The sequence below is a fragment of the Methylocystis borbori genome (assembly GCF_036576025.1).
Lineage (GTDB): Bacteria > Pseudomonadota > Alphaproteobacteria > Rhizobiales > Beijerinckiaceae > Methylocystis > Methylocystis borbori.
The window spans coordinates 1-55,272 of record NZ_JAZHYN010000005.1 but is presented as its reverse complement, the minus strand read 5'-3'; the positions used below and the strand labels follow the sequence as shown (position 1 = coordinate 55,272).

Here is a 55,272-nt window from a genome sequence, read left to right as displayed (position 1 = left end):
GTGGAGCTCACCGCCGCGACGCAGGTCGAAGACATTCTCGCGACCTGCGCGACGGGCCGGCCGCCTGCGCTGATCGTCATCGACTCGATTCAGACGATGCACACCGATCTCGTCGAATCGGCGCCCGGAACGGTGACGCAGGTGCGCGCGAGCGCCCAGGCGCTGCTGCGTCACGCGAAAACGACCGGCGCCGCGATCATTCTCGTCGGCCATGTCACCAAGGACGGACAGGTGGCGGGCCCCCGCGTCGTCGAGCACATGGTCGACGCCGTGCTCTCCTTCGAGGGCGACGGCGCGCATCATTTCCGCATGCTGCGCGCCTCCAAGAACCGTTTCGGGGCGACGGGCGAAATCGGCGTTTTCGAGATGACCGGGCTCGGCCTCGCCGAAGTCGCCAATCCTTCCGCGCTTTTCCTCGCGGGCCGGGACGCCGCCGCGCCAGGGGCGGCCGTCGTCGCCGGCATGGAGGGACAGCGCCCCATGCTCGTCGAGATTCAGGCGCTGGTCGCGCCGACCTCGCTCGGCACGCCGCGGCGCGCCGTCGTCGGCTTCGACCAGAACCGGCTGTCGATGATTCTCGCGGTGCTCGAGGCGCATGGCGGCCTCAAGCTCGGCATGCATGACGTCTATCTCAACGTCGCCGGCGGCCTGCGCGCCGACGAGCCCGCGACCGATCTCGCCGCCGCGGCCGCGCTTGTTTCCTCGCTCACCGGCGCCGTTCTCCCGGCAGATATGGCTTTTTTCGGGGAGATCGGCCTTTCCGGCGCGGTGCGGCCGGTGATCCATCCCGGCATGCGGCTCCGCGAGGCGGGCAAGCTCGGCTTTCGCCACGCCGTAGTGCCGCAAGCCCAGCAGCTGACTGACGAGGATCGTCGCGCCGGCGTGGCGATACGGCCCTGCGCCGACGTCGGCGGCCTCGTCGCCGCGATCGCCCGCATATCCGCGCGCGAAAAGGCCGTCGCGCGGAACTGAGCCCAGGCGCAGGGACGCTTTCCTGTTTCCGCCCGGCGTCAAGATGCGTTAGAAGCTCACCGTTGCAACAAGCAAAAAGCGATTCCGCCGCCTGGAGCGCGTATCTCGCTCCAAATTTGCGCGGGATTCACGTCTGAAATGGCGTCGCCCGCGACTCCCTTTCAAACGATCCTGAACCAGGAGAAGGCCGGCGCGGCGGCGAAAAAGTTGACGCAGGCGCCGGCAAAGGTCATGCGAAGACCGCTTGGCGAGGCCCCAAGGCGCGGGTCCAGTCACTCGGCCGTTCAGACGCGAACAGCAAGAGGCTAGCGATGCCGTCATATCTTGATTTGGCAGTAATCACCGTCGTTTTCGTGTCCGGGCTGCTCGCCCTGCTGCGCGGCTTCACGCGCGAGGTGCTGGCGATCGTCTCCTGGGTCGCGGCGGCGGCGGCGGCCTATTTCTTTCACCCGCTCGCCCTGCCCTACATCAAACCCTATATCGCCAAGGACGAATTGGCCTTGGTCGCCTCGGTGGCGGCGGTCTTCTTCGTCGCGCTGGTGCTCGTCTCGCTGGTTACGGTGAAGGTCTCCGACCTCATTCTGGATTCGAAAGTCGGCGCGCTGGACAGAACGCTGGGCTTTCTTTTCGGCGCGGTTCGCGGCGCGCTGCTCGCGGTCGTCGCCTTCGTTTTCTATACTTGGCTCGTGCCTGACGCCAATCAGCCCGAATGGGTCCGAAACGCCCGCGCCAAGCCTTTCCTCGAGGCGGGCGGCGAGAAATTGCGCGAAATGCTGCCCGACGACATCGACGCCCTCGTCGCGAAGATCAAGGCGAAAAAGGACCTGCCGGCCGTCGAGGAGCCCGCCGCCGACGTCGAGCCGGACAAGGCGCCTCAAGGCGAGGCTGCTCCGCCCGCCGACGCCCAGGGCGAAACGCCGACGGAGCGGAGCGGGAAGCCATTATGACGAACGGCGGGCTTGCGGATGGGCTTGTCGACTGGCAAATATGACCACAATACGACACGCAGAGTCCCGGCGAAGAGCGACGGGAGGCGGGTCATGGGGGTCTAGGCATGACGGAGCCCGCGGGGGACTGTAATTTATCGTCGTCCTGGGAGATCGACGCGGCCCAGGACAGCGACGAGGAAGACAGGCTTCGCGAATATTGCGGCGTCTTCGGCGTCTTCGACTTGCCGGACGCCGCGGCGATCACGGCGCTCGGCCTGCATGCGCTTCAGCACCGCGGGCAGGAGGCGGCGGGCATCGTCACCTTCGAAGGCGGCCGCTTCTTCGGCGAGCGGCGCCTTGGTCTCGTCGGCGACCATTTCTCGAAGGAAACGACGATCAAGCGCCTGCCCGGCGCCGCCGCCATCGGCCATGTGCGCTACGCCACCACCGGCGAAACCATGCTGCGCAACGTGCAGCCGCTCTTCGCGGAGCTCAACACCGGCGGTTTCGCCGTCGCGCATAACGGCAATCTCACCAATGCGCAGGCGCTGCGCCGCGAGCTGATCGCCGAAGGCGCGATCTTCCAGTCGACCTCCGATACGGAGGTGATCCTTCACCTCGTCGCGCGCAGCCGCAAGCCGCTGCTCATCGACCGCTTCGTCGAGGCGCTGCGCTCGATCGAAGGGGCCTATTCGCTCGTCGCCCTCACCAATAAGAAGCTGATCGGCGCGCGCGATCCTTTGGGAATTCGGCCGCTCGTCATCGGCGAACTGAACGGCAAATATATCCTCGCTTCGGAGACCTGCGCGCTCGACATCATCGGCGCGCGCTTCGTGCGCGACGTGATGAACGGCGAAATCGTCGTGATCTCGGAACACGGGCTGCAAAGCATGCGGCCGTTTCCGCCGCAGCGGATGCGCCCCTGCATATTCGAATACATTTACTTCGCGCGACCCGATTCGATCGTGCATGGCCGCTCGGTCTATCTGGTGCGCAAGGCGATGGGCGCCGAACTCGCGCGCGAACATCCGATCGACGCGGACGTCGTCGTGCCGGTGCCGGATTCAGGCGTGCCGGCCGCGCTCGGCTATGCGCAGCAGTCCGGCCTGCCGTTCGAACTCGGCATCATCCGCAACCATTACATAGGACGCACCTTCATCGAGCCGACGCAGATCGCGCGCGATTTCGGCGTGCGCATGAAGCATAGCGCCAACCGCGCCGTCGTCGCGGGCAAGCGCGTCATTCTCGTCGACGATTCGATCGTGCGCGGCACGACTTCGGTGAAGATCGTGCAGATGATGCGCGACGCCGGCGCGACCGAGGTGCACTTCCTCATCTCCTCGCCGCCGATCACCCATCCGGACTATTACGGCATCGACACGCCGCAGAAGGAGAACCTGCTCGCGGCGACGCATACGCTCGAAGAGATGCGCGACTATATCGGCTGCGACTCGCTCGCCTTCCTTTCCGTCGACGGCATCTATCGCGCCATGGGCTACGAGCGGCGCGATCCGGCGCGGCCGCAGTTCACCGACCATTGCTTCACCGGCGACTATCCGACCCCGCTTACCGACCTCGTCGGCGAAAACCGCGCGCAACTGTCGCTGCTGGCGGAGGCGAGCTAGGCTCCTGCGAGTTTCACGGGCCTGGCAAGGATGCATCGGCAACACGTATCGAAGCGAAAAAAAATATCTCCAGCCTTCGTCGGATTCGCTTCCAGTGGCATTTTAATTTCAATTCCGATGAAAGCGGCTACGTCCTATATCCGCGCTGATTCACACACGACAAAACCTTCGGTCTCTTCTATTCGATTAGACGCATGACCTCTTCCCCTTCCCCCCGCATCGCTCTCGTCACCGGCGCCTCGCGCGGCATCGGACGGGCGCTCGCTTTGGAGCTCGCGCGCGACGGCGTTCATGTCGTCGCGCTCGCGCGCACGCAGGGCGCGCTCGAAGAGCTTGACGATGAGATTCGCGGGCTTGGCGGAGAAGCGACGCTCGTTCCCTGCGATCTTGCCGATTTCGACGCGCTCGACCGGCTCGGCGCCGCGCTTTTCACGCGCTGGGGCAAGCTCGATATTTTCGTCGGCAATGGCGGCGTGCTCGGACCTCTCTCGCCGCTCGCGCATGTCGATCCGAAGGATTGGGACAGAGTCGTCGCGGTCAATGTCACCGCCAATTGGCGGCTCATTCGCTCGCTCGATCCGCTGCTGCGCGCTTCAGGCGCGGGCCGCGTCGTCTTCATCACGTCGGGCGCGGCGCATCGCGCGACAATGAAGCCCTTCTGGGGGCCTTACGCCATTTCGAAAGCGGCGCTCGAAGCCATGGCGCGCACTTACGCGGCCGAGACCGCGAGCGACGGCGTCACGGCGATGCTCGCCAATCCGGGCCCGCTACGCACCCGCATGCGCGCGCAAGCGATGCCGGGCGAAGATCCGATGACGCTGCGGACGCCCGAGGAATTCGCAAAAAAATGCCTCGCGCTGCTGACGCCGCAATGGCGCGAGAGCGCGAGGCTTTATGACTTTCCGACCGACCGGCTCATGGATTTCCGCGCGCCGGCGTGAGGCGGCGGACCGATCAGTGGTGGTGATGGACCGAGTGATGGTGCCGGCGATGATGATGCCAAACCGGCGGAGGCGGAGGCGGCGGCGGAACATAGACCAGCGTCAGGCTCTCGACGCCCGCATTCCAGCCGAAGCCGGCGCCGGCCTGCACATTGAAGGGCTGCAGCGAGAAAGTATTGTCGGAGCCGCCGACGAGCGCCGAGCCGCCGCCGCCCACGACGACCTTGGCCGACACGCCCGGCCCCACATAGTTTCCGGCAAGCGCGCCGGGCCCGATGTGATCGGTCGCCGCGACCACGCCCCAGCCGAGTTCGCCAGGACCGTTAATGGTGATGTTGGGCCCGACCTTGGTCAGCGTGCCGACGTAATGCGCGGGGAACGCGCCTTCCGCATCGTCGCGATAGATGCAATCGATCTGCTGGTTTTCGACCAGCACGCTAATGCTATTGCCCAGGAGGCGGCACTGCAGCGTGCCCACGCGATCATCCGCAAACCCCGCCGCTGGCGTCAGCAGCGCGAGAAGGCAAGCGCCGCCTAAGGCGCGAGCCAATCCAAATTTCCTCATTCAACTCTCCTCTTCCTATCGAGGCGGCTTTCGCGCCTCTTTCACGACTACGAAGCTGCTACGCACAAGTTGGAGTTATAGGACAACCACGGAAATACAAGGGCGTCGTCCCGACGTTCGCGGCGTTTGGATAACGCCGGCGCCGGCCGGGACTTGTGCGCAAACGCACGAGGCGCGACGGCGTCAGAAACTTTCCATCGCGGGCCGCTTTGGCGTTATCATGCCGGGCCGCGCGCTTGCAAATGGCGCGTTGGCGACCGATTTACGCTTATGTTTCCCGGCTGTTTCCCAGCTATTTCGTAGAGCGCGCTGCGAAAAAAGCGGGACCCGGTTTTTCGCGTTAAAGCGCGCTCTAAACTTTTAGAATCGATCACGTTATCTACATTTGGGCGATGCAGTTCCAAATGTCGCGTGATCCAGCGCCGAGGCTAGCCGTGCCGCAGACCTATTCGCTCCCTGTCCCCTTGGGAGAGGGCCTTACAGAGTCCGATCTCGCTGCGCTGCGCGCCGCCGTCGCTGCGCTCGAGCGCCAGACTTTTGCGGGACGCCTCGCCGCGCTCGCCGGTCGGGGAAAAGGCTTTGGCGCGCTGACCCTGTCCCCGCGGCTGCAGGCGGCGGCGGCGAGCGCCGCCCATAAGGCGCTGACTTTGTCCATGAAGGCTGCTCTCGCGAGCCTCGACGGACGCCCCGTCAGGGATAGGGCGCGCCTCCATCGGCGTCTGGCCGCGCTCACGGGCGGCGTCGGCGGCGCCATGGGCCTCGTGAGCCTGCCGCTCGAACTGCCGCTGTCGACGACGATCATGCTGCGCTCCATCGCCGAGATCGCCAGCAGCGAGGGCGAGAACCTGCGCAGCCCGCACGCCGCTCTCGCTTGTTTGGAAGTTTTCGCGCTTGGCGGCCATGCCGCGGAAGAAAATCTGCTGGAGGGCGGCTATCTCGCGTTGCGCGCGCTCATGGCGAAATCCGTCACTGACGCCGCCCATTACCTAACGGCTCGCAGAGTCGTCGACGAAGCCGCGCCGGCGCTGGCCCGGCTGATCGGCCAGTTCGCGGCGCGTTTCGGCGTCGTCGTCTCGCAAAAGACCGCGGCGCAGGCCGTGCCCGTCATCGGCGCCGTCAGCGGCGCGGCGATCAATGTCGTCTTTATGGAACATTTCCAGACTTTGGCCCGCGGCCATTTCGCGGTGCGAAGGCTCGAGCGGCTTTATGGCCCCCTCCTCGTCCACGCCGAATATGCGAAGATCGCGCGCGACGAAGGCTATTGGCGCGACCCCTCGCGCGCGGCCTAGAGCGTGCTGCGAAAAAGGAATCCGGTTTTCGCGCAAAGCGCGCTCTAAAATTTTTGAATCGATCACGCTCTCCGTCTTTGGGACATCGCCCAAATGCAACGTGATCTAATGTAAGCGGCCTATGGCGTCGGCCAAATGGCCGACCTGTTTCATCGTCGCGATGTTTGATTCGTTTTCTTCGAGCAGAATGAGATCCGCGCCAGCGAGATTTTCGTCGAGCTCTTCCAAGGCGGCGGAAAGACGCGCGCCGTTCGAGGCGTCGCCGGGCGAGCGGCGGTAGTGACCGAGTTCGACGCGATTGTCCTCCATGCGCATATAGAACCAATAGTCGATTTGCGGCGGACAGGGCGCGAGCGTCGCCGCCGCGAGAATCTGATGCAGAAAACTGCCGCCCATGGCGAGGAGCCGCGGCGTGCGCGGACAATCGGCCGCCTCCCCTGCTCGCCCAATCGCCGCCGTCGAATATTGCGCGTCGGGCCAAAGAAGATTGAGGAGATCGAGCAGGTCGCGGTCCGTGCCCATGGCTTGCGGCGAGGGCGCGTATGCGAAATCCAATACGCCGACCGGCGAAGCGGGCGAGAGACGCGTCGCCTCGCGAAAAGCCAGCGCGCCGCCAACGCTATTCCAATGCGTGCCGCCGCGCGGGAAGAGCGGAATGGCGTAATGAGGCCGCTCCGCGCTAATGAGCCCTGCCCCGTCGACATGGCGAACGCCCGCTTTCGCGAGCGCGGCGAGATAGGGCGCGAGCTTGTCGTGCGTCGCCGCCGCCCGCGCCGCGCAAGGAACCGAGCGAGGCAAATCTTCGGGATAGCGCGCGGCTTTCGACGGCGACACGACATAAACGAAGCTCTTGCCGCGCGCCTCGGCCGCTTGTTGAATCCCGCTCAGCGTCGACGCCCATGTCTCAATGCGCGGGAAATCGGGCGCGCCGCCGCGCGCGCAAAATTCGTCGATATAGAATTGCTCATAGAGCTGGTCGTTGCGGCCGACGACGACGCCGGGCGCCGCGGATTTGCCAAAGAGCGAATAGACGAGCTGATTTTTCGCGCGCACTGCGATCGGAAACACGGGCGACTCTCGACCGAGATTGATCGAGACCGCCTTCTGCGTCTCGCCGGAAAGAAAAGCGTCGAGCGTCCAGGGGACGGGTTTCGGCTTCGCGACGCCCGCCAGCGGCGAGGCACTGCGGATGCGCAATTTCGGCCAGTCGCGCTCGACCGCGAAATTCCACAGATTCGCGAGAAACAGAAATAGGATGAAGCCGGCGCAGCCAAAAATAGGGAGGCGGGTAATTATCGCGCCTTTAATTGCCGCGCTTCGCGCCTCGCAAGGATGATTCACCGGCGTCATTCTAGAACCGGAAATAGATGAAGGGCTTGAACGGATCGGCGAGCCCCTTCGCCAGCGCGGCGATAAAGAGGATCGACAGCGCGCCGTTCGACGCCAGCGCAAAACGCTGGGCGGCTATGGCCCAATCGAAGCCCTCGAAAAAAAGCGAGACGCGCTGCGCGACGCAAATCGCGGCGGCGATGAGCGCGACGACGACATATTCCTCGGGGATCGCGACAGGCGCGCTGGCCGTCGCCCATGGCTGCGCCATCAGCGCGAGCAGCGCGCCGGCTTGCGCGAAGGAAGTCGCGCGAAAGAGAGTCCATCCGACGATCACGACGATCATTGTGACGACATTGGCGAGCCAATCCGGCAGGCGCTCGAGGCGGCGCAGCAGAAACAGCCGATCGAGCACGAGGAATGCGCCATTATAGACGCCCCAGGCGACATAGGTCCAAGCGGCGCCGTGCCAGACGCCGGAAGCGAGAAAGCAGATCCAGAGATTGAAATAGGTGCGCGCTTCGCCGCGCTGATTGCCCCCGAGCGGAAAATATAAATATTCGCGAATCCAGCTCGTGAGCGACATATGCCAGCGCCGCCAGAAATCGGTGATGCTGGTCGCGACATAGGGCATGTTGAAATTCTCCAAGAGGCGAAAGCCGAACATGCGCGCAAGGCCAATCGCCATGTCGGAATAGCCGGAGAAATCGAAATAGATCTGGAAGGTGAAAAACATCGCCGCCGCCCATGCTTCCGTAAAGCCGAGCGTTGAAGGGTCGCGCGCAAAGATCATGTCCGCCCCGCTCGCGAGCGTGTCGGCAAGGAGCAGCTTCTTCACGACGCCGAGCATGAAGCGCGAAAAGCCCGCGACGAAATCCGCCATGTCGGCGTGGCGCATCTCCTCGAACTGACGCGCGATGTCGTGATATTTGATGATCGGCCCGGCGAGCAGCTTGGGAAAGAAGAAGACGTAAAGCCCATAGAGAAAGGGCCGCGCCGGCGCCGTGACGCCGCGATAGACGTCGACGAGATAGGTGATCTTTTCGAAAACGATGAAGCTCACGCCGATCGGCAAGGCGATTTGCGGAATATTGATTCCGGGGAGCGTCAACGCCTTTAGGAACGCGTCGAGATTGAGCGCGAGAAAGCCCGTGTATTTATAATAGATCAGGATCGCGAGATTGCCGACGACGCCCAGCGCCAGCCAGCGCGCGCGCGCCTTATCGCCCTCATCCTGAGGAGCGTCCGAAGGACGCGTCTCGAAGCGCGAGGGCGACAGCCTCCCTCCTCCTTCGAGACGCGAGCTGCGCTCGCTCCTCAGGATGAGGGAGTCTGGTGAGGCCGCGATTTTTCGCGCAACGTAAAGATCGAGCGCGACGGAGCCGAACACGACGAAGACGAAAACCGGCTCGCTCCAGCCGTAAAAGATCACGCTTGCGCAAAGCAGGATAAGCGCGCGCCGCGCCTTCGCCGCGCCGAAAAAGAGATAAAGGAGATAGACCGCCGGCCCGAATAGAAACAGGAACAGCGGCTCATAGAAAAGCATGATCTTCCTGCATTTCGCCGACGCCGACGGCTGGCGCGGCGGCTGGCGGCTTTCAGAGCGAGATCGTTCTGGATGGAAACGCGACGCGCTTTGGCCAAGGACGTGAATCTCGCTCCAATTTAAAGGAATAGAGCAGGATCCAAGTTTGCGACGGAGCCGCAACGCGATTCCGTCTCAAACGATCCTGCTCTAGCAAAAGGCCAGAAGGGCGACAAGAAAGGCAAGAATGTCCGGCGCGGCATCGAAGGCGCGCCGCGTGAAAATTCGCTCAGCGCGTTTGCGGATGACAAGCGCCGCCGTCGTGAAATAGAATTAGGCGATTTTATTGGAGCGCTCTGTGAGCGAAGAAACATCCTTTTGGAAAACCGCGCCGGGCGTCATAACCGCGATAAGCGGGCTCTTCGGCTCAATCGCCGCGCTGGTGACGGCGCTTTATAGCTCCGGTTTTATCGGCGGGAAGGAGCCCAAGTCGAAGGACCCCGATATACATGCGCCCGTGGCGACGGAGCCTGGAAAGTTTGCGCCGCCGGTCGTCGACGCGCCGGTCCCGAATAAAGCGGCGCCGCCGCCCCCGAGCGCCTCCCACCCGCCGCTCTCCGCCGCGAATACATCGACCTACCTTGGAAACAAGACTTGGGGCTGGACCATCTATATCGACGCGCCGGCGGACGTTCTCGCGACAATTGAGTGCGTGACCTACACGCTGCATGCCACATTCCAACTGCCGCCGCAGGTCGTGTGCGACCCCAGCTCTCGCTTTTCCTACGCCGCCTCGGGCTGGGGAACGTTTCTGGTGCCCATCGAGGTGACGTTCAAGGACGGAACGCGGACGGCGATCAGCCATCAGCTGCAGTTCGGCCAATAAGCCTGGAGAGCCCTCATTGCGGCGCGCGCCGCCTTGCGCGGGCGCGTCCCTGCGCCTATCACCCTTCCCATGACCGCCGACTTCTCCCCTAAATCCGACTTCCTGCGCGCGCTCATCGAGCGCGGCTTCGTGCATCAATGCTCCGATTTCGCGGGGCTGGACGAAAAGGCGCTGGCGGGCGGATTGACGGCCTATATCGGCTTCGATTGCACGGCGCCCTCGCTCCATGTCGGCTCGCTCCTGCCGATCATGCTGCTCGCCTGGCTGCAGCGCACGGGCGGCAAGCCGCTGCCGCTCGTCGGCGGCGGCACGACGCGCGTCGGCGATCCTTCGGGCAAGGACGAAAGCCGCCGGCTGCTCACGATCGAGCAGATCGACGCCAACAAGGCCTCGATCAAACAGATCTTCGAGCGCTTCCTCGCCTTCGGCGACGGCCCGACCGACGCCCTTCTGCTCGACAACGCCGACTGGCTCGCGAGGCTGAACTACATCGATTTCCTGCGCGACGTGGGCCGCCACTTCTCCGTCAATCGCATGCTGACGATGGATTCGGTGAAGCTGCGCCTCGAACGCGAGCATGAACTCTCTTTCATCGAGTTCAATTACATGTGCCTGCAGGCCTATGACTTCGTCGAAATCAACAAACGCTACGGCGCGCTGCTGCAGATGGGCGGCTCGGACCAATGGGGCAATATCGTCACGGGCCTCGACCTCGGACGGCGCATGGGGACGCCGCAGCTTTACGCCCTCACCTCGCCGCTCCTGACGACATCGTCCGGCGCCAAGATGGGCAAGACGGCGGCGGGCGCGGTCTGGCTCAACGCCGACATGCTGTCGCCCTATGACTACTGGCAATATTGGCGCAATACCGAGGACGCCGACGTCGCGCGCTTCCTGAAGCTCTTCACCTTCCTGCCGATGGAGGAGATCGGCCGCCTCGCCGCGCTTCAGGGCGCCGAGGTCAATGAGGCGAAGAAGACGCTCGCGACCGAAGCGACGGCGCTCGTCCATGGCCGCGCCGCGGCCGAGCAGGCGGCGGAGACGGCGCGCGCCACATTCGAAGAAGGCGCGCTCGCCCTGTCATTGCCCAAAGTCGCCGTCTCGGCGCAGGAGATCGACGCTGGCCTCGGCGTGCTGACGGCTTTCGTCAAGGCGGGACTCGTCGCCTCGACGGGCGAAGCGCGACGGCAGATCAAGGGCGGCGGCCTGCGCGTCAACGACGCGCCGGTGACGGACGAACGCGGCGTCCTCGGCGAAAAGGATTTCGCCGAGGACGGCGTCGTCAAACTCTCGCTCGGCAAGAAGAAGCATGTGCTGCTGGAGCGCTCGTAAACGCCGCTCAAAGGGCGGCTAGCGCGCTTTCCGATCAGACGGCCAAATGAATAAGCTGGAGCAAGTTCTGATCGAAAAAGTCTGTCAACTTTTTTAAGAACTTGCTCTAACGCTGCCGCTCCTGCGGCATGCGCGCCGTGCCGTCGATGACGCCCATGATTTTGCGCATGAGGCCCGGCGCGATCGCCGACAGCGGATTGACGCTGACCGTCGGGGAGTTCAGCGCGCCGGCGACGTGATAGCTGAGCGCGAAGACGCCTTCGTGCTGGCCGCCGGCGAGCACGACGCCGAGCACCGGAATGTTCGATAGCAAGCTGTTCAGCGCATAGGCCGGCACATAGGAGCCGACGAGGTCAAGCTGCTCGCGCGGGAAATCGATATAGCCGTCGAAGGTCAGCCCGATTTCGGGGCCTGACAACACGCCCTCGCGCACCGCCAATTGACCGCCGGACCAGGTGAAGTCGCTCTCCAGGCGTCCGACGCGCACGAGTTCGGGATCGAAGCTATAGTTGCCGCGGGCGTCCGCCCGCGCCGCGCCGCCCTGCGCCATGAGCCGGCGCAGGGTCGGCTCCCCGCGCACATAGAAATCGCGGATGCGCAAGGCGCCGTCGGCGCGGTTTTGGCCAAGCTGCACGGTCGCCGACAACGCGCCGGAATCCATCTTCCGATAGAGATCGAGGAACGCGAGGAAGGAGCCGCCATCATTGGTCGCGACCTCGAGTTGCTGCCCCGCGTTCTGATTGCGCGCCATGCTGATCGTCAGCTGCTCGCGGCCGAAGAAGCCGCTGAGTTCGAGAACGCGCGGTTTTCCGCCGCGCCGCTCCATCTTGAAATCGACATTGGAGAGAATCTGTTTGCCGTGGCCGGTGACGATCGGCGATTTGAAGTCGAAATCGAGGTTCTCGATCGATGGCCCGCCGGCGCGATCGTTTCGATCGGCGCGCAGCAGCGATTGCATCAACGGCCGCGCGTCGAAATTGGCGCCGCGCGCGACGACCTTCACGGCCTCGCCCCCGCGCTGAACCTCGACGCGCATGTCGTCGCCCGGCGAAAGCCGCACCTGCGAAAAGCGCGCGACGCGGAAGGCGCCGTCGCGCGAAAATTCGACCATGCCCTGCGCCTGCGCCGATCCCGCGTCGAAATTGATCTGCTCCAGCGCCATCCCTTCGCCGCGGCGCGTCAGCACGAATGACGCCTTCGCCGGCTTGCCCGCCGGCTTCGTCAATCCGGGCAGAGGATTGTCGAAGCCTGTGCGCGTGAGGTCGAGCTCGATCTGCGTATTGACCTCCTCGATCGGCAAAGGCGTGCGCACGGTCGCGGTCAGGGGGCCGTTCAGGCCGGAGATCACATAGCCGGCGCGCTGGCGCGCGGCTTCGTCGAAGGTCAAAGATAGCTGCGCCTGCGCCGCGCCCTTATCGCCAAAGGCCCGATGCACGTCGAGCGTCGCCGGCGCGCCGTAAATGCGGCCCGTTCCATTGACGCGCAGACCGGCGCGGTCGGCGACGACATGCAGGGCGCCGGCCTCGAGCTTCTCCTTGCCGATCAGTTTCTCAATGACGAGATTGGAGGTCGTCGCGTCGATGGCGAAAGTCGTGTTTTCGTCGCGGGCGTCGTCGCCGGTTTCGAAATCGACGCGAAGCCGTCCTTCGATCGTCCCTTTCAGCGTTCCCGGTTCGACGGGAATCGTGGCGTGCTGCGCAATGTCCCGAATGAGAAGCAGATCGCCGACCGCCTCGACGGCGCCGCCGACATTTATCTCGACGGCCGCGGGCGTCGGCCGCAAGGCGCTGTCGGCGACGGTGAAGCGCCCTTCCAAAAGATTGAGACGCCGTCCGGGGGACGTCTCCATCACGCCCGAGCTCGCCGCGAACATCGCGGTGCGGCCAGTGACGCGCAGGCGCCCGTTGACGCCGGTGAGCGGCGCCATGCCGGGCAGAATTTCGGCGACCGTCCCGCCGACGATCTCTCCCTCGAGGAGCAGCGAGGAGTCGGGCGGCGACTGCTCGTAGCGCATCGTAACGAGCGCGGCGTTGTCGAAATCGGCCGTATATCTGGCCTGGCGCACAACGCCCGCCGGAACATGGTCGACGAACCAGGCCCGCACTTGCGGCGCGACATGAGTAGGCCACAGCCGCGCCAGCGCATAAATCTGCGTTTCCTCCACGTCGAGCGCGAAGGTCACGTGATTTTCATTCCGCCAGCTGAAGGCGCCGTTCAGGTCGATCTTCGCCTCGGGGCCGGAGAAAGCGAATTTGTCGTATACAATGCGTCTTTCGTCGCGAAAGAAGCGCGCATTGAGGAGGCCGCTGTCGATGCGGATATTCTTCTCGCCGGCGCGCTCCGGCGCGACGACCGTCGGCTCCTTGAGCCGCAGCGCGATCGTCCAGGGCTCGTCGGCGCCCGCCGCCTGCCCGGCCCTCGCCGCCGGAGCCCGCGCCTCGCCGACGATGGCCATGTCGAAACCGCCGGCCTTGAACAAAAAAGGCGCGATCGCGACCCGGCGGCCGGCCTTGTCCCATATCGCGGCGGCGGCGATCTTCTCGATCATGACCGGTTCATGGTCGGGCTCGTCGAAGCGGAAATAACCGCGGCCGATCTCCATGCCGCCGACAGCTTCAAGCACCTCGTCGCCGGCGCCGAGCGCGAAGCTCAGGTCAAAAGCCAGCGGCGCGTCGGTGTCGAAGCGCGCCGCGCGGAATCCGCCAAGGAGCGCGATCTCGTCGACCGAGAGATCGCGCAATTGCGCCTGGAAGTCGCGTCGTCCGCCGGGCGCGCCCTTGGCCACCGCCGTCGCCGTCCAGCGCCGCGAGGGTCCTTTCGCCGCCGCCGAAAAGCGCATGCCGCCCCCGCCCTTGTCGAGGCTCAGCGTCACGTCGTCATAGCGGAGGACGCGGTCGATGGTGCGGTCGTCGATAACGAGCCGCCCATGCGCTACGCCGAAACGGTCGAGCGCGCCGATGGGGCTCTCCGGACTCGTCGCGAGGTCCATCACGCCGCGCAGCGCCCCAGCCGCTTCGCGCAGCAGCGCGACGCGTTCGCCCCCGACCCCGATGTCCGGCGTTTGCGACGCGTCGGCCAGCGCGGGCCTTGGCGGCGTCGCGGCCACGGGTTCGGCGCCCGCCGAAATGGCGACGGCGCCGTCCGGCGTCACCGACAGCCGCAAATCGAGGTCCAGAACCTCCAGCCGGCGCGGTTTCAGCTGGCCGATCAAGAGCGAGTGGAAATCGAGCGACACCTCCGCCCGCGGCGCCGCGAGAATGGGCCGCCCGTCCTGCTTCACCACGAGATCGTCGACGGACAGGGTCGGGCCATGCTCCCCATTCGCCAGCGAGGCGGTCCGAAGCGAGATTTGGTAATGCTCGCCCGCGAGTTCATCGAGCGATTGGGCGATCCTCGGCGCGAGCCAGGCGAAAGTGATTGGCCCCTTCGAAAGAAGATAGAAAAATCCGCCGATCGTCAGAATGACGAGCAACGCCGCGCCGAGGGCGCCGCCTATAAGGAGGCGCGCCGCGCCGCGGCTAGGCGTCAGGAGGCGTCCGGATGTGCGGCGCGGCTGCGCCGAAGGGCGCCGCGGCAAAGGCTTGACGCCTTGGCCGCGTAGATTCTCGCGCCCTGTCCTGTGGGTCAAATGGCCTCGCTCTTGGCGTATGCGCAGCGCCGGCGCTGGCAAATTCGCGCCGGGCTTGCCGGCTGGCGCGCAGTCTGCATTGTAAAGTCTGATTTTAGCTGCGGATGCGACGAAAGGAAGGCGAGATGCCCAAAACTGCGGCCAAGGCCGAGGACATGCTCAAAGAAGGGGATCCCGCGCCCATTTTCGATCTGCCCGGCGCGGGCGACGAGAAGGTCTCGCTCGCCGCGCTTAAGGGCAAGAAGGTCGTTCTCTATTTCTATCCCAAGGACGACACCTCCGGCTGCACTAAGGAAGCTATTGAATTTAATGGACTTTGTGACAAATTCGCCAAAGCGAAGACGATCGTGGTCGGGATGTCGCCCGATTCCGTCAAAAGCCATGACAAGTTTCGCACAAAATATGAATTGAAACTGCCGCTCGCCTCCGACGAGACAAAGGAGACGCTCGGCGCCTATGGCGTCTGGGTCGAAAAGAGCATGTACGGCCGCAAATATATGGGGGTCGAACGCTCCACCTTCCTGATCGACGTCGACGGCAAGATCGCCAAAATCTGGCGGAAGGTGAAAGTGCCCGGCCACGCCGAAGAGGTTCTCGAAGCGGCCAAGGCGCTGAAAGCGTGAAGACGCTGGCCTGATCCCTCGTTTTCGCGATCAGGCCTGCGTCCGCTCACAGCGTGCGCATAAACTGCAGAAGGTCGTCTTTTTCTTCCGCCGTCAATTTGGTCCCTAGGACCAGATTGAAGAACTCGACCGTATCGGCGAGCGTGAGCAGCCGTCCGTCATGCAGATAGGGCGGCGAATCCTTTATGCCGCGCAGCGGAAAGGTCTTGATCGGCCCGTCGGCCGTCGCCAGCATCCCATTTATGGTTTCGGGCTTATAGAAGCGCTCGACGCGCAGATTATGCATGAGATTGTCGGTGTAATACGGCGGCGCGTGGCAGACCGAGCATTGCCCTTTGCCGAAGAAAATCTCCTGGCCGCGCAGCTCCGCCGGCGTGGCCAGCGACGAATCGAGCTTGCCGAATATGTCGAGCTTGGGCGCCGGCGGAAAATCGAAAATCTCCTCCATCTCCGCCATGAAATGAACCTGGCTGCCGCGCTCCAGAATATTGACGCCCTTCTTGGTGGCGATCACCGGATCGCCGTCGAAATAGGCGGCGCGCTGCTCGAATTCCGTGAAATCCTCGACCGTCTTCAGGGCGCGCTGCGAGCCGAACAGGCGCTGAATGTTGACGCCGCGGAGCGGCGGCGTGTCGATCCGATGGCGATTGGGCTGCGGACGAATGTCGCCGACAAGATGCGTCGCGGCGTTGGTATGGCCATTCGTATGGCAGTCGAGGCAGGCGACGCCGCGGCTCGGCTTCTCCGAGCGGCGATCGTCCGTCTGGTTGAACTGCTGCTGCGGGAAAGGCGTCAGCAGCAGCCGCAACCCTTCCAGTTGTTTCGGGTTTAGGACGCCGTCGAAAATCTCGTAGTAGTTGTCAAGCGTAACGAGCTTGCCTTTGGAAACGTCGCCGAGATCGGGGCGCGTCGTGAGGTAAATCGGCGGCGGGAACTCCGGCAGGAAATGGTCGGGAATATCGTAGTCGAGATCGAAGCGCGTGAGATCGCGGCCTTCCTGCTTGTTGATCTCGTCGATCTCGAATTTCGGGAAGACCATGCCGCCTTCGGGGTGATTGGGATGCGGCAGCGGGAAGAAGCCCTTTGGGAAGAGGTTTTTCTCGCGGATGTCAGCCGGCGTCATCGCCGCGAGATCTTCCCATTTGACCTTGCCCGAGAGCTTGACGCGCACGCCGTCCTGCACCGGCTTGCCGCGCGACATGGTCACGCCCTTGGCGGGCCGGTTGGAGAGATCGTAGCGCAGGGCGAGCAGATCGGCATGCTTCTTCTCGATGTCGCGCTTCGCCGCTTTCATCTTCGCCATGATCGAAGCGAATGAGTCCTTGATCACGACGGGCATATAGGAATTGGCGTCCTGCTGGGCGTAAGCCGCCTGAAGGCCGATGGCGACGCCGATCGCCGTCAAGGCCGTCCAGGTCTTTTTTAATTTCAAAGATCGCACGGCGGAATCTCCCTCGTGAGGTCGGACTCGGAAGAGCCCGCAACGTCGTCGCGCGCGATGGGAAAGCTCCATTGGCGACGGCCGCCCACTGAATTAAAATTGTAAGATCCCGAAGCGCGGCAAGCCTCCGGCGTCAAAAACGGCGCGCGCCGCAAAAAGAAACGGCGCGACGCGGGCGGCGCGCCTTCTTCCAATGGTTTAATCGCGGTGGGAGGCGGCTTAGTCGCGTTCGGGTGGGACCCCGGCCGGCGCCGCATCCCCGGAAACCTTGGCGATGAGCTTCGCCATATCCTCCGATCCCTTCTTGGCGGCGGCGAGATCGGGCCGCGCGGCGAGCGCCGCCTCGTAATCGGCCTTGGCGCGCACGAAGTCTTTCTTGCCGCGCCAGGCGTTGGCGCGATTGATCAGCGCCGCGACATTCTTCGGGTCGATCTTGAGCGCCGCGTCTAGATCGGCGATCGCCTTGTCGAACTCTCCCTTGGCGTAATAGCAGGCGCCGCGCCCGCTGCGCGCCGCCGCATGCTTGGGATCGCGCTTCGCCGCCTCCGAGAAATTCTCTATGGCGCGGTCGTGCTCGCCCCTCGCGTGATAGATCGCGCCGCGCGCCACATGCGCGGCGGGGGATTTCGGGTCGAGCTTCGCCGCCTCGCCAAGATCGGCGAGCGCCTTCTCCCCATCGCCCTTGGCCCGCCAGATCGCGGCGCGCGCCACATAGGCGGCGGCGTTCTTCTTGTCGAGGGCGATCGCCTTGTCATAGTCGGCGATGGCGGCGTCGAGGTCGCCCTTCCCCTGATGCGCCGCGCCGCGCGCGACGAGCACGACCGCCGATTTGGGGTCGACGTCGAGCGCCTTGCCGAAATCCGCTATGGCGCTGGCGTAATCGCCTTTGGCTTGATAGGCGCCGGCGCGATTGACATAGGCGGCGAGCTTGTTATGCGCGGTTTCCTTGGCGACGCTGTCGATGATCTGGGTGCAGCCCGCGATGCGCGCGTCGGGATCGGCGGCGCGGCACTGGCTCCAGGCCGGATGTATTCGCGCAGGCGCCGCGAAAACAGGCGCGCCGACCAAAATACAAGCGCCAACGAAGGCGAGGCGATACGACTCTCGTGCGCCAGCGCACACGACGGAACGAAGACTCTCATTCATAATGCTGGAGTGCTCCCTGATGAAAGAGTGGCCCCGCCATGCTACTCCTTTAGGCGGCGCCCGCAAGCTGGAATTAAAGTAAGTTTAGCGGATTGATTCACTTCTCCCGCGTCGCCCGGAGGGCTTTCATGATCGTCTCGACCACCAATGACATCACTGGCTACCGTATCGTGCGCCATCTCGGCCTTGTGCGCGGCATCACCGTGCGCTCGCGCTCCGTGGTAGGGAATTTCTTCGGCGGCGTACAGTCGATCTTCGGGGGCAAGCTGTCGGTCTATGTCAATTTGGCCGAGACGACCCGCGAGGAGGCCTTCGAACATATGTGCCAGCATGCGGCGGACGCCGGCGCCAACGCCGTCGTCGGCATGCGCTATGACGCGAATGAAATCATGGACGGCGTCACCGAGGTGCTGGCCTATGGCACGGCGGTGGTCGTCGAACCCGCCTGAACGCGTCTCCTGCGCAAGGCGGACGTTTCTGGGCTTCAGCCTCGGGTGAAAAACGTTTAGAATAAATCAAATGAGCCTGCTGACCACAAATGACCAACTGGCCGCGATATGCGACCGTTTCGCCAAACATCCATTTGTGACCGTCGACACCGAATTCCTGCGGGAGACGACCTTCTGGCCGCGCGTCTGCGTCATTCAGCTCGCGTCGCCAGAAGAGGCGGTGGCGATCGACGCTCTTTCGGAAGACATTGATCTTTCGCCATTCTTTGAGCTGATGGCCAATCCGGGCGTCGTCAAGGTGTTCCATGCGGCGCGTCAGGATCTGGAGATTATCTGGCGGCTCGCCCGGCTCATCCCGGCGCCGCTCTTCGACACCCAGGTCGCGGCCATGGTGTGCGGCTTCGGCGAGCAGGCCTCCTATCTCGAACTGGTGAAGGCGATCACAAGGGCCAATGTCGACAAGTCGTCGCGATTCACCGACTGGTCCCGCCGTCCGCTGTCGGACGCGCAAATCGACTACGCCATCGCCGACGTGACGCATCTGCGCGATATTTACGTCGCGCTGCGCACCCGCCTCGAACGCTCCAACCGCCTCGACTGGCTCGCGGACGAGATGCAGACGCTGACCTCGCCCGCGACCTATGAGCAACATCCCGAAAACGCCTGGGAGCGCCTGCGCCATCGCGCCCGCAAACCGCGGGACCTTGCGGTGCTCATGGAGCTCGCCGCCTGGCGCGAAAGCGAGGCGCAGACGCGCGACGTTCCGCGCTCGCGCGTGCTCAAGGACGACGTGCTGATCGAGATCGCCCAGGCGGCGCCGCGCAGCGCCGAGGCGCTCGGCAATCTGCGCTCCTTCCCCAAGGGGATGGAGCGTTCGCGCGCCGGAATCGACATCGTCGCCGCCGTCGAGCGCGGCCTCGCGCGCGACCCCGCCGGCATGCCGCGCATCGAACGCGAGCGGCGCGGCGCCAATGGGGCGACCGTGGAGCTGCTGAAGGTGCTGCTGCGGCAGGTGGCGGAGGAGACGGGAGTCGCCCCCAAGCTGATCGCCACGGTCGAGGAGCTGGAGGCCATCGCCGCCGACGATGAAGCCGACGCGCCCGCGCTCAAAGGATGGCGGCGAGCCATTTTTGGGGAAAAAGCGCTTGAGCTGAAGCGCGGACGGCTGGCGCTCGCGGTCGAGAACGGGCGGGTCGTCACCTTCGACTGGCAGGACGCCGAAGCTCCCGCAAACGCGGAATAATTCCGTCAACTGTTTTTATTGCTGCGCACAACGCCAAAGCTTGCGGCGCCATAAAAAAGTGCGGTCGAACCGTTGCTCCTTCAACATGACGGAAGTTTAAGCGTTCTCGTTTATCCATATGAAACAATATGTCGCACCGCAATCTCGAGATTTTTTCGCGCTGCAATATTGTTATTGTGCGGCGCACTAACTACCTTCCGTATCGAGCGCCGTTCGATCGCGCCGAGGCCAATTGGGCGATCGCGCGCCGCTCCATCGATAGATGGAAGGAAGAGACCTATGACCACAGGAAAACGAATTGTCGCGGCGGCGCTCGGCGGAGCGCTCTGGCTTGCAGCAAGCTCGGGCCTGGTCGCCGGCGACGCATGGTCGCCTCAGACGATGCGGCCGCTCATGGCCACGAGCTTCGATGCTGGATCGAAGCACCTCGTCAGCTATTTCGTCGGCGCCGATAACGGATGCCGGCTTACAGTGATGGTGATCGACTCGGCGTCCGCCGAACTGGAGACCCCTGCGACGGAGGCGACCCGACTGGTCGTGACCGTGGCGGACGGCAAGGCGGCGCATTTCGACACGCCGGTCGGCAAGTCGCTGCGTTTCACTTGCGTCTCCGGCGCGCGGGCGATGAACGTCGAGCACATGAATCGCCTCGCGGCCTATCCAATCGCGGAGTAAACGCGCAAGAAGGGCGACGCCGGAAACGGCGTCGCCTTTTTTTTCACCGTTTTACGAGAGCGAGCCCCCTGCTCTGACGGCTCCCGCGCGTTGAGGCGCCGTCAATGCGAGAGGAATTTAAACGGTTCGGCGGGAAGGAATTTGTCCGAAACCTCGCCGGAAAGAATCGGATTGCCCACGAGATCGAGCTTCGCCGGCTTGGCGCCCGGTTCGAGCTTCAGTTTGGTCAGCTCAACCCAAAAAATTGTGGGGTTCAGCGTCGGCTCGAAATAATAGAGCCGATCCTTGATGTCGGTGACCGAGCGCCACCGCGTCGAGGCGATATTGGGCTCCTGGGGCGTGGAGATTCCAAGCGGCACCGAGACGTTTCGAATGATGGAAAAGACGCTGGCGATCGCAACCCGCTTGTCGTCGACTTTCGGCGTCACGTTCAAGTTCCAACTGGCGCGGGCGAAGCGATCTGACGCCCGATGCGTGCCGGGGAGGAAATTCGACCCGCCGATCTCCACCCAATAGGTGTTGAGCGAAAGCTGCTGATCGAAAGGCGGCGAATTGGTCATCACCGTGTATTTGCGGTCGTGATGGATGACGAGCTTGCCGCCGAGATATTCGAGGATGGCGCTGTCGCCCGTTTGATCGGCGAGCGCCATATGGCTCGCCGCTTTCACGCCGCCGGGGAGATCGGGCGCGACGATCGCGAAAGGCTCCTTTTGCAGCGCTTTCACCGCATCGGCGACGGTGGCGAAATTGTCGAGGACATATTGCGTCCAGCCGCCGACGGAAAGCAGCGGCTTCTTCGACGCTTTCGGGTCTCCGTAATCCGCTTCGGCAAGATAGAGAAGATTGGCCGCGAGGCCGGCCTCGTTTATGCCTTCAGCCGTCGCCGCGTCGTAAAAGTCGGCGATGAGGGAACCATATTTCGCCGTCCATTTAATCGAACCGGGACCAACCCCGCCGTCGCGGGCCATGCCGCGCGGAAAAGACCACAGGTTTGTTCGCGGATCGACGTCCCAGTCCATCGTCCGGCCGACGAGATAGTCATTGTCGGCGGTCCCATAGAGCACGCGCGTGCAGGCTTGCGCGGCGGAATTCAGCAGCGCGACCATCGCGCCCGTCAGCAGCCATTGGGTAAATTGCTTATTCACGGCAGTCTCCCTCCGTCGAATGTCTTCCTTGTCGCAATAGGCGGGAAATCAACGGTTGGCGGCGGCGATGGTTCCCGGCGCGATCTCGATCTGGGCGTCCGCGCCGAGGAGCCGTCCGAGCGCCTTGAGGCGATTGAGCACGCGCTCGCTTGCGAGATCGGCATAATCGGCCGGCAGGGTTAGCATCACGACGCGGTTGGCGAAGCGCAGCCGCGTGCGCGGGAGAACGCCCGGCATCGACGCCGAGAGAAGATAGGCGACGCGCATGATCGCGCCCAGGATGCGGGCGCGCATGAAAAGCCGCGTGGTGAGCAGGCTGCGCAGCAATGCGAGACCTTCCGCGCCTTCCGGCCCCTCATGGCGGAAGACGATCGCCAGCGACAGGAAGGCGCGGCCGGGATGGTCGATCGAAACGAAGGTCCCTTGCGTCACGATATTGATCGCCCGCTCGGCGCGATATTCGGGATGGGCGCGCCAGGCGATGTCGGAGAGAAGACAGGCGGCGTGGCGCAGTCGGCGCTCCTCATCCGTCTCGTCGATCTCGCCGCTCGCCATGAAGGCGTCGGTCCAGTTCACGAGATCGTCGCCATAGCCTGGCGCGCGCGCGAAGGTCGCCTCCAATTCGCGCGTCGCCGAGAGCAAGGGATCGATGCGCCGCTCGGCGGGCGGCAGGCGCTCATAGAGCAATCCCTCGCGCACGCCGGCGGCGGAAATGACGATCTCGCGCGGCTTGGCGCGGCGAATGATCTCGTCGAGCACGATCGCGCCATAGGCGAGAAGCGGCCGGCGCGCCGCAGAGACGACGTCGATATCCTCCAAGGCCGCGCTGTCGATGCGTTCGACCAGCTCGGCGAAATCGGCCGCCTCATTGGTCTGGATGCGGTAATGATGCATGACGCCCAACGGATAATTGCGCTGGCGCATGTGGAGCTTGGCGAGCGAGCGCCAGGTGCCGCCGACGGCGTAGAAGGTGCGGCCCTTGAGATGATCGAGAGGCTTCGCATCGGCGATGGCCTTGCGGGCGATGCGCGTCGCCTCGCGCATCGAGCGGCGCGAAGCGTCCATCAGCGCGAGGCCGCCGAGCGGCAGCGTCACGCCCTTGCCGAGCGAATCCTTGCCCACGTCGATGAGTTCGAGCGAGCCGCCGCCGAGGTCGCCGACGACGCCATCCGGCTGATGCACGGCGGAGATGACGCCGAGCGCCGAAAGCTCCGCCTCGCGTTTTCCCGACAGCAGCGAAATATCGCGGCGAATGGCGCCGCGCGCGGCGTCGAGGAAGGCGGGGCCGTTCTTGGCGTCGCGGACGGCGGCGGTGGCGATCGCCTCAATATCGCCGACGCCCATGGTTTCGCAGAGCGCGCGATACCGCCGCAGCGCGTTCAGCGCTTTGTCGACGCCGTCCTCCGGCAGACGGCCCGTGGTGACGACGCCCTTGCCCAGGCCGCACATCGCCTTTTCGTTGAAGATCGGCGTCAGCGCGCGCGTCAGGGCCTGATAGGCGACGAGACGCACGGAATTGGAGCCGATGTCGACGATGGCGACGGGTCCTGACGGGGCGTCGAGTCGTTCTCCCTTGCGCCGATCCTTAACGGCGCGGAGCCATGTCTCAAGCATCTTGCGCGCGCTTCAAGAGGGAGCGCGGCCGCCAATCCTTGAGCGACTTGCCGCGGCCCGAGAGCGAAGGATTGGTCATGAAATATTTATGCGCGTTGAATCGCTCCTCGCCTTCCGGCGGCACGATGCGCATCGACGATCCGTCCGGCAGGACGCGATAGCTCTGCTCATTGTCGATGAGATTGGCGAGCATGATCTGATCGAGCACCTGCTGATGAACGGTCGGGTTGAGAATCGGCATCAGCGCCTCGACGCGGCGGTCGAGATTGCGCGGCATGAGATCGGCGGAGGAAATATACACATGCGCGCGCGCATGCGGCAGCGCATAGCCGCCGCCGAAGGCGTAAACGCGGGCGTGCTCCAGAAAACGCCCGACGATCGATTTCACGCGGATATTGTCGGACAGTCCCGGCACGCCCGGGCGCAGGCAGCAAATGCCGCGCACGATCAGATCGATCGACACGCCCGCCTGCGAGGCGGCGTAAAGCGCGTCGATGATTTCGGGATCCACGAGGGCGTTGCATTTTCCCCAGATCCCGCCAGGTTTTCCGGCCTTCACGAAGGCGATTTCCTCCTCGATATGTTCGAGGAGCTTCTTCTTGAGCGAGATCGGCGAGACCACCATGCGCTCGAGCCCCGCTGGCTCGGCGTAGCCGGTGATGAAATTGAAGATGCGCGACACGTCGCGCCCGATCGCCGGATCGGCGGTGAAGACGGAAATATCCGTATAGATGCGCGCCGTCACCGGGTGATAATTGCCGGTGCCGACATGGCAATAGGTGACGAGGCCGGTCCCCTCGCGGCGCACGACGAGCGAGAGTTTGGCGTGGGTCTTGAGTTCGATGAAGCCGAAAACGACCTGCGCGCCGGCGCGCTCCAGATCACGCGCCCAACGAATATTCGCCTCCTCGTCGAAACGCGCCTTTAATTCGACGAGCGCGGTGACGGACTTGCCCGCCTCGGCCGCTTCGGCGAGGGCGCGGACGATCGGGCTGTTGTTGGAGGTGCGATAGAGCGTCTGCTTGATCGCGATGACATTGGGATCGCGCGCCGCCTGCTGCAGGAACTGCACGACGACGTCGAAGGATTCGTAAGGGTGGTGGACCGCGAGATCCTTCTGCTTGATGGCGAGGAAGCAGTCGCCGCCATTGTCGCGCACCCGCTCGGGGAAACGCGGATTATAGGGCTTGAATTTCAGTTCGGGGCGGTCGAGCGCGACGAGTTCGGAAAGATCGTTGAGCGCCAGCATCCCGTCGATCTCGAAGGTCTCGGGCTCGTTCACGTCGAGTTCGTCGGCCACGAGCGCGCGCAGGGTCGGCGGCATATCGGCGGCGACTTCGAGACGGATGACCGAACCGCGGCGGCGGCGCTTTAACGCCGTCTCGAAGAGCAGCACGAGGTCTTCGGCCTCTTCCTCGACTTCAAGGTCGCTGTCGCGGATGACGCGAAACAGGCCCTGCCCGCGCAGGAGATAGCCGGGGAACAGGCGCTGGGCGTTCATCGCGATCAGCGTTTCGAGCAGCATGAAGCGCTCGCGCCCGGCGGCGTGCCCAGGCAGCCGAACGAAACGCTCGATCTTGGGCGGCAGGCGCACCAGCGCCTGTAGCGTCTTGCGGTCGCCCGGCCGCACCAGCTCCAGCGCCAGCGTGAACCCCAGATTTGGGATGAAGGGGAAAGGATGCGCCGGATCGACCGCGAGCGGCGTCAGCACCGGAAAGACGCGATTGAGAAAATAATCCTCCAGCCATTCGCGGTCGGCCTTGGAGACGTCCGCCGGCTCGACGATAATGATGCCGACGTCCTCGATCTCGGCGCGGAGCTCCCGCCAGCGGCGGAGCTGCTCGCTCGTCAAAAGCGTCACGCGCTCGGTGATCTTGACGAGCTGTTCGGCCGGCGTGAGGCCGTCCTCCGACCGTGCGGTGACCCCGGAGCGCACCTGCCCGCGCAGGCCGGCGACCCGCACCATGAAGAATTCGTCCAGGTTATTGGCGGAAATCGACAGGAAACGGAGTTGCTCAAGCAGCGGGTGGTTGCGGTTCGAGGCTTCCTCCAGCACGCGGCGATTGAATTCGAGCCAGGAGAGCTCGCGGTTGATGAATCGCTGCGGCGAGGTCGCGAGCTTGGCGGGATCTTCTTCGAGAATCCGGTCGGCGCCATCCATCATATTGATGTCCGCGCCCGTGCGTTCGGCGGGAAGCTTGTCCTGGATATGGGGTTTCATAAGGCTTTTCCGATGGATCGCTACGCCATCATGGCACAGCGCGCGGGCGAGCGGAAACGTCGTGCGCCTCAGCCCTGGGGAAATCTTTCCATAACCTGCGCCGCTAGCGCTCTTGTGACAGCGCGCCCCTGAGCCAAAGCCTCGCGGTCGAGCGCGGCGACGAAGGCGCGGGCGGCGTCGAGCGAGCGTTCGAGCCGCAGCGTCGCATAGGCGAGCGCGGGGGGCTCGACGAGAAGCTGGCGGTCTTTGAAGAGCTTTTCGAGCACGGCGCGCATCAGTTCCTCGTCCGGGGCGCCGATCTCGACGACCGGCGCGCGGCGCAGGCGGGAGAGGAGATCAGGAAGCCGCACGTCTTCGGCGCGCGGCAGGCGGGCCGCGCTCATCAACAGGAAAGCGTCGCTCTCGTTAACGAAATTCAATAGATGAAACAGCGCCGTCTCCTCCGCGACGCGGTCGACATTGTCGATGAGGATCGCCCGCGGCGCCTCGGCGACAAGGCTTTCCAGCCCGGGCAGCGATTCGGGGTCGGCGACGAGCGCTCCGGCGCGGGCCGCCCAGATCGCGCAAAGATGGCTCTTGCCGGCGCCGGGCGGTCCGACAAGCGTCAGGGCGCGATCCGGCCAGTCCGGCCAGTGGTCGATCATGTCGAGCGCAGCGCGGTTCGAGGCGGCGGGCAGGAATTCCTCGCGCCCGAAGCGCTCCGTCGTCGGCAGTTCCAGCGGAAGCTGGCCCTTGGCTTCGCCCCGGTCCCGCGCGCCCGCGTTCATCAGGCGCGATCGGGGATGGGATGCTGATAGAGCGCGCTGGCGCGGTAACGCCGCGTCAGGAAGCGGATCACCGCGCCGAGCGCCGCGGCGACCGGAACGGCGACGATGAGGCCCGTGAAGCCGAACAGCGCGCCGAAGGCGAGCAGCGCGAACATGATCCATACCGGATGCAGCCCGACCGAAGCGCCGACGAGGCGCGGCGACAGCACATAGCCGTCCAAGATGAGGCCCGTCGTCACCAGCGCCACCGCCTCGATCGGCAGCCTGATATGGGGCCAATCCTGGACGAGGGCGACGATGATGGAGAAGACGAAGGCGGTGATGGAGCCGACGTAGGGGACGAAGCTCAAAACGCCTGCGATGACTCCGATGAGAAAACCGAAGTTGAGCCCGATCGCCGAGAGGCCCACCGCATACCACACGCCCAGGAACAGGCAGACGAGGGACTGCCCGCGCACGAAGCCTGCGAGCGCCCGGTCGATATCGCGGGCGAGCGAGCGCACGTCGTCGCGATGGCGCGGCGGAATCAGATCGTCGATGATCGCGACAGTGTGATCCCAGTCGAGCAGCATGTAAAAGGCCACCACCGGCGTGATGACGATGAGCGAAACGACATTGATCAGCGCATAGCCGCGCCACAGCAGCGATTTGAGGAAGTCGCCGATGAAGGTCGCGCTCTGGCTCGTGAGATCGTTGATATATTTTTGGGCGTCGAAGGTGGCCGCCGCGCCGCCGAGGCCAAATTCCTGAAGCCAGACATTGACATAGTCGCTGGTGAAATGCGCGCTCCACTGCGCCATTAGCCCGTGCAGCGTCTGGATATAGCCAGGCAGCGCGGTCATGAAGCCGACGAGCTGATGCGTCAGGATCGGCGCCAGCACCACCACCGCCGCGCCAACGACGGAAAGAAAGGTCACGAGCAGCAAGGAGGCGGCGCCGAGCCGCGACAGTCCGAGCCGCTGCAGCCGGTCGGCGACCGGATCGAGCAGATAGCCGAGCGCCGTGCCCGCGACGAAAGGCGCGAGCACGGGACTGAGAAAATAGAGCGCCGTCCCCAGCGTCAGCAGCGCCAGGCCCCATAGCGCCACTTGCCGTTCGAGGCTCAGGCCCGCCCATTGCAGCGGGCGGAACTCGTCCTCCGGCTCGGACTCGATGGGAAGTTTTGGTTCGGCGTGGCGGCTTGTCGAGGCGCCCGGCTGGCCCCTTTGCGACATGTTACGGCCTCATATGCTGGACCCACAGCCACAGATAGACGCAGGCCGAAGCGATGGTCAATGCGGCGACAAGAGCGATTAGCGCCGTTTCCAAAACGGGAATGTGAAGGCCATAGGCGCGGCCGGCGAGAACAAGGCCCGCGAGCACGAGTTGCGCCGCCGTGGTCGCCTTGGAGGAAATATGCGGCGCGACCTTCATGGGCCGCGACATCAGCCAGGAAATAGAGACGGCGCCGACGATCATGACGTCCCGGGAGACGACCATGATCGCGAGCCAGGGGGGCAGCGCCTCGACGATGGCGAGCGTCACATACATCGAGACGATCAGCGCCTTGTCGGCGAGCGGATCGAGAATCGCGCCAAGTTCCGATTGCAGATGGAAGGTTCTCGCGAGCCAGCCGTCGAGCGCGTCGGAAACCCCGGCGACGACGAAAAGCGCAAAGGCCGCCGTCCAATTTCTATCGACCATCATGGAGATCGCCATGGGCGTCAGCACGAGACGGCCGATGCTGATGAAATTCGGCAGGGAGGCAAACCAATTATATGCCATTGAGGACTATGTGGCGCGCTGCGCCCATTCCACAAGTCGCGTTAGGCTCGCCGCGCGCGGCCATGCGCGATGAGGGCGGCGAGGCCCAGCGCGAGGGCGACGAGCGCCAGCAGCAGCGTCGAAATGGCGTTGATCTGCGGCGAGACGCCCAGACGAACCTGCGAATAGATTCGCATCGGCAGCGTCGTCGCGCCAGGGCCGGTCGCGAAGCTCGCAATGACGAGATCGTCGAGCGAAAGCGTGAAGGCGAGCAGAAAGGCGCTCGCGATCGCCGGCGCGACCTGCGGCAGAGCGATGCGCAGAAAGGCCTCCGCCGGCGTCGCGCCGAGATCCATCGCCGCTTCTTCGAGCGCCGGATCGCAGTCGCGCAGCGCGGCGAGAATGGCGACGGTCGTAAAACACATTGTGAGCGTGACATGGCCGATGACGAGCGTCGCAAAGCCGCGTCCGACGCCCAGCGCGACGAAACAGGTCAGGAGCGCGAGCCCCAACACCACCTCGGGGAGAACGAGCGGCGCATGCACGGCGCCAAAGAACAGCATCCGCGTGCGGAAGGCGCCGAAACGGGCGAGCGCGATCGCCGCGAGAAGGCCGAGCAGAGTCGCAAGCGTCGCCGAAACAAAAGCCGCGGCGAGGCTGATCTTCGCGGACTGCAGCAATTGCACGTTCTCGAGCAGCGCCGCATACCATTTGATCGAGAAACCGCCCCAGACGGAGACGAGCCGCGAGGCGTTGAAGCTCATGACCGCGAGAATGACGATCGGCGCATAGAGAAAGACGAAGCCCGCAAGGAGAACCGCGCGGCGCGCCCAAGCCGCGGCCGCGCTCGTCGTTGTCGCGGCGGCGCTCATCGCTCCGCCTCCTCTTGCCTCAGCCGCGCGCGCTCCCACAAAAGCAGCGGGATCATCAGCAAAGCGACGAGCGCGATGGCCGCCGCCGAGGCCGCCGGCCAGTCGTGATTGGAGAAGAAATCATTCCACAATATGCGGCCGATCATCAGCGTATCGGAGCCGCCGAGAAGATCGGGAATGACGAATTCGCCCACCGCCGGAATGAAGACGAGCAGCGTCCCGGCGACGACGCCCTCGCGCGAGAGCGGCAGGGTGACGCGTAAAAACACTTGCGCGGGCGAGGCGCCGAGATCGGCCGCCGCCTCGCGCAGGCTCGCGTCCTGTCGCTCCAGCGCCGCGTAAAGCGGCAAGAGCATGAAGGGCAGATAGGAATAGACAATGCCGACGACGACCGCGCCATTCGTCGCGAACATTTCTATCGGCGAAGAAATCAGGCCGAGCGCCATCAGCGCATTATTGATGAGCCCCTCGTCCTTGAGCAGCGCGATCCATGCGTAAACGCGGATGAGAAAGCTGGTCCAGAAAGGAGCGACCGCGAGGCCGATCAGGATCGGCCGCCACCGCTCCGGCGCGCGCGCCATGGCGAGCGCGAAAGGATAAGCGACGATGAGCGTCGCAAGCGTCGCGACGCCGGCGATGGCGAGCGAAGAGAGATAGGATTCGACGTAAAGCGTATCGCTGATGAGCGCGCGATAGGAATCGAGCGTGAAGCTTTGCGCCTTGGCCCATATTTCCGACAGACTGTCGGAGAGTTCGAAGATCGGCCGATAGGGCGGACGCGCCAGCACCGACTGCGACAGCGAAATTTTCGCGATGAGCAGCATGGGCGCGAGAAAGAAGGCGCCGATCCAAAGATAGGGAATGGCGAGCAGCAACCGCTGGCCGAGCGAGAGCCGGCGCGGCGCGCTCATCTACCACCCTCCCCGCGCATGGCGCACAAAGCGCCCTCATCCTGAGGAGCGCCTGAAAGGCGCGTCTCGAAGGACGAGGGCGCAGCGTCACATTGCGAATGTCCTCGCCCTTCGAGATGGCCGCTTCGCGGCCTCCTCAGGGTGAGGACATTCGCCATGCGCAAGAAAGCGCTCATGGCTCCTCCGCGAGTAACGTTCCCGCGTCGAGGGCGATGCTCAATCGCACCGCGTCTCCAATCGCGTAGCGCGCGCCATGCGGCGCCGCCGCGCGCAAGACGACATCCGGCGCGACGCGCACGCGCAGCAGCGTCGTCTCGCCGCGAAACACGAAATTCTCTACAATACCTGCGATCCCCTCCCCGTCGCGCGCGACGCCGATGCGTTCCGGGCGCACGCTCAACGTCGCGCGCGCCCCGTCACTGAAGCCATCCGCGACGCAGGCGATGCGTCCGAGCGGCGTGACGAGCGCCGCATCCGCGCCGCCGCGCTCCAGACGCCCCTCGATGAAATTGGTCTCGCCGACGAAGCCGGCGACGAAGCGCGTCGCCGGCCGGTCGTAAATGTCCATCGGCGCGGCGATCTGCTCCACCCTGCCCGCGCGCATCACCGCGACGCGGTCGGCGAGCGCCAGCGCTTCGTCCTGATCGTGGGTGACGATGAGGAAACTCGTTTGCGTCAGCCGCTGAATCTCTTTCAACGCAAACTGCGTCTCTTCGCGCAGTTTGCGGTCGAGCGCGCCGAGCGGCTCGTCGAGCAGCAGAAGCTTCGGGCGCGGCGCGAGCGCGCGCGCCAGCGCGACGCGCTGCTTCTGGCCGCCGGACAGCTCGTTGATGCGGCGCGCGCCGAGGGGCGCGAGCTGGGTCATCTCCAAAAGCTCGTCCACTCGCGCGGCGACAGCCTCCTTCGCTTCGCCCTTGCGGCGCAGACCAAAGGCGATGTTGTCGAAGACATTGAGATGCGGAAACAGCGCATAGGATTGAAACATCATATTCACCGGCCGCCGATGCGGCGGCACGCCGGAAAGATCGTCGCCGTTCAACGAAATCCTTCCGCGATCAGGCGTCTCGAAACCGGCGATGGCGCGCATCAGCGTCGTCTTGCCGCAGCCCGAAGGCCCGAGCAGCGCGAAGAATTCGCCGGCGCCGACGTCGAGCGACACGTCGTCGAGCGCGACGACGGCGCCGAATGTCTTGCTTACACTGCTGACCCTGAGCAGCGGCGCGCTCACGCGCCCGCCTCGTCACGCGCAAATTCGGCGCGCCAATGGCGCACATAGCCCTCGCCCGGCGGAATGTCCTCGAGCGAAACGAGCCGCAATCCGTCGACCGCGAGCGCCTCGATCCGTCCGCGCGTCAGCGGCCAGGGAGGGCCTTCGACCCGCTCGGCTTCTTCCCGCGCGCGCGTGATAACGAGCAGCCTGCCGCCCGGCGCGACGAAAGCGGCGAGCGCGCGCGCGGCCTCAAGCAAAAGCGAGTCGGGCAAGGCCTGCAGCGTATAAAGCTCATGCACGAGATCGAAGGCGCCGCGCCATTCGGCAGGCGCCTCGAAGAGATCGGCGACGCGGTAGTCGACGCCGCTCGCCGGAAAACGCTTGCGCGCCCAATCCACGGCGCGCGCGACGAGATCGAAAGCGGTCACGCGCGCGCCGGCCTTGGCCAGGGCCTCGGCGTTGTCGCCCAGCCCGCAGCCGACGTCGAGCGCGGAGCGCCCCGCGAGCGAGCGGCCCGCGAGCCATTGCGCGAGCAGAGGATGCGGCGCGAGCCCGGCCCAGGGCACGCCGGCGGGATCGTCGCCGGCGCGTTCGTAAACGGCCTCGAACCATTCGCGGCGTTTGGGATCGGCCTCGACGCCGCCAGGCCGCTTATGCGGATCGATGGCGTCGAGCGCCTCGCGCGCCTTCGCGCGGCGCTCCGCGAAATCCTCGCTCAAACCTTGGGCTCCCGCGCCTTCTCTTCCCATCCGCCGCTCTCGCTCTGCTGATGATAGACGAGGCTATAGCCAAGTTCCCGCAACTCTTTCCATTGCGCCCGCGCGTCGGCGAGTTCTTCGTCGTCCGCGCCGTCGAAGAGGAGCGCCGCGCGGATAGCCGGCGCCGCTTCGCCGACGAGCGCCGGCGCCATGCGCGCGCGCTCGACGAAGAAGCGCACGTCGGCGCGATTAGGGTTATCTTCTTCGCAGGTGAGATAGACGGGCTGCGTCTCCGGCGCGCCGTCGGCTTTCGTCCCATGCGGCAGGAAACTTTCGGGACGGTAGGACCAAAGATGCGCGTCGAGCGCCTTGACCCGCCGCGCGCTCGCCGCCTGCACCACAACGCGCCAGCCGCGCGCGAGCGAACGCTCGAGCAGCGTCGGCAGCGTCTGCTCAACGCTTCCGCGCGTGTGATGATAGAAAGCGATCTCGGGCATGGCGTTGGCGGACGGTCTCCCCCCACCGCCCTATGGCGAAACTCTCCACCGCGCGCAAGGTTGAAGACCTGTCGGGCTTTTGCAGCGCTCGCCTCGCCCGAAAAATCCTCGAAAGCGAATTTCCAAAAAAAAATCGCGGCGGCGATTGAACCTTGACACGTGAAATTTAGAATGACATTTGTAATGTCAAATGGCGGATAAAAAGCGACTTGGGCCTCATGCTGCTGAGCGCACCTATCAAAGCCCTTTGCGCGAGGCCCAGGCGGCCATGACCCGGGAGCGGATTCTCATGGCCGCTAAGGATTATTTGGAGAAGGAGAGCATCGAGAGCCTGAGCTTGCGCCGGATCGCCGCGCTCTCTGCGGTGTCGCCGCCGACCGTCTACGCGCATTTCGCGACGATGGATGATTTGGTCGCGGCCTTCTTCTTGTGGCTGAAGCCGCGCCTCGGCCTCGACAAGCCGCTGCCGCCGCTCGCCGAACTGCCGTCAATGCCGCTGCGATTGTTCCCTTTGTACGATCAATACGGGGCGTTGCTTAAGAACCTCATGAATCAGCCCTCCTGGGACCGACAGCGTTACGCCGATCGAGATAATCGCCTGGGCGCCTGGGTCGCCGGCATCGGCGCCGCCTTCCCCGATCTGACGCCGACGCAACTGCGGCGCGGCGCCTTGGCGATCGCCTCCTTCTGGAGCCCGACCTATTGGCGCTGGCTAATGGATACGTGCCGCTTCAACCCGGAAGAGGCGCAGGGCGTCGCGTCCTGGGGCATCCGGGCGCTGATCGAAGCGTTGAAATCCGATCCCTCCGGCCTCGACGGGCCGCCGGTCCCGCCATCCGCCAATGACGGCGTTGGAAAAAAGCAGGCGAAGCCATGATCCACCACATCTCCATTCCCGCCCGCGATCCTGTCCGCGTCTCCGCCGTGCTCGCGGAACTCATGAATGGCCGCGACTTCCCTTTCAGCGGTCCCTTGCCCGGCGCCCGCATGGCGATGAGCGGCGACGCGCATGGCACGATGATCGAGGTGTATCCGGACACGATCGCCTTGACGCCGGGCGAGGACGAGGCGCAGGTCGCGTTCACGCCCGCGCCGCCGGCGACGGGCTATTTCCCCTTTCACGCGCTCATCTCGGTGCCGCTCGACCGCGCCGCGATCGAGCGCATCGGCGCGCGCGAGGGTTGGCGGACCAAGTTCCTCGGCCGCGGCGCGCCTGGGAAGCCGCCCGTCTTCCATCTTCTTGAATTCTGGGTCGAAAACCGCGTCATGCTCGAAATCGCGCCGGCGGATTTGGTCCACGAATACGCCTCCTATATGCAGATCGGCCGAATAGAGGCCCTCATGCGGGAACGGGCGAACGCGGAGACGACGTAACCGAGCCGTTTTTACTCTTCACATCGAGAGAAAAATCATGACCGAAGAAAGCATCGAGGATGTCTTGATCGTCGGCGCCGGTCCGACGGGTCTTTCGCTCGCGATCACATTACGTCGCTATGGGATTCCAGTGCGCATCATTGATCGGGCGATGCAGCCGAGCTCCGTTTCCAAGGCATTGGCGATTTGGAGCGCGAGCCTCGAAGCGATGCAGGGCATGAATGTCATCGATGAGTTTCTGCGAAATGGCGCGCGGCTCAATGCGCTGTGCATCGGCGACGGCGGTCGACAACTGGCGCGTCTGGAAGTTGGCGAGGGCATCGACAGTCCCTTTCCATTTCCGCTGCTCATCCCCCAATCCGAGACCGAACGTTTGCTGAATGCGCGGCTTTCGGCTTTGGGCGTCACGGTCGAGCGCGGCGTCGAACTTGCCGGGCTCTCTCAGGACGACGATGGCGTGACGGCGAGCCTCAGCCACGCCGACCAGCGGACGGAAACGGCGCGCGCCCGCTATCTCGTCGGCTGCGACGGCGCGCGAAGCGCCGTCCGAGGCGCGCTCGCCATCCCCTTCGAAGGCTCCACCGAGCCCCAGACCTTCTTGCTCGGCGACGTGCGCATAGACGGGCGGGTTGGATCACAAAAACATCTATCTCTGGTGGAGTCGAAGCGGGACCGTCGCCCTGTTTCCTTTCGAGGAGGACACCTGGCGCATCTTCGCTATGCGCGAGGACGCCTCTGTCGGCGACAACCCGCCCACGCTCGATGAGCTGCAAAGCCATGCGGATCGCCATGGGCCGCCCGGCATGCGTTTGCGCGATCCAAGCTGGCTATCGGCGTTCCGGATCAATGAACGCGTCGCCGCGCGCTATCGGGTCGGGCGCTGCTTCCTTGCCGGCGACGCGGCGCATGTGCACAGCCCCGCGGGCGGACAGGGCATGAACACCGGCATTCAGGACGCCGTCAATCTCGGCTGGAAGCTCGCGCATGCGCTGCGCGGGATCGGCGATCCCAATCTCCTGCTCGACAGTTATGAGCCGGAGCGGCGCGCGATCGCGCGCGATGTGGTCAAGGCCGCCGGGCAGAAGGTGCATCTCGCCTTCAGCTCGGGCGCCGCGACGCGCATCCTCAAAGACCTCGCCGTCACGATCTTCGGCAATCTGCCCCTCGTGCAGAAGCGGCTCCAGATCGAATTGTCGGAGACGGAGATCGTCTATCGACATGGCCCGCTTGTCGCGCTCGGCGCGCCGCCGCGCAATCCCCATCGCACTGACGTGGGCGCGCGGGCGCGCGACGCAAGCCTTACCATCGAGGGGAAGACGCAGCCTCTCTGGCCGCTCCTCGGCCCGGCGCGTCATACTCTGCTTCTCTTCGAGGACGCCGGATCGCCGATCGACACAACGGAATTGATCGAGCTGACCGGGGAGCGCCTCGCCATTCTCCGCCTCACGCCAGAGGATGACCCCGACAAGCAAGTCCGGGCGCGTTACCGTCAGCGGGGCCCCGGTTGGGTTCTGATCCGTCCGGATCAGGTGATCGCCGCGCGAGGCAATGGGAGTGAACTCACCACGCTCAACCGCTATCTCGATCGCATGCTGCGGCGGCAAGAGAACTCGGAAATCCACGCGGGTCGCGCGCGAGAACCAGCGTCTGGCGACGCCTGAAGCAGGAGTTTAGCGGGACGCCCACGCGGGCGGATCGCTCGCGGGAAAGGATTCGACGCCGGCCTCATAAACGGCGTCGACCGGCCCCTCCCAGACGGCCGCCAGCGTCAATTCGTTTCTAATTCTGGCGCATCCGCAGGCGCTCGCGGCGGCGTGGGCTCCCGCGATATCCGCCGGCGAATAGACGACGCCCGTCAGCACGAGCTCGTCGCCCTCGATCTCCACGGAGATCGCATGCGCGTCGCCGACCGCGCCGCTTTCCAACGCTTCGCGCACGGCGGCGCGCAGGAAGAGTTTCGTGATCTGCCCCATATTCGCCTCGCTCGCGCGCCCCGGCGCGGAGCCGGGACGCGCTTTCCTCCCTTTGGTCACATATGGGCCGTCGTAACGGGCCGCTCCGCGGGCTTGACGAAGCCGACGAACAAAAGAGCGGCGGCCAGGGCGGCATGGAGCCAGTTGTCGGCGTAATTCACCGCGACGAGCCCGCCCATCGTCAGCGACTCGGGGGCGATGAAGCCGAGAATCGCGAGCGCCGCGTAAAAAATCGCGATGACGCGGATCGTCATCGCCGGCGCGCCAAAATAGGGGCTCGCGAGCAGGATCGCGCCGACGAGCATATGCCCGAGGTTATGCGCCGTATTGACCAGGAAATAGCCGTTGTCGGACAGGATCGGGTTTGGAATGAAGCCGAGAACGCCGATGGCCACGAAGATCGCCCCGAAGACCGTCGCGAGATAGCCGGCGTTCCAATGTCTGTCGATCATGATGCGCTCCTTTCATCGATGGAAAGGGCGACGGAGGGGGCCGGATCGCCTCCCCCGCCGCGTCATTCCGGCTAAGTGGGACAAGGGTCCGGCGTTTCAAATAAAAATGCGCGCTGGAGCGTAAAAAGCTCCCGCGCGCATTTGTATTTTCATATCTCAAGCTGAAGCGTTCAAGCTCTTCTTAAGAAGGACTCGGGAACAAAAAAGCTTTATTGAAGCAACGTCGCGAAACCATCCCGCTCCAGCCGATCACGCCTCATAATAGTCGCGCACCAGCCGGTCGAGCAGCCGCACGCCCCAGCCCGCGCCCCAGCTCTGATTGGTGTCGCTCGTCGGCGAACCCATCCCCGTCCCGGCGATGTCAAGATGCGCCCAGTGCGTCTTGCCGACGAAGCGTTGCAGGAAATGCGCAGCGGTGATCGAGCCCGCATGGCGTCCGCCGGTGTTCTTCATATCGGCGAATTTCGAGTCGATCAGCTTGTCATAGGCGTGGCCCATGGGCATGCGCCAAAGCTTCTCGCCGATGTGATTGCCCGACTTGGTCAAGCGATCGGCGAGTTCGTCATTGTTCGAAAAAAGCCCGCAATATTCCTGGCCGAGCGCGACCAGGATGGCCCCGGTCAGCGTCGCGAGATCGACGACCGCCGTCGGCTTGTATTTCTCGATGACATAGGTGAGCGCGTCGGCGAGCACGAGGCGCCCTTCCGCATCGGTGTTGACGATCTCGATCGTCTGGCCGGACATCGACTTCACGATGTCGCCGGGGCGCTGGGCCTTGCCGTCCGGCATGTTCTCGACGAGGCCGAGAACGCCAACGACATTGGCCTTGGCCTTGCGCGCGGCTATCGCATGCATCGCGCCGGTGACGGCGGCCGCGCCCGCCATATCGCCCTTCATATCCTCCATCGAGGCGGCGGGCTTAATGGAAATGCCGCCGGAGTCAAAAACGACGCCCTTGCCCACAAAAGCGAGGGGCGCGACGCCCTCGGCGCCGCCGTTCCAGCGCAAGACCACAAGGCGGCTCTCCGCCTCCGAGCCCTGGCCGACGCCCAGCAGTGCGCGCATGCCGAGTTCGGCCATGGCCTTTTCGTCGAGGATTTCGACCTCGACGCCCAGTTTCATCAGCTCCGCCGCGCGGCCGGCGAATTCGGCCGGGGTCAGCACATTGGCCGGCTCGTTGACGAGCGTGCGCGCCAGGATCACCGCCTCGGCAAGCGAGGCGGCGTCCGCGATGGCGGTTTTCGCGCCATCGAGGTCGAAGGTCGCCAGGAGAACTTCCGCGGGGCCCTCTCGGTCCGCCTCGTCCTTTTTCTTGGTCTTGTAATGATCGAATTTATAGGCGCGCAGCCAGCCGCCGAGGGCGAATTGCGCCGCCGCCTCAGGGGTCGCCGCAACGCCTTCGGGCATATCGAAGACCGCGATGGCGCGCGCGCCGGCTCCGATCTTTCCGGCCGTCTGGCCGCCGAGCGCGACGAAATCCTCGAAAGGCTTGGCCGGCTCGCCGCCCTCGCCATCCGGCTCGTCGCCGCCGGCCGCGCCGACGCCCATGAGGATGAGCCGGGTCGCGGGGACGCCCGGCGCGGCGAGAATTTCGAGCGAAGAGCCGGCCTTCCCCTTGAATTTCGCCGCCGTCGCGGCGCGGGAAATATGGCTCGCGGCGTCTTTCAGGAAGGCGCTGGCGCTGCCGCCCATCGCCAGATCGCGGCCGACGAAAACCACCATGGTGCGCGGTTGGGCGGGGTCCTCGGGCTGGCGCAGCAGCGCTTCCGCGTCATGAAAAGTCGCGAGTTCGAATTTGGCGTGGGAAAGCATCAGGGCCTCTTGGGCGGTGGGTCTCTCGGGACATTGGGTCCCGTGGGACATTGGTTTCTTGAGACATAGGTCTCTTGGCGCGCACGCGCGAGGGAGGCCGGATCGGCGCAAAAACGCGACCGAATATGCAGGGATTGGGCCGGCGGCGCGCGGTCTCGCGGGGCGTTGCGCGCACTATCTTCCGCGCGGGGGCGGCGGTCAATCGACCGGCCGGCTTTTTTGGAGCGGTTCCGGCTCCTTCCCCGCCGCCGCCAAATCGCCGCGATCTGCCCTCACAAAACGCCCCGTGGCGCAAAAGCAACGGCCGCAAAATGAATGCGTTGCGGACGGCCTCGGGGACCATGCGACGCTTGCGCGCCAGGCGGCGAGCGTCTAGCCATCCTTTAGAAGAGAAGCTTGATCGGCCGCGGATGTGCGCGGCGCCCGATAGGAACGAGGGGGAGCGACCGCAGCCATGATCGGGGCCACGATCACGCGCTATTTCGCGCTGCGGTTCACGCGCACGATCCTGGCAATTTTTTTCACCATCTTCTGCCTGATGTTCGTCGTCGTTTTCGTCGAGATGCTGCGGCGCTCGAGCGACAATCAGCAGGCCGGAGCCGGCCTCGTCGCCTTGATGACGGCGATGAAGGTTCCGGCCGCCGCCGAGATGATCCTGCCCTTCGCCGTGCTCTTCGGCTCGATGGCGACTTTCGTCGACCTCACGCGCAAGCTCGAACTGATCGTCGCCCGCGCCGCCGGCATGTCGGTCTGGCAATTCGTCGCGCCGCCGGCGCTCGCCGCTCTCATCATCGGCATCGTGTCGGTCGCGATCTATAATCCCCTCTCCGCCTCGATGAAGATGCGCTCCGACCAGATGGAGCTCGAACTTTTCGGCGTGCCCGGCAGCCTGCGCATCGATAAGGGCGTTTGGCTCCGCCAGCATGGCGTCGACGGCCTCGCCGTCATGCACGCCATGGGCTCCGCGAACGGGGGGACGGAGCTTTCCGAGGTCAGCGTCCATGTCTATGGGCGCGAGGGCGGCTTTCTCGAGCGGATCGAGGCCAAGAAAGCGCAACTGGAGCCGGGCGTCTGGGTATTGAAGGACGCGCAGGTGAGCGCGCCGGGCGAGCCGGCCCGCAAGGTCAGCTCCTATATGCTCGCGACCGAGCTGACGCCGGAACAGGCCGCCGCGGCGACGACGCCCCCGCAGGGCACGCCCTTCTGGGACCTGCCGGAGATGACCGCCCGCACGAGCGAAGCCGGCCTCGACGCGACAGGCTACCGCCTGCAATTCCAGACGCTTTTGGCGCGGCCGCTGCTGCTCGTCGCCATGGTGCTCGTGGCCGCTTCCTTTTCGTTAAGATTCTTTCGATTTGGCGGCGTCGCCAAGACCCTTTCCGGTGGCGTGGCCGCAGGCTTCGTGCTTTATATCGTCACGAAAGTCCTGTCGGATCTCGGCGGCGCGGGCATGATCAGCCCGGTTGTGGCCGCATGGTCGCCTGCGCTTGTCGGGAGCATGTTGGGCACGCTAACGCTACTGTATTCGGAGGACGGCTGATGACGCTCACCCGCCCCTCCGCGCCCTCCCTACCCGCAGCCGCGCTTCTTCTCGCTCTGACGGCGCTCGGCGCTTTTCCGGCCGCGGCCGCTCCGCCCGCCGGCGGCGATAACCCGCGCATGGTCGTCGAGGCGAAAGAGCTCGTCTACGACGAGAAGAAGAACACCGTCTCCGCGCGCGGGAACGTGCAAATCTACTACAAGGGGCGCCTGCTCGAAGCCGACCGCGTCATCTACGACCGCAACACTTCGCGCGTTTACGCCGAGGGCCACGCCAAGCTGACGGAAAAGGACGGCACCGTCGCGCGCGCCGACCGCTTCGACCTCACCGACGATTTCAAGACGGGCTTCATCGACAGCCTGCAGGTCGACACCACGCAGAACACCTATTTCACCGCGCCGCGCGCCGAACGCGCCGGCGACACGACGACCTTCGACATGGGCTCCTACACGGCCTGCGAGGCCTGTCAGGACGACCCGTCGAAGCCGCGCACCTGGCAAGTCCACGCGAAGCGGATCATCCACGATAATGTGGAGAAGATGATCTATTACGAGGACGCCTCGCTCGAATTGCTCGGCGTGCCCGTCGCCTATGTGCCCTTCTGGTCCTCGCCGGATCCCTCGGTGAAACGCAAGAGCGGCTTCCTGTCGCCGGTCTTCGCCTATCGCTCGCAGCTCGGCGCCGGCTTCGGCGTCCCCTATTTCTGGGCGCTCGCGCCGGACTATGATCTCACGATCACGCCGACCTTCTTCACGCAGCAAGGTCCCTTCGTCGCGGCCGAGTTCCGCCAGCGCTTCGACAATGGCGGCTATACGATCCGCGCCGAAGGCACCCATGTGGGCAATCCGGGCGCCTTCGCCGCCGCCCCGCTTGGCGCGGGCGACCGGAGATGGCGCGGCGCGGTTCAGAGCTATGGCGATTTCTGGCTCAACAACCGCTGGCGGGCCGGCTGGGACGTGACCGCGCTTTCGGATCGCTTCTTTCTGCAGGACTACAAGCAATATAATTTTCTGCTGCAGAACTATTTCTTCCGCGAAATGTCCTCGACGATCTATCTGACCGGCCAGGGACCGCGCAGCTATTTCGACATGCGCGGCTATTATTTCCAGGTGCTTTCGCCCAACGACGTGCAGGCGCAGCAGCCGCTCGTCCATCCGGTGATCGATTATAACCGCGTCTTCGACATCGATCCGGCGCGAACGGCGGGAGTCGGCGGACAGGTCGAACTCGACGCCAATGTCACGAGCACCTCGGCCGACGTCGCCAATTACGAATCGATCAATCCGCGCACGCTCGACAGCGTCTATGGCCTCTATAACGTCTGCCAGCTCTATGCGCGCGACGTGGTCCCGCAGCGCAGCCGCTGCCTGCTCCGCGGCGTCGGCGGCGACTATCAGCACGCGACGATCAGCGGCGCCTGGAAACGCAAGGCCATCGATCCCATCGGCGGCGTCTGGACGCCTTTCGCCTTCGCGCGCTTCGTCGGCAGCTATCTCGATTACGACCGCCAGGGCCTGTATCCGATCTACAATCAAGCCTGGCAGCCCATTCCCAACGCCGCGCAGGGCCAGTTTTTCGACGGCGCCGACAACCGCTTCCGCGGCCAGGCGACGCCGGGGGTCGGCGTCGAATGGCGCTATCCGATCCTTGCGCGCAGCCTCGTCGGCGACATCGTCGTCGAGCCCATCGCGCAGCTCGTCGCGCGTCCCAATCAGACGTCGATCCCCTCGCTCGTCAATATGGACGCGCAGAGCCTCGTCTTCGACGATTCGACCTTGTTCGAGTGGAGCAAGTTCTCGGGCTACGACAGATTCGAGACCGGCACGCGCATCAACTATGGCGGCCAGGCGACCCTGACGCTCCCCAATGGCGGCTTTATCAACACCATGATCGGCCAATCCAGCCAGCTCGCCGGCGCGAATTCCTATGCGCAGGCGGACGCCGCCAATGTCGGCCTCAACTCCGGCCTCAATTCGCGCACCTCGGACATTGTCGGGCGCTTCGCCTTCGCGCCCACCTCCTTCCTCAGCTTCGTCGGCAAGGGCCGCTTCGACAAGGACAATCTGCGCGCGCGGCGGCTCGACGTCTTCGCCTCATTGAATCTCGATCCCCTCTGGCTCGAGGTTCAATACGCCAATTACGCCTCGCAACAGGCCATCGGCTTCGACATGCGCCGCCAGGGCATGTCGGCGACGGGCCGATACAATCTTACGAAAAACTACTTCATGACCGGCACGGTCACTTTCGACATGAGCCGCTATCTCTATAATTCGCTCACCAACCCGCAGACTTTCGCCTTGAACACGCTGCTCACCGGCGTCAATCTCGTCGGCACGGCGCCGGTATTCTCCATCGCGACGCTCGGCGGGGGCTTTGGCTATCACGACGAATGCACCACGCTCTCGATCAATTATTCGCAAATCTATCAGCCTCAGTCGCTTACCGGCCTGCCCGCGCGCAACCAGACCGTGATGGTGACGCTGCAGCTGCGCACGCTCGGCGAGGCGAAATTCAATTACGGCATCGGCTCCGTGCTGGTGAACGACGGCGTGACCTCCCAAACGACGACCACCCGTTGGTGACAGAGTCGGCTGCAGGCGCGCCCGCGCCCGTATAGAGTGGACGCCTCAACGACGCGCCTCGCGCGACAAGGAGAAAAGAATGCGCTTTGCCCCCTTCCCTTCCCGTCTCGCGGCGCCGATGCGCGCGGCCGCGATCGCGCTGGCCTGCGCCCTGGCGCTGTCTTTCGCGGGCGCGCCGCCCGCCCGCGCGTCGACCGACTTCTCGGCTGCGCAAAAGACCGATATCGAGAAGATCGTCCACGACTATCTTCTCTCCAATCCTGACGTGATCAAGGAAGCGATCGAGGAATTGGAGAAGCGTCAAAAAGTGGCCGAAGCCGCGACGCGCGAGAAGGCGGTCAACGCCCATGCGGAGAAGATTCTCCACTCGGCGAATCAGGCGGTCGTCGGCAATCCCGATGGCGACGTGACCCTCGTCGAATTCTTCGATTACAACTGCGGCTACTGCAAGCAGTCGCTCGACGCCATCGCCAAGCTGATCGAATCCGATCCCAAGCTCAGGGTCGTGCTCAAGGACTTCCCGATTCTCGGCCCCGACTCCGTCGAGGTCGCGAAGCTCGCGACGGCCGCGCGCATGCAGCTCGACAGCAAGAAATTCTGGGACTTCCATCGCAAGCTTCTGTCGACGCGCGGGCATATCGGCAAGGCGCAGGCGCTGGCCGCCGCCAAGGACGTCGGGGCGGATATGGCGCGACTCGAAAAGGATGCGGCGAAGCCGGAGACGCAAGCCGCGCTGAAGGAAGTCGCGACGCTGGCCGACCAGTTGCGGTTCGACGGCACGCCGTCCTGGGTCATCGGCCAGGAGGCGATCGTCGGCGGCCTGCCCTACGCCCAACTCAAAACCAAGGTCGACAACGTCCGCAAATGCGGCAAGTCGGTCTGTTAACTCTTTCGGCCGAACTCAGGTTTCCGAAGAGTCGACGATCTCCTTGCCAGGCGCCCCGGCGCCGTCCAAGACCGGCGTCGACGCCCGCAAGCGATGAGGCTTTCCGCCTTCCGCGCGAGCGGCGTTCTGCCGTGGGCGGCGCATTCGCGCCGGGCTTTCTTTGCGGCCGCAATAAGGCTAAGAACGACCAGCCGCGCAGTCGAATATTCGGGATCGTTTCGGAAACGCAATGCCAGCCGTCCATGTGCTCAACGGGCCCAATCTCAATCTGCTCGGCGCGCGCGAACCGGCGATCTATGGAACTGCGACACTTGACGACATAAGAGCGGCGCTCGAAAAGCGTTGCGGCGAACGCGGCGTCTCGCTCGTTTTTCGTCAGTCGAACCATGAAGGCGATCTCGTGAGTTGGATTCAGGAGGCCGGCGCCGCCGGCGCGCCGGTTATTCTTAACGCCGGCGCGCTGACGCATACCTCGATCGCGCTTCACGACGCGATCAAAGGCGCGCAGGCCGTGGTGATCGAAGTGCATCTCTCCAATGTCCATGCGCGCGAGAGCTTTCGCCATCATTCCTACATCTCGCCGGCGGCCCGCGGCGTGATCGCCGGCTTTGGTCCGATGTCCTATCTTCTCGCCCTCGAAGCCGTCTTCGAAAACGAACCGAAAAAGAGCTGAAAGACCCATGGCGCGCAAAGCTCAACCGCCTCGCACGGCCCCCACGCGCAAGCCCGCGCCCGTGAGCGCGCCCGCAATCATCGATCCGGACCTGCTGCGCACCATTGCGGAGCTCGTCTCGACCGGCGATCTCACCGAACTTGAGGTGCAAAAAGGCGATCTGCGCATTCGTGCGGCGCGAACGCCGGCCGCGCCCATCGGCGCCGTCGTCGCCGCGCCTCTCGCGCAACCCTTCCATTCGCCGGCGCCGGTCGCCGCGGCGCCCGCCGCAAAGCCGGCGGCGCCTGCCGCCGCGCCCGCGTCGGAATTCATCGACGCGGTGAAATCGCCGATGGTCGGCACCGCCTATCTGCGCCCGAATCCGGAGGCCAAGCCCTTCATAGAGATCGGCGCGCGCGTCTCCGTCGGCGACAAGCTGCTGCTGATCGAGGCGATGAAGACCTTCAACGACATTGTCGCGCCGAAAGCGGGCGTGGTGACGGCCATTTTGGTCGAGGACGGACAGCCGGTCGAATATGGCGAGCCGCTCCTCGTGATCGAATAGGCGGCCGCGCGGCATGTTCGACAAAATCCTCATCGCCAATCGCGGCGAAATCGCGCTGCGCATTCTGCGCGCCGCCAAGGAGCTCGGCATCGCCACGGTCGCCGTGCATTCCACGGCCGACGCCGACGCGATGCATGTCAAGCTCGCGGACGAGTCGGTCTGTATCGGGCCGGCGCCGGCGCGCGATTCCTATCTCAATATTCCTTCGCTGCTTTCGGCCTGCGAGATCACCGGCGCCGACGCCGTGCATCCGGGCTATGGCTTTCTTTCCGAAAACGCCCGCTTCGCCGAGATTCTCGAAGAGCACAACATCACCTTCATCGGACCCAAATCCGAGCATATCCGGCTGATGGGCGACAAGATCGAAGCCAAGGCGACGGCGAAGAAGCTCGGCATTCCCTGCGTGCCGGGCTCCGACGGGCCGGTCCGCAGCGAGAAGGAGGCGCTGAAGGTCGCCGAGAAGATAGGCTTTCCGGTGCTTGTCAAGGCGTCGGCGGGCGGCGGCGGCCGCGGCATGAAAGTCGCGCGGGACGCCCATGATCTCGGCATCGCCCTCGCGACGGCGCGCACCGAGGCGAAATCCGCCTTCGGCGACGACACCGTCTATCTCGAGAAATATCTCGAAAAGCCGCGCCATATCGAGGTTCAGATATTCGGCGACGGCAAGGGACAGGCGATCCACCTTGGCGAGCGCGATTGCTCGCTGCAGCGCCGCCACCAGAAGATCTGGGAGGAAAGCCCCTCGCCCGCGCTCAACGACGCGCAGCGCATGGCGATCGGCGAGATTTGCGCGCAGGCCATGCGCGAATTGCAATATTCCGGCGCGGGCACGATCGAATTCCTCTACGAGAACGGCGAATTCTATTTCATCGAGATGAACACGCGCATTCAGGTCGAGCATCCGGTGACGGAGGCGATCACCGGCGTCGATCTCGTCAGCGAGCAGATCCGCGTCGCGGGCGGCTCGCCGCTATCGATGCGCCAGGAAGACATCTGGTTCTACGGCCATGCGATCGAATGCCGCGTCAACGCCGAGCATCACGCCACCTTTCGGCCCTCGCCCGGGCGGATCGCCTATTACCATCCGCCGGGCGGCGTCGGCGTGCGCGTGGATTCGGCGGTCTATCAGGGCTACGCCATTCCGCCCAATTACGACTCGCTCATCGGCAAGCTGATCGTGCACGGCCGCAACCGCACGGAAGCGCTGATGCGGCTGCGCCGCTCGCTCGACGAATTCATCGTGGACGGCATCGACACGACCTTGCCGCTGTTTCGCACGCTGGTGCGCAACGCCGACGTGCAGAACGGCATATACGACATCCACTGGCTGGAGCATTTCCTCGCGACGGGCGGCATCGAGCCCGACTTCTAGATCACCCTGCGTTTAGGCGGAATCGCCTAAACGCGGATGACGTGATCGATTCCAAAAGCTTAGAGCGCGCTTTACGCGAAAAACCGGCGTCCACTTTTTCGCAGCGCGCTCTAAGCGAGAAACCGGCGAGGGAGGGACTGGCGCAAAGCCGCCGCCCCGCTATTCTTTGGGCCATGTCGCGCCTGACCGCCCCCTACGCCGTCACCCCCCAGCTCCTGCTGCGGGCCTACGCCATCGGCCTGTTCCCGATGGCCGAAAGCGCCGAGGACGATCAGCTTTACTGGGTCGATCCCGAGCGGCGGGCGATCTTTCCGCTCGATACTTTCATCCTGTCGCGCTCGCTCGCCAAGACCGTGCGCCAGGACCGTTTCGAGGTGAGCGTCGATCGGGACTTCGACGCCGTCATCGCCGCCTGCGCCGCGCCGGCGCGCCATCGCGAAAAGACCTGGATCAACGCCGAAATCCGCGGCCTCTACCGCGAGCTGTTCGATCTGGGCTTCGCCCACACGGTGGAATGCCGCAAGGACGGCGAACTGGTCGGCGGCTTATATGGCGTTTCGCTGCGCGGCGCCTTTTTCGGCGAGAGCATGTTTCACCGCGAGCGCGACGCCTCGAAAGTGGCGCTGACGCATCTCGTCGCGCGGCTGAGGGTCGGCGGCTACCAGCTTCTCGACACGCAATTCATCACGCCGCATCTCGCCTCGCTCGGCGCGATGGAGATTTCGCGCGAAGCCTATCACCGCGCGCTTGACGAGGCGCTGACGACGCAGGCCGATTTCCTCGTCTGGCCCAAGGAGATGCGCGTTTCCGGCGCGCAGGCGATCGCCGCGCTCGAAGATTGATCAGAAGGGGAAGAGGGAATTGCCCGCCGGCGCCGGCGCGGGAGCGCCCGCGGGGGCCTGTGTCTGCTTTTTCTTCTTCTTTTTCTTCGCGGGCTGCTCCTGATCCGCAGGGACCCCCTCCTCGGGAGGCGGCGGCGCCGGTTCGGCGAGCCCGCCCGGAGTCTGATCGGCGGGGCCGATCGGCTGAGCTTCGATCGGCGCGGGCGTCGTCGGCTCGACCTTGCGGGAACGGCGCTTCTTGCCCTCCTCGGGGACGGCCGCCGCATCCGGCTCGGCGGCCAAGGGCTGCTCCGCCGCCGTCGCGGGCGGCGCGGCTTCCTTGCCGCCTTTGCAGTCGACGAGCCAGACGTCATAGACGGGATGTTCGACGCCATGGAGGCCCGGGCTCGCCGCGAACATCCAGCCCGAGAAGATGCGCTTCGCCTCCTGCTTGGCCTCGGTTTTGGTCTGTTCGAGCCGCGCGCCGGGACGGGAATCGGGCTTCACGACGAGTTCGTCCACCTCGACGAAGCTCGTCGTCTGCGGCGTCTCCGTCTGCGGCCTCGTGTTGCAGACGCGCGGCGTCACCTGCAGCGCGCCGAATTGCACGGTTTCGTCGATGGCGACGTCGAAATTGATGATGCGGCCGGTCGTCTTGTCGAGACCGGCGAAAACCGCCGTCGGATGTTTGATCGGCTCGGCGACGGCGCCGCCGGCCGCAAGCGCGGCCGCCGCGGCGTTGAGCGCGAGAAAGAATCGAAACTTCATGCGGTCACCGCAAGCTCGAAAAGCGGCCCGAGGGACCGGCCAGCGACGAAAACAGTCAAGAAAGGCCTTTCCAAGGACGCGCCGCGTCAGCCTTCCGGCCGCCAGGCGACATAGTCCCCGCCGGCCGGCGGGCGCTCGCCCGTCGAAAGCTGCGATCCCGGCGGGCGATAGGCCTGCGGCGTGCCGGTCAGATTGGGCTTGTAGGGCAATTGCCAGGGCTTGGGCGTATAGCTCTCTTCCGTCGGCGGCGTATCGACGGTGTGATGCAGCCAGCCGTACCAGCCGGTTGGCGTCGCCGAACCTTCGCAATAGCCGTTGTAGATCACCCAGCGCCGCTCAAAGCCGAGCGCCTCGTCGATCTTACCGCCGCGGCGGCGGTAATAAACGTTCCCGAATTCGTCTTCCCCGACGCGCTCGCCATAGAGCAGCGTCCACAGGCCGGTGCTCAGCGTGGCCTTGTTCCACCAGGTGAAGAAGCGAACGATATAGGACATATCCGGGGCGTCCTTGATTTCTTGCGCGCTCCTTATTGCGTCTGGCGGCGTCAATGTCCAGCGCCAAGGCTTGACGCCGCCCCTTCGCTCCCGCCACGCTACAGGCCTCCCTCATCGCGCCGGAGACCCCCATGTCCGCCACCCTTTCCGCCCAATGCTGCGTCGTCGGCGGCGGCCCTGCCGGGCTGATGGCCGGGTTTCTCCTCGCCCGCGCCGGCGTCGACGTCGTCGTGATCGAAAAGCACGCCGATTTTCTGCGCGACTTTCGCGGCGATACGATCCATCCCTCGACGCTGCGACTGATGGACGAGCTTGGGCTGCTCGACGAATTCCTGCGCCTGCCCCATCACAAGGCCTATGAACTCGCGGCCTGGATCGGCGACCGGAAATACAAGGTCGCCGATTTCAGAAGCCTGCCGGGAAGATGCAATTTCATCGCCTTCATGCCGCAATGGGATTTCCTCGACTTCATCGCCGCCGAAGCGCGCAAGCTCCCGAATTTTCGCCTGCTGATGCGCACCGCCGCCGACGATCTGCTCTGGGACGGGGATCGCGTCAAAGGCGTTGCGGCGGCCGACCGGAAAGGGGCCATCGACATTTCCGCCGATCTCGTCATCGCCGCCGATGGCCGCGGGTCGCGGATGCGCGCCGCCGCCCGCCTCGAGGTCGAAGATTTCGGCGCGCCGATGGATGTGCTGTGGTTCAAGCTGCCGCGCATAGAGAGCGACCCCGACGAGACCTTCGGCCGCGTCGGACCGGGCCGCATGTTCATCATGATCGATCGCGGATCCTATTGGCAATGTGGCTGCGTCATCCCCAAGGGCGGCGCGGAAGAGTTACGCCAGAAAGGCATGGAGGCGTTTCGCGCTTCGATCGCGGCGTTGACCCCGTTCCTCGCCGATCGCGTCGAGACGCTCGCCGACTGGGCGTGGATCAATCTGCTCACCGTTCAGGTCAATCGGCTGAAGACGTGGAGCCGGCCCGGCCTGCTCTGCATTGGCGACGCCGCGCACGCCATGTCCCCGGTCGGCGGCGTCGGGGTCAATCTCGCCATTCAGGATGCGGTCGCGGCCGCCAATCTCCTCGCCGCGAAGCTGCGCGCCGGCACTCTCGCCGACGACGATCTTGCGAGCGTGCAGCGGCGGCGCGAATTTCCGGTGCGCGTGACGCAGCGCCTCCAGCTTGCGATCCAGAATCTCGTGATCCGCAACGTGCTCGCCGCCGACAAGCCCATCGAGGCCCCGCTCGCGCTGCGCCTCTTCGACGCCATTCCGCTGCTGCGGCGGCTGCCGGCGCGTCTCATCGGCCTCGGCGTGCAGCCCGAGCATGTCCAAACGCAAGTGTGACGGCGGGTCAGTTCGTCCCGCGAAAGAAAGCGCCGAAGGCGCGGGGACCGTCGCCGGTTTCGGCCTTGCCGAGGATTTGCAGCGTCTGCGCGTCGAGCGCCCAGAGTTCGTTTGAGAACCAATTGGCGACATAGATCCGCGCGCCGTCGCCGCTCGCCGCGAGGCCTTCGGGATATTCGCCGACTTTTAGCGTTTCGAGCGGCGCGAGGGTCTTGGCGTCGAAGATGCTGAGGCTGTCGCCATGCTGATTGGCGACGAAGATGCGCCCATTCGCCAGCGCCACCGTATAAGGCCGGCTGCCGCATTTGAGCGTCGCTACGAGTTTGCGCTCGGCAAGATCGATGACGCTGAGATCGTCGGATTCGACATTCGCCGAATAGGCGCGCGCGCCTGAAGCGTCGATGGCGACGCCGAACGGATGTCTGCCGACGGGGACGATGGCGAGGCGCGCAAATGTCGCAGCGTCGATGAGAGAGAGCGCATTGTCGTCGCGGTCGGCCACGACGATGGTCCTGCCGTCGGGCGCCACCGCGACGCCGGAGGCCATCGCGCCGACGCCGACGCTGCGTTGCGCCGCGCCTTTTTCGAGGTCGATCTCGACAAGCCGGCGCCCGTAAAGATCGGCGACATAGACGCGCCTGCCGTCCGGGCTTGCGGCGACGCCGAGCGGGCCGCCCTCGACCGGAATGCGCCTTTCGATCTTGCGCGCCGGGGCATCGATGACGGTGAGGAATTTACCTTCGGGGCTCGTGACAAAGACGCGCGCGCCGTCACGCGAGACGGCGACGCCCGCGGGCTTGCCGCCAATGGGGAGGGTCGCGACGGTTTTCATCGTGGAAAGATCGACGATCGAAAGCGCATCGGCGCCCTGCGCGGTGACGAAGGCTTCGTCGGCGCAGGCGGGGGAAGCGAGGATGGCGATGGAGAGAAACAGTCTCGCCGTCCTGGCCGGGCTTGTCCCGGCCATCCATGCGAGCGCGCTGCGCTTGGCCGCTTTTCCTGCGACGCGTCGCATTGTCTTGGCGTGGATGCCCGCGACAAGCGCGGGCATGACGGGTTGAAGTCTCATCTCCCCTCCGCCTTCGCCTTCAACGCCGCGAGATTGGCGCGATGCAGCGCCGTCACCGCCGCGACGGCGACATCGTCGTTAAGTTCGGGCGGCGGATCATTATTGGGATAGCCGCGATAGAAGCGCGCCTTCCATTCGACCTCCGTCCCGCCCGCCGGCGCCGGGCGCAGCGTGACGAGGGCGGTGTAATTCGTCGCGGGCAGGCGCTTGACGTCGTCATGCTCGCGATGGACGCCGAGCATCATGCGCTCGGCCTCGCGCTTGGTGAGCACTTCCTCGACGACGCCATCCTTCATCGCGAGCTTGCGCCGCGCCTGATCGGGAATATCGCCGCCCGTCGCGTCAATGCGCGCGACCCCCGGCAGCCAGTCGGCATGGGCGAAATCGCCAACGATGGCCCAGACTTTCTCGGGGGGCGCGTCGACGACGATCGTCTCCACGACCTTTAGCGGCGAAGCCCCATGCGCCGCATGAGCGGCCAAGGGAAACAGCGCCGCCAGCGCCATGGCGGGCGCGAGGATAAAGGCGCGAAGCGTCATGCGATCATGCGGGGCCTATTTGCCCTCGGCCTTGGCCTTCAGCGCCGCGAGTCCCGCCTTATAGATGTCGGTCACGGCCTTCACCGCCGCTTCGTCCGAAAGCTCCGGCGGCGGATCATTATTCATGAAGCCGCGATAGAAGGCGCCTTTCCATTCCACGACGCTCTTGTCGCCCTCGCCCTTCACCGAAATCGTCGCGGCGTAATTATTGACCGGCAGCACCTTCACGTCGACCGCGTCGATCTTGTAGCTGACCGATTTGCCCTCGGCGTCGTATTTCGTAAGCGACTCCTCGATCACGCCGCCGTTCTTCAAGGTGAGGGTGCGCTTGGCGCCGACGTCATTGCCGCCGGTCCCTTCCGTCTTGGCGACGCCCGGATGCCAGGTCAAATCCTGAAAATTGCCGATGATCTCCCAGACCTTGGCGACGGGCGCGTCGATCTCGATTTTCTCGACGACCTTCTGGCGCGAGGGGCCATGCGCAACGGCTGGCGCCGAGAGAAAGGCGGCGGAGCCGAGCGAGAGGGCCGCAACGACGAATGCGCGGCGCGCAACCACAAAGGACATGGGAAATTCTCCTAAAGGCGTGACCCTGGCCGCCGGGAGGCGGCGGCCCGCGCACATAAGGGCGCCGGGCGCGGCGGCGTCAAGACAGAGGGAAGAAAACCCCGGGAAATCGGGAGAGAATTCGCAAAAGCCTCCGCCGCTCAAAAGTTCCAGTCATTCGGCGCTGATCGTGAGTTCCGCACGCGTCCGTTGAGCTAGACGCATCTCGACGAGGGGAGCGAAGGCCCAACGCTTGCTTGCGGCGGAGTATCCTACGCTCGACGGCGCCCGCTGCTGGAACCACGGCGACGCGCGGCGGGGGACGGCCGCTACGCGCCATATCGACGGGCTGCGGAAAAATAGGCGCGGCCCCTCTTGCCGGGGCCCCATCAGTCCTCCATATACCATCCATACAGATGGTCTGAGGATGGCGATGGCGGACATATATAAATTGCGGGAACGTTCCCCGGAGACCGAGAAAATCACGATCAATGTCGGATATGTCGATCTCGGCCATATCGATCTGCTCGTGCGCGAAGGCTTCTACTCCAACCGCAGCGACTTCATCCGCACCGCGATCCGCAATCAACTCGGCGCGCATTCGGACGCGGTCAAACAATCCATCGTGCGAAACACGCTGGAGCTTGGCTTGCGACACTACAGCCGCGACGACCTCGAGGCGGTGAAGGCGGCGGGCGGCAAGCTGCGTATCCATGTCCTGGGACTCGCGTCGATCGCTGACGACGTCACGCCGGAGCTCGCGCGCGAGACCATCGAATCCCTCACCGTGCTCGGCGCGCTTCAAGCGAGCAAATCCGTGAAGGCGGCGCTTCACGACCGCATCTTCTAATCCTCCCTCCCTCCCCGGGGCTTAGACAAAATGAAAAACATCCTGACGAGCGCCTTGAACAAGGCGACGCAATTGACGCGCGAGCAAAATCTCGCGGAAGCGACACGCGTTCTAATGCGCGCGCTGACGCCGCACGGCGCGGGGCCGGCGACGCCGCAGCCGGCCGCGCACGCCGAGCCGCATCCGCCGACCTTCCGCGTGCGGCGACCGCTTGGCGAAACGTTGGAGCTCTTGCGCCACGCGGGCCTTCCCGGCCTCGATCAAAGCGGCGCGCCGCTCATCACGCTGCGCAAGGCCCCGAAAATCGACGTTCCGCCCGGCGCGGCCTATCTAGCGCGCAGCCATGTCGGCCCGGCGGGCGCCCGCGACTATAAAGTCTATGCGCCGAGCAGTCTCGGAAACAGCGAACGCCCGTTGATCGTGATGCTTCACGGCTGCACGCAGAATCCGGACGACTTCGCCGTCGGCTCGCGGATGAACGCCCTAGCGGAAGAACATGGCTTCCTCGTCGCCTATCCCGCACAGTCGACCAAGGCCAATCAGATGGGCTGCTGGAACTGGTTCAACCCAGGCGATCAGACGCGCGAGAAAGGCGAGCCCAGCCTCATCGCCGGCGTCACCCGCGCCGTCATGGCCGAATGGCGCGTCGACGAGTCGCGCGTCTATGTCGCGGGACTGTCCGCCGGCGGCGCCATGGCCGCGACCATGGCCGCGACCTATCCCGAGCTTTACGCCGCGGTCGGCATACATTCCGGCCTCGCCCACGGCTCGGCCGGCGACGTGGCGTCCGCCTTCGCCGTCATGAGCGGCAAAGTTGGTCCCAGCGCGGCGCGAGCGTCGCTATCTCGCGATAGCATGCGCACAATCATTTTCCACGGCGCGGCCGATCAGAAGGTGCATCCGATCAACGCCGAAAATATCGTCGCAATGGCGCGGAGGAGTCATGCCGGCGCGCTTTCCCGCGAAACGCGAGAGATTGGATCGGCGGGCGGGCGCGATTACAGTCGCACCATCGTCACGGACGCGCGAGGCGCGCCGCAACTGGAATATTGGGCTATCGAGGGTCTCGGCCACGCCTGGTCGGGCGGGGATCCCGAGGGCTCCTTCGCCGACCGCCACGGCCCCGACGCTTCGCGCGAGATGGTGCGGTTTTTCCTCTTGGATGCGGCGCGCGAAGAATAGCGCGCCGCGCGCTTCTTAGATCTGACGTTCAGATACGACTGGGTCGCAAAGCTTTGCTTCTCACCTTTGGAACAGCGGGACGCCAAAGCCCCGCCCTCGCGAATCCGGCGATCTTTGCCCCGGCCATCCCGGCGTTTGCCCTCCTGTCGGCGGCTGCCTGAAAATCGGCCGGCAGTTGGGAGGCGCGCCGACCGTCCCCGGAGGGCAAGGGCGCCGTTCGATGATCGGCCGACAATTCGGTCGCCAACTGCCGATCGTGCCGGGAGGGCAAGGCTGCCGCACGATGATCGGCCGGCAATTCGGCTGCCATCTGCCCACCGTGCCCGGAGGGCAAGGCTGCCGCTCGATGATCGGCCGGCAGTTCGGCTGCCACCGGCCCACCGTCCCCGGCGGACAAGGCTGCCGCACGATGATCTGCCGGCAGTTCGGCTGCCATCTGCCCACCGTCCCCGGCGGGCAAGGTTGCCGCACGACGATGGGCCGGCAGTTCGGTTGCCATCGGCCAACCGTCCCCGGAGGACAGGGCTGCCGTTCGACAATCGGCTGGCAGTTCGGCTGCCATTTGCCGACCGTGCCGGGAGGACAAGGCTGCCGCTCGACGACCGGCCGGCAGTTCGGCTGCCATTTGCCGATCGTCCCCGGCGGGCAGGGCTGGCGCTCGATGACCGGCGGCGGAACGGGCGGCTCCGGAAGCGACGGCGTGACTTTCCCGACGCATTGTCCGCGTCGCTCGGTCGCGCCCGGCGGGCAGGCGCAGGTTGCGCCGTTCCAAACGCGGCCGCCGGCGCAGACGGGGACGCAAGCCGATCGCTGCGCGTCCGGTCGCTGGCCGGCGGGACAGCAAACGCCGCCTGTCGTGATCTGCGCGCTCAGACAACACTGGCCGTCCGCCGTAGCGGCATAGTTTGGCGGGCAAGCCGGCGGTGGCGGCGTCTTCCCGACGATGCGAATCGTCCAGCAGGCCTGTTTGCTGGGCGTGACGCCGCCGCCCGTCGTATCCTTTTGTCCTTCTCGTTGCGGGGGCGGCGCCTTGCTGCGCGTCTCGCCGCCGGGCTGCTCAACGGGCGCGGCGGGGCTACGCCCGGCCATCTCGCGCCATTCGAGCACGCCGCAAGCGGTCTTCTCGATCGGGGCCGGCGGCGGCTCCGTCAGGTCGGGCGCCACCTTTCCTTCGAGCCGCACCACGACCTGATCGCCGGGCGCGAGCCCGCAATCTTCAACGCCGCAGGTAAAGGCGTCGCCTTCCTTCGCGCAGGACCATCTCGAAGCCGGGCAATATTTAGGCGCCCGGGTGACGCGCGCCTCCGGAAAGTCGGATCCCGGCGGCAAGGCGATGCGCTGGGTGAGCGAGCCGCGACCGAAGCGCTCCCCGCCGACGACCGTAAACTCGTAATAGGAGCAGTTCGGCGGAATGCAGGGTCCGCTTCCCGTCGCGAGAAAGTTGAGGAACCACAGCGGCGGCGCCGGAATGCCGGGACATTGGCCAAGCGCATTGGGCGCGGCGCCGTTCAAACAGCATTTGTTCGCGGGAAAGGCCGTCTGTCCCGCGGGACACATGGCCGGGTGGCAGAGGCCGTCGAGGCCGACCTGCGCGCCGGCCGCGCAAGTTCCCCACGCCGCGCAAAATGTCGTGCCGGGCGAACAAGCCGCCTGCGCCGGGCTCGCCACGCAGGTCGCATTGCTCCAGAGCCATGTGACGTTTGGGATCCCCGGCGGGGCGGTGACCAAATTGAACCCGGCGGGGCACTTCTTCAGCGGCGATTTCGGGCATTTGTTGCAGGCGAGCGTGTTTGGCGCGCAAGCCGGGATTTTCGTCGGCGCCGCGCCGTTCCAGCAAATGCCCGGCCCTCCCGGCCCGGGGCCATGGCCGGGCTGGAATCCGTGCCAGCATTCAAGACCCGCGGCGCCATTGGGGCATATCGGCTGACACACGCCGCCAAAGCCCGGGATCTGGCCGAGTGGGCAGCACTGCAAGCCGTTTGTCGCGAGATGCGAGCCCGGGGGGCAAATTGGCGGGGGCGGCGGCGGACCATCGTCCCACCACGGACCTGGGCCGCCTTCATCGATCCAGGGAACGAAGCCGCCTTCCCCTGGTCCAAACCCCGGTCCGGGACCCGGCGCGGGCGCAGGCCCGGGACCGGGTCCTGGCGCGGGCGCCGGCGCAGGACCAATC

General features: G+C 65.0%; 53 protein-coding genes (1 of these 53 only partly in view). 28 read left to right on the top strand and 25 right to left on the bottom strand.

Annotated features, from left to right (window positions below; translation table 11 throughout):
• From radA to V3H18_RS02795, 4 genes are all read left to right on the top strand, one after another.
• Nucleotides 1–972: the 3' portion of a DNA repair protein RadA gene (gene radA, locus V3H18_RS02810; protein WP_332080367.1), read on the top strand. 423 nt of this gene lie to the left of the window's left edge; the window shows 972 of its 1,395 coding nt (coding positions 424–1,395); its start codon lies beyond the left edge, outside the window; its stop codon occupies nt 970–972.
• A gap of 311 nt (nt 973–1,283) precedes the next feature.
• A complete protein-coding gene (locus V3H18_RS02805) occupies nt 1,284–1,919 on the top strand; it encodes a CvpA family protein (RefSeq protein ID WP_332080366.1) in 636 nt (211 codons plus the stop codon).
• Between the two features lie 107 nt (nt 1,920–2,026).
• The gene (gene purF, locus V3H18_RS02800; RefSeq protein ID WP_332080365.1) at nt 2,027–3,526 is read left to right on the top strand and encodes an amidophosphoribosyltransferase; all 1,500 of its coding nucleotides are present in this window, start codon (nt 2,027–2,029) and stop codon (nt 3,524–3,526) included.
• Nucleotides 3,527–3,720: 194 nt separating this feature from the next.
• Entirely contained in the window at nt 3,721–4,467 is a 747-nt protein-coding gene (locus tag V3H18_RS02795) for an SDR family NAD(P)-dependent oxidoreductase (protein ID WP_332080364.1), read from the top strand.
• A 13-nt stretch (nt 4,468–4,480) separates the two neighbouring features.
• On the opposite strand, the gene V3H18_RS02790 is transcribed toward V3H18_RS02795, so the two are convergent.
• Entirely contained in the window at nt 4,481–5,017 is a 537-nt protein-coding gene (locus tag V3H18_RS02790; RefSeq protein ID WP_332080362.1) for a DUF992 domain-containing protein, read from the bottom strand.
• A gap of 419 nt (nt 5,018–5,436) precedes the next feature.
• Between V3H18_RS02790 and V3H18_RS02785 the strand changes: the two genes are divergently transcribed.
• Nucleotides 5,437–6,321, top strand: coding sequence for an EcsC family protein (locus V3H18_RS02785; RefSeq protein ID WP_408631751.1), 885 nt, complete (start codon nt 5,437–5,439; stop codon nt 6,319–6,321).
• Nucleotides 6,322–6,426: 105 nt separating this feature from the next.
• Here the strand turns inward: V3H18_RS02785 and V3H18_RS02780 are convergent, their stop codons facing one another.
• Together V3H18_RS02780 and V3H18_RS02775 are read right to left on the bottom strand one after the other, a co-directional pair.
• Nucleotides 6,427–7,671 carry an alginate O-acetyltransferase AlgX-related protein gene (locus tag V3H18_RS02780; RefSeq protein WP_332080360.1) on the bottom strand — a complete coding sequence of 415 codons (1,245 nt, stop codon included), beginning with the start codon at nt 7,669–7,671 and terminating at the stop codon, nt 6,427–6,429.
• A gap of 1 nt (nt 7,672) precedes the next feature.
• Nucleotides 7,673–9,196: an MBOAT family O-acyltransferase gene (locus tag V3H18_RS02775; protein ID WP_332080359.1), complete on the bottom strand. Its 1,524-nt coding sequence runs from the start codon at nt 9,194–9,196 to the stop codon at nt 7,673–7,675.
• 337 nt (nt 9,197–9,533) lie between these two features.
• On the opposite strand from V3H18_RS02775, the gene V3H18_RS02770 reads away from it, so the two are divergent.
• Nucleotides 9,534–10,061 (top strand): pYEATS domain-containing protein, encoded by a 528-nt coding sequence (locus tag V3H18_RS02770; RefSeq protein ID WP_332080358.1) that lies wholly within the window; start codon nt 9,534–9,536, stop codon nt 10,059–10,061.
• Nucleotides 10,062–10,130: 69 nt separating this feature from the next.
• A complete protein-coding gene (gene tyrS, locus V3H18_RS02765; protein ID WP_332080357.1) occupies nt 10,131–11,393 on the top strand; it encodes a tyrosine--tRNA ligase in 1,263 nt (420 codons plus the stop codon).
• A gap of 106 nt (nt 11,394–11,499) precedes the next feature.
• On the opposite strand, the gene V3H18_RS02760 is transcribed toward tyrS, so the two are convergent.
• Nucleotides 11,500–15,021: an AsmA-like C-terminal region-containing protein gene (locus V3H18_RS02760; protein ID WP_332080356.1), complete on the bottom strand. Its 3,522-nt coding sequence runs from the start codon at nt 15,019–15,021 to the stop codon at nt 11,500–11,502.
• A 125-nt stretch (nt 15,022–15,146) separates the two neighbouring features.
• Here V3H18_RS02760 and V3H18_RS02755 point away from each other — a divergent pair, with 125 nt between their 5' ends.
• The gene (locus V3H18_RS02755; protein WP_332080354.1) at nt 15,147–15,644 is read left to right on the top strand and encodes a peroxiredoxin; all 498 of its coding nucleotides are present in this window, start codon (nt 15,147–15,149) and stop codon (nt 15,642–15,644) included.
• A 46-nt stretch (nt 15,645–15,690) separates the two neighbouring features.
• On the opposite strand, the gene V3H18_RS02750 is transcribed toward V3H18_RS02755, so the two are convergent.
• Nucleotides 15,691–17,085 carry a cytochrome B6 gene (locus tag V3H18_RS02750; RefSeq protein WP_332080353.1) on the bottom strand — a complete coding sequence of 465 codons (1,395 nt, stop codon included), beginning with the start codon at nt 17,083–17,085 and terminating at the stop codon, nt 15,691–15,693.
• A gap of 219 nt (nt 17,086–17,304) precedes the next feature.
• Complete coding sequence (locus V3H18_RS02745; RefSeq protein WP_332080352.1) at nt 17,305–18,153, bottom strand: tetratricopeptide repeat protein; 849 nt, start codon at nt 18,151–18,153, stop codon at nt 17,305–17,307.
• Between the two features lie 206 nt (nt 18,154–18,359).
• On the opposite strand from V3H18_RS02745, the gene V3H18_RS02740 reads away from it, so the two are divergent.
• From V3H18_RS02740 to V3H18_RS02730, 3 genes are all read left to right on the top strand, one after another.
• Entirely contained in the window at nt 18,360–18,680 is a 321-nt protein-coding gene (locus V3H18_RS02740) for a YbjQ family protein (RefSeq protein ID WP_332080351.1), read from the top strand.
• 70 nt (nt 18,681–18,750) lie between these two features.
• Nucleotides 18,751–19,923 carry a ribonuclease D gene (gene rnd, locus V3H18_RS02735; protein ID WP_332080350.1) on the top strand — a complete coding sequence of 391 codons (1,173 nt, stop codon included), beginning with the start codon at nt 18,751–18,753 and terminating at the stop codon, nt 19,921–19,923.
• Between the two features lie 279 nt (nt 19,924–20,202).
• On the top strand, nt 20,203–20,598 hold the full coding sequence (locus tag V3H18_RS02730) for a hypothetical protein (RefSeq protein ID WP_332080349.1): 396 nt from the start codon (nt 20,203–20,205) through the stop codon (nt 20,596–20,598).
• A 101-nt stretch (nt 20,599–20,699) separates the two neighbouring features.
• Here the strand turns inward: V3H18_RS02730 and V3H18_RS02725 are convergent, their stop codons facing one another.
• From V3H18_RS02725 to V3H18_RS02675, 11 genes are all read right to left on the bottom strand, one after another.
• The gene (locus V3H18_RS02725; protein WP_408631755.1) at nt 20,700–21,704 is read right to left on the bottom strand and encodes a linear amide C-N hydrolase; all 1,005 of its coding nucleotides are present in this window, start codon (nt 21,702–21,704) and stop codon (nt 20,700–20,702) included.
• 87 nt (nt 21,705–21,791) lie between these two features.
• The gene (ppx, locus tag V3H18_RS02720; RefSeq protein ID WP_332080347.1) at nt 21,792–23,357 is read right to left on the bottom strand and encodes an exopolyphosphatase; all 1,566 of its coding nucleotides are present in this window, start codon (nt 23,355–23,357) and stop codon (nt 21,792–21,794) included.
• Nucleotides 23,350–25,578: an RNA degradosome polyphosphate kinase gene (locus V3H18_RS02715; protein ID WP_332080346.1), complete on the bottom strand. Its 2,229-nt coding sequence runs from the start codon at nt 25,576–25,578 to the stop codon at nt 23,350–23,352. The genes ppx and V3H18_RS02715 overlap by 8 nt, the downstream gene beginning before the upstream one ends.
• A 68-nt stretch (nt 25,579–25,646) precedes the next feature.
• The gene (locus V3H18_RS02710) at nt 25,647–26,345 is read right to left on the bottom strand and encodes a P-loop NTPase family protein (RefSeq protein WP_332080345.1); all 699 of its coding nucleotides are present in this window, start codon (nt 26,343–26,345) and stop codon (nt 25,647–25,649) included.
• Nucleotides 26,345–27,559, bottom strand: coding sequence for an AI-2E family transporter (locus V3H18_RS02705; protein WP_332080344.1), 1,215 nt, complete (start codon nt 27,557–27,559; stop codon nt 26,345–26,347). The genes V3H18_RS02710 and V3H18_RS02705 overlap by 1 nt, the downstream gene beginning before the upstream one ends.
• Nucleotide 27,560: 1 nt before the next feature.
• On the bottom strand, nt 27,561–28,109 hold the full coding sequence (locus V3H18_RS02700) for a CDP-alcohol phosphatidyltransferase family protein (protein WP_332080343.1): 549 nt from the start codon (nt 28,107–28,109) through the stop codon (nt 27,561–27,563).
• Nucleotides 28,110–28,150: 41 nt separating this feature from the next.
• The gene (locus V3H18_RS02695) at nt 28,151–28,960 is read right to left on the bottom strand and encodes an ABC transporter permease (RefSeq protein ID WP_332080342.1); all 810 of its coding nucleotides are present in this window, start codon (nt 28,958–28,960) and stop codon (nt 28,151–28,153) included.
• Nucleotides 28,957–29,871: an ABC transporter permease gene (locus V3H18_RS02690; RefSeq protein WP_332080341.1), complete on the bottom strand. Its 915-nt coding sequence runs from the start codon at nt 29,869–29,871 to the stop codon at nt 28,957–28,959. Before V3H18_RS02690 ends, V3H18_RS02695 begins: the two co-directional genes overlap by 4 nt.
• Before the next feature lie 172 nt (nt 29,872–30,043).
• Nucleotides 30,044–31,099, bottom strand: coding sequence for an ABC transporter ATP-binding protein (locus V3H18_RS02685; protein WP_332080340.1), 1,056 nt, complete (start codon nt 31,097–31,099; stop codon nt 30,044–30,046).
• A complete protein-coding gene (locus V3H18_RS02680; protein WP_332080339.1) occupies nt 31,096–31,830 on the bottom strand; it encodes a class I SAM-dependent methyltransferase in 735 nt (244 codons plus the stop codon). Before V3H18_RS02680 ends, V3H18_RS02685 begins: the two co-directional genes overlap by 4 nt.
• Nucleotides 31,797–32,276: a DNA polymerase III subunit chi gene (locus V3H18_RS02675; protein ID WP_332080338.1), complete on the bottom strand. Its 480-nt coding sequence runs from the start codon at nt 32,274–32,276 to the stop codon at nt 31,797–31,799. Before V3H18_RS02675 ends, V3H18_RS02680 begins: the two co-directional genes overlap by 34 nt.
• 289 nt (nt 32,277–32,565) lie before the next feature.
• Between V3H18_RS02675 and V3H18_RS02670 the strand changes: the two genes are divergently transcribed.
• The 4 genes from V3H18_RS02670 to V3H18_RS02655 are packed head-to-tail and all read left to right on the top strand — an operon-like array spanning nt 32,566 to nt 35,311.
• On the top strand, nt 32,566–33,153 hold the full coding sequence (locus V3H18_RS02670; protein WP_332080337.1) for a TetR/AcrR family transcriptional regulator: 588 nt from the start codon (nt 32,566–32,568) through the stop codon (nt 33,151–33,153).
• Complete coding sequence (locus V3H18_RS02665) at nt 33,150–33,650, top strand: hypothetical protein (protein ID WP_332080336.1); 501 nt, start codon at nt 33,150–33,152, stop codon at nt 33,648–33,650. The genes V3H18_RS02670 and V3H18_RS02665 overlap by 4 nt, the downstream gene beginning before the upstream one ends.
• 37 nt (nt 33,651–33,687) lie before the next feature.
• Entirely contained in the window at nt 33,688–34,416 is a 729-nt protein-coding gene (locus V3H18_RS02660; RefSeq protein WP_332080335.1) for an FAD-dependent monooxygenase, read from the top strand.
• The gene (locus V3H18_RS02655) at nt 34,370–35,311 is read left to right on the top strand and encodes an FAD-dependent monooxygenase (RefSeq protein ID WP_332080334.1); all 942 of its coding nucleotides are present in this window, start codon (nt 34,370–34,372) and stop codon (nt 35,309–35,311) included. The genes V3H18_RS02660 and V3H18_RS02655 overlap by 47 nt, the downstream gene beginning before the upstream one ends.
• 9 nt (nt 35,312–35,320) lie before the next feature.
• Here V3H18_RS02655 and V3H18_RS02650 read toward each other — a convergent pair whose 3' ends face one another.
• The 3 genes from V3H18_RS02650 to V3H18_RS02640 form a co-directional block, all read right to left on the bottom strand.
• The gene (locus V3H18_RS02650; protein WP_332080333.1) at nt 35,321–35,623 is read right to left on the bottom strand and encodes a BON domain-containing protein; all 303 of its coding nucleotides are present in this window, start codon (nt 35,621–35,623) and stop codon (nt 35,321–35,323) included.
• A 56-nt stretch (nt 35,624–35,679) separates the two neighbouring features.
• Nucleotides 35,680–36,075, bottom strand: coding sequence for a DUF4383 domain-containing protein (locus V3H18_RS02645; RefSeq protein ID WP_332080332.1), 396 nt, complete (start codon nt 36,073–36,075; stop codon nt 35,680–35,682).
• Nucleotides 36,076–36,324: 249 nt separating this feature from the next.
• Nucleotides 36,325–37,887: a leucyl aminopeptidase gene (locus tag V3H18_RS02640; RefSeq protein ID WP_332080331.1), complete on the bottom strand. Its 1,563-nt coding sequence runs from the start codon at nt 37,885–37,887 to the stop codon at nt 36,325–36,327.
• A gap of 454 nt (nt 37,888–38,341) precedes the next feature.
• On the opposite strand from V3H18_RS02640, the gene lptG reads away from it, so the two are divergent.
• The 7 genes from lptG to aat all read left to right on the top strand — a co-directional run bounded on the left by lptG (nt 38,342) and on the right by aat (nt 46,326).
• Complete coding sequence (gene lptG, locus V3H18_RS02635) at nt 38,342–39,427, top strand: LPS export ABC transporter permease LptG (RefSeq protein ID WP_332080330.1); 1,086 nt, start codon at nt 38,342–38,344, stop codon at nt 39,425–39,427.
• Complete coding sequence (locus V3H18_RS02630; RefSeq protein ID WP_332080329.1) at nt 39,427–42,009, top strand: LPS-assembly protein LptD; 2,583 nt, start codon at nt 39,427–39,429, stop codon at nt 42,007–42,009. Before lptG ends, V3H18_RS02630 begins: the two co-directional genes overlap by 1 nt.
• A gap of 79 nt (nt 42,010–42,088) precedes the next feature.
• The gene (locus V3H18_RS02625) at nt 42,089–42,895 is read left to right on the top strand and encodes a DsbA family protein (RefSeq protein WP_332080328.1); all 807 of its coding nucleotides are present in this window, start codon (nt 42,089–42,091) and stop codon (nt 42,893–42,895) included.
• A gap of 229 nt (nt 42,896–43,124) precedes the next feature.
• Entirely contained in the window at nt 43,125–43,568 is a 444-nt protein-coding gene (gene aroQ, locus V3H18_RS02620; protein ID WP_332080327.1) for a type II 3-dehydroquinate dehydratase, read from the top strand.
• 7 nt (nt 43,569–43,575) lie between these two features.
• Nucleotides 43,576–44,112, top strand: a complete 537-nt coding sequence (gene accB / locus V3H18_RS02615) for an acetyl-CoA carboxylase biotin carboxyl carrier protein (RefSeq protein ID WP_332080326.1) — start codon at nt 43,576–43,578, stop codon at nt 44,110–44,112.
• 13 nt (nt 44,113–44,125) lie between these two features.
• Entirely contained in the window at nt 44,126–45,484 is a 1,359-nt protein-coding gene (accC, locus tag V3H18_RS02610; protein WP_332080325.1) for an acetyl-CoA carboxylase biotin carboxylase subunit, read from the top strand.
• 173 nt (nt 45,485–45,657) lie between these two features.
• Nucleotides 45,658–46,326 (top strand): leucyl/phenylalanyl-tRNA--protein transferase, encoded by a 669-nt coding sequence (gene aat, locus V3H18_RS02605; RefSeq protein ID WP_332080324.1) that lies wholly within the window; start codon nt 45,658–45,660, stop codon nt 46,324–46,326.
• Here aat and V3H18_RS02600 read toward each other — a convergent pair whose 3' ends face one another.
• Together V3H18_RS02600 and V3H18_RS02595 are read right to left on the bottom strand one after the other, a co-directional pair.
• Nucleotides 46,327–47,073: a DUF2155 domain-containing protein gene (locus V3H18_RS02600; protein WP_332080323.1), complete on the bottom strand. Its 747-nt coding sequence runs from the start codon at nt 47,071–47,073 to the stop codon at nt 46,327–46,329.
• 86 nt (nt 47,074–47,159) lie between these two features.
• Nucleotides 47,160–47,567: an NADH:ubiquinone oxidoreductase subunit NDUFA12 gene (locus tag V3H18_RS02595; RefSeq protein WP_332080322.1), complete on the bottom strand. Its 408-nt coding sequence runs from the start codon at nt 47,565–47,567 to the stop codon at nt 47,160–47,162.
• Nucleotides 47,568–47,698: 131 nt separating this feature from the next.
• Between V3H18_RS02595 and V3H18_RS02590 the strand changes: the two genes are divergently transcribed.
• Entirely contained in the window at nt 47,699–48,913 is a 1,215-nt protein-coding gene (locus tag V3H18_RS02590) for an FAD-dependent oxidoreductase (RefSeq protein WP_332080321.1), read from the top strand.
• A 7-nt stretch (nt 48,914–48,920) separates the two neighbouring features.
• Here V3H18_RS02590 and V3H18_RS02585 read toward each other — a convergent pair whose 3' ends face one another.
• From V3H18_RS02585 to V3H18_RS02575, 3 genes are read right to left on the bottom strand one after another with little or no spacing between them, the layout of a single operon-like run.
• The gene (locus V3H18_RS02585) at nt 48,921–49,982 is read right to left on the bottom strand and encodes a YVTN family beta-propeller repeat protein (protein ID WP_408631750.1); all 1,062 of its coding nucleotides are present in this window, start codon (nt 49,980–49,982) and stop codon (nt 48,921–48,923) included.
• Nucleotides 49,979–50,521 carry an SRPBCC family protein gene (locus tag V3H18_RS02580; RefSeq protein WP_332080320.1) on the bottom strand — a complete coding sequence of 181 codons (543 nt, stop codon included), beginning with the start codon at nt 50,519–50,521 and terminating at the stop codon, nt 49,979–49,981. The genes V3H18_RS02585 and V3H18_RS02580 overlap by 4 nt, the downstream gene beginning before the upstream one ends.
• Nucleotides 50,522–50,536: 15 nt before the next feature.
• Nucleotides 50,537–51,088, bottom strand: a complete 552-nt coding sequence (locus V3H18_RS02575) for an SRPBCC family protein (RefSeq protein WP_332080319.1) — start codon at nt 51,086–51,088, stop codon at nt 50,537–50,539.
• 412 nt (nt 51,089–51,500) lie between these two features.
• On the opposite strand from V3H18_RS02575, the gene V3H18_RS02570 reads away from it, so the two are divergent.
• The 5 genes from V3H18_RS02570 (at nt 51,501) to V3H18_RS02550 (ending at nt 55,026) form a co-directional block, all read left to right on the top strand.
• Nucleotides 51,501–51,917, top strand: coding sequence for a CopG family transcriptional regulator (locus V3H18_RS02570; RefSeq protein WP_332080318.1), 417 nt, complete (start codon nt 51,501–51,503; stop codon nt 51,915–51,917).
• Between the two features lie 30 nt (nt 51,918–51,947).
• Nucleotides 51,948–53,099, top strand: coding sequence for an extracellular catalytic domain type 1 short-chain-length polyhydroxyalkanoate depolymerase (locus V3H18_RS02565; RefSeq protein WP_332080317.1), 1,152 nt, complete (start codon nt 51,948–51,950; stop codon nt 53,097–53,099).
• Between the two features lie 220 nt (nt 53,100–53,319).
• Nucleotides 53,320–54,003 (top strand): hypothetical protein, encoded by a 684-nt coding sequence (locus V3H18_RS02560; RefSeq protein WP_332080316.1) that lies wholly within the window; start codon nt 53,320–53,322, stop codon nt 54,001–54,003.
• Nucleotides 54,004–54,042: 39 nt separating this feature from the next.
• A complete protein-coding gene (locus V3H18_RS02555; protein ID WP_332080315.1) occupies nt 54,043–54,291 on the top strand; it encodes a hypothetical protein in 249 nt (82 codons plus the stop codon).
• Between the two features lie 363 nt (nt 54,292–54,654).
• Nucleotides 54,655–55,026 (top strand): hypothetical protein, encoded by a 372-nt coding sequence (locus V3H18_RS02550; RefSeq protein WP_332080314.1) that lies wholly within the window; start codon nt 54,655–54,657, stop codon nt 55,024–55,026.
• Nucleotides 55,027–55,272: the final 246 nt, after the last annotated feature.

What these genes read in the sequence shown, in the direction of transcription:
- V3H18_RS02595 (WP_332080322.1), bottom strand. Translation starts at nt 47,567, where the DNA reads ATGTCCTATATCGTTCGCTTCTTCACCTGGTGGAACAAGGCCACGCTG.
- V3H18_RS02550 (WP_332080314.1), top strand. Translation starts at nt 54,655, where the DNA reads ATGGCCGGGTGGCAGAGGCCGTCGAGGCCGACCTGCGCGCCGGCCGCG.
- V3H18_RS02715 (WP_332080346.1), bottom strand. Translation starts at nt 25,578, where the DNA reads ATGAAACCCCATATCCAGGACAAGCTTCCCGCCGAACGCACGGGCGCG.
- V3H18_RS02785 (WP_408631751.1), top strand. Translation starts at nt 5,437, where the DNA reads ATGTCGCGTGATCCAGCGCCGAGGCTAGCCGTGCCGCAGACCTATTCG.
- V3H18_RS02555 (WP_332080315.1), top strand. Translation starts at nt 54,043, where the DNA reads ATGCGAATCGTCCAGCAGGCCTGTTTGCTGGGCGTGACGCCGCCGCCC.
- V3H18_RS02590 (WP_332080321.1), top strand. Translation starts at nt 47,699, where the DNA reads ATGTCCGCCACCCTTTCCGCCCAATGCTGCGTCGTCGGCGGCGGCCCT.
- aat (WP_332080324.1), top strand. Translation starts at nt 45,658, where the DNA reads ATGTCGCGCCTGACCGCCCCCTACGCCGTCACCCCCCAGCTCCTGCTG.
- ppx (WP_332080347.1), bottom strand. Translation starts at nt 23,357, where the DNA reads ATGCTTGAGACATGGCTCCGCGCCGTTAAGGATCGGCGCAAGGGAGAA.
- V3H18_RS02710 (WP_332080345.1), bottom strand. Translation starts at nt 26,345, where the DNA reads ATGAACGCGGGCGCGCGGGACCGGGGCGAAGCCAAGGGCCAGCTTCCG.
- V3H18_RS02675 (WP_332080338.1), bottom strand. Translation starts at nt 32,276, where the DNA reads ATGCCCGAGATCGCTTTCTATCATCACACGCGCGGAAGCGTTGAGCAG.
- V3H18_RS02600 (WP_332080323.1), bottom strand. Translation starts at nt 47,073, where the DNA reads ATGAAGTTTCGATTCTTTCTCGCGCTCAACGCCGCGGCGGCCGCGCTT.
- V3H18_RS02795 (WP_332080364.1), top strand. Translation starts at nt 3,721, where the DNA reads ATGACCTCTTCCCCTTCCCCCCGCATCGCTCTCGTCACCGGCGCCTCG.
- V3H18_RS02640 (WP_332080331.1), bottom strand. Translation starts at nt 37,887, where the DNA reads ATGCTTTCCCACGCCAAATTCGAACTCGCGACTTTTCATGACGCGGAA.
- rnd (WP_332080350.1), top strand. Translation starts at nt 18,751, where the DNA reads ATGAGCCTGCTGACCACAAATGACCAACTGGCCGCGATATGCGACCGT.
- accB (WP_332080326.1), top strand. Translation starts at nt 43,576, where the DNA reads ATGGCGCGCAAAGCTCAACCGCCTCGCACGGCCCCCACGCGCAAGCCC.
- V3H18_RS02755 (WP_332080354.1), top strand. Translation starts at nt 15,147, where the DNA reads ATGCCCAAAACTGCGGCCAAGGCCGAGGACATGCTCAAAGAAGGGGAT.
- purF (WP_332080365.1), top strand. Translation starts at nt 2,027, where the DNA reads ATGACGGAGCCCGCGGGGGACTGTAATTTATCGTCGTCCTGGGAGATC.
- V3H18_RS02695 (WP_332080342.1), bottom strand. Translation starts at nt 28,960, where the DNA reads ATGAGCGCCGCCGCGACAACGACGAGCGCGGCCGCGGCTTGGGCGCGC.
- V3H18_RS02665 (WP_332080336.1), top strand. Translation starts at nt 33,150, where the DNA reads ATGATCCACCACATCTCCATTCCCGCCCGCGATCCTGTCCGCGTCTCC.
- V3H18_RS02660 (WP_332080335.1), top strand. Translation starts at nt 33,688, where the DNA reads ATGACCGAAGAAAGCATCGAGGATGTCTTGATCGTCGGCGCCGGTCCG.
- V3H18_RS02705 (WP_332080344.1), bottom strand. Translation starts at nt 27,559, where the DNA reads ATGTCGCAAAGGGGCCAGCCGGGCGCCTCGACAAGCCGCCACGCCGAA.
- V3H18_RS02580 (WP_332080320.1), bottom strand. Translation starts at nt 50,521, where the DNA reads ATGACGCTTCGCGCCTTTATCCTCGCGCCCGCCATGGCGCTGGCGGCG.
- accC (WP_332080325.1), top strand. Translation starts at nt 44,126, where the DNA reads ATGTTCGACAAAATCCTCATCGCCAATCGCGGCGAAATCGCGCTGCGC.
- V3H18_RS02650 (WP_332080333.1), bottom strand. Translation starts at nt 35,623, where the DNA reads ATGGGGCAGATCACGAAACTCTTCCTGCGCGCCGCCGTGCGCGAAGCG.
- V3H18_RS02670 (WP_332080337.1), top strand. Translation starts at nt 32,566, where the DNA reads ATGGCCGCTAAGGATTATTTGGAGAAGGAGAGCATCGAGAGCCTGAGC.
- V3H18_RS02725 (WP_408631755.1), bottom strand. Translation starts at nt 21,704, where the DNA reads ATGGTCGCGCTGCTGAATTCCGCCGCGCAAGCCTGCACGCGCGTGCTC.
- V3H18_RS02805 (WP_332080366.1), top strand. Translation starts at nt 1,284, where the DNA reads ATGCCGTCATATCTTGATTTGGCAGTAATCACCGTCGTTTTCGTGTCC.
- V3H18_RS02625 (WP_332080328.1), top strand. Translation starts at nt 42,089, where the DNA reads ATGCGCTTTGCCCCCTTCCCTTCCCGTCTCGCGGCGCCGATGCGCGCG.
- V3H18_RS02570 (WP_332080318.1), top strand. Translation starts at nt 51,501, where the DNA reads ATGGCGGACATATATAAATTGCGGGAACGTTCCCCGGAGACCGAGAAA.
- V3H18_RS02575 (WP_332080319.1), bottom strand. Translation starts at nt 51,088, where the DNA reads ATGTCCTTTGTGGTTGCGCGCCGCGCATTCGTCGTTGCGGCCCTCTCG.
- V3H18_RS02560 (WP_332080316.1), top strand. Translation starts at nt 53,320, where the DNA reads ATGATCGGCCGACAATTCGGTCGCCAACTGCCGATCGTGCCGGGAGGG.
- lptG (WP_332080330.1), top strand. Translation starts at nt 38,342, where the DNA reads ATGATCGGGGCCACGATCACGCGCTATTTCGCGCTGCGGTTCACGCGC.
- V3H18_RS02690 (WP_332080341.1), bottom strand. Translation starts at nt 29,871, where the DNA reads ATGAGCGCGCCGCGCCGGCTCTCGCTCGGCCAGCGGTTGCTGCTCGCC.
- V3H18_RS02775 (WP_332080359.1), bottom strand. Translation starts at nt 9,196, where the DNA reads ATGCTTTTCTATGAGCCGCTGTTCCTGTTTCTATTCGGGCCGGCGGTC.
- tyrS (WP_332080357.1), top strand. Translation starts at nt 10,131, where the DNA reads ATGACCGCCGACTTCTCCCCTAAATCCGACTTCCTGCGCGCGCTCATC.
- V3H18_RS02565 (WP_332080317.1), top strand. Translation starts at nt 51,948, where the DNA reads ATGAAAAACATCCTGACGAGCGCCTTGAACAAGGCGACGCAATTGACG.
- V3H18_RS02700 (WP_332080343.1), bottom strand. Translation starts at nt 28,109, where the DNA reads ATGGCATATAATTGGTTTGCCTCCCTGCCGAATTTCATCAGCATCGGC.
- V3H18_RS02730 (WP_332080349.1), top strand. Translation starts at nt 20,203, where the DNA reads ATGACCACAGGAAAACGAATTGTCGCGGCGGCGCTCGGCGGAGCGCTC.
- V3H18_RS02645 (WP_332080332.1), bottom strand. Translation starts at nt 36,075, where the DNA reads ATGATCGACAGACATTGGAACGCCGGCTATCTCGCGACGGTCTTCGGG.
- V3H18_RS02655 (WP_332080334.1), top strand. Translation starts at nt 34,370, where the DNA reads ATGCGCGAGGACGCCTCTGTCGGCGACAACCCGCCCACGCTCGATGAG.
- V3H18_RS02680 (WP_332080339.1), bottom strand. Translation starts at nt 31,830, where the DNA reads ATGGGAAGAGAAGGCGCGGGAGCCCAAGGTTTGAGCGAGGATTTCGCG.
- V3H18_RS02740 (WP_332080351.1), top strand. Translation starts at nt 18,360, where the DNA reads ATGATCGTCTCGACCACCAATGACATCACTGGCTACCGTATCGTGCGC.
- V3H18_RS02630 (WP_332080329.1), top strand. Translation starts at nt 39,427, where the DNA reads ATGACGCTCACCCGCCCCTCCGCGCCCTCCCTACCCGCAGCCGCGCTT.
- V3H18_RS02585 (WP_408631750.1), bottom strand. Translation starts at nt 49,982, where the DNA reads ATGAGACTTCAACCCGTCATGCCCGCGCTTGTCGCGGGCATCCACGCC.
- V3H18_RS02780 (WP_332080360.1), bottom strand. Translation starts at nt 7,671, where the DNA reads ATGACGCCGGTGAATCATCCTTGCGAGGCGCGAAGCGCGGCAATTAAA.
- aroQ (WP_332080327.1), top strand. Translation starts at nt 43,125, where the DNA reads ATGCCAGCCGTCCATGTGCTCAACGGGCCCAATCTCAATCTGCTCGGC.